47 protein-coding genes and 2 tRNA genes (1 of these 49 running past the window's edge) are annotated in these 57,671 nt (G+C 41.9%); 25 read left to right on the top strand and 24 right to left on the bottom strand.

The window, feature by feature from the left end:
• The 3 genes from rpe to GQF63_RS16950 all read left to right on the top strand — a co-directional run.
• On the top strand, positions 1–228 hold the 3' end of the coding sequence (gene rpe / locus GQF63_RS16960; protein ID WP_160370437.1) for a ribulose-phosphate 3-epimerase. Its footprint begins 453 nt before the window's first position; the window shows 228 of its 681 coding nt (coding positions 454–681); the start codon falls outside the window, past its left edge; the stop codon is at positions 226–228.
• 155 nt (positions 229–383) lie between these two features.
• A complete protein-coding gene (locus GQF63_RS16955; protein WP_160370436.1) occupies positions 384–2,648 on the top strand; it encodes an aconitate hydratase in 2,265 nt (754 codons plus the stop codon).
• A gap of 156 nt (positions 2,649–2,804) precedes the next feature.
• Positions 2,805–3,275, top strand: coding sequence for a DinB family protein (locus GQF63_RS16950; protein WP_160370435.1), 471 nt, complete (start codon positions 2,805–2,807; stop codon positions 3,273–3,275).
• Positions 3,276–3,338: 63 nt separating this feature from the next.
• Here GQF63_RS16950 and GQF63_RS16945 read toward each other — a convergent pair whose 3' ends face one another.
• Together GQF63_RS16945 and GQF63_RS16940 are read right to left on the bottom strand one after the other, a co-directional pair.
• Positions 3,339–3,773: a nuclear transport factor 2 family protein gene (locus GQF63_RS16945; RefSeq protein ID WP_160370434.1), complete on the bottom strand. Its 435-nt coding sequence runs from the start codon at positions 3,771–3,773 to the stop codon at positions 3,339–3,341.
• A gap of 254 nt (positions 3,774–4,027) precedes the next feature.
• Positions 4,028–4,396, bottom strand: coding sequence for a winged helix-turn-helix transcriptional regulator (locus GQF63_RS16940; protein WP_160370433.1), 369 nt, complete (start codon positions 4,394–4,396; stop codon positions 4,028–4,030).
• 448 nt (positions 4,397–4,844) lie between these two features.
• Between GQF63_RS16940 and GQF63_RS16935 the strand changes: the two genes are divergently transcribed.
• The 6 genes from GQF63_RS16935 to GQF63_RS16910 all read left to right on the top strand — a co-directional run bounded on the left by GQF63_RS16935 (position 4,845) and on the right by GQF63_RS16910 (position 13,172).
• The gene (locus GQF63_RS16935; protein WP_160370432.1) at positions 4,845–5,240 is read left to right on the top strand and encodes a hypothetical protein; all 396 of its coding nucleotides are present in this window, start codon (positions 4,845–4,847) and stop codon (positions 5,238–5,240) included.
• 211 nt (positions 5,241–5,451) lie between these two features.
• The gene (locus GQF63_RS16930) at positions 5,452–5,697 is read left to right on the top strand and encodes a hypothetical protein (RefSeq protein WP_160370431.1); all 246 of its coding nucleotides are present in this window, start codon (positions 5,452–5,454) and stop codon (positions 5,695–5,697) included.
• Between the two features lie 413 nt (positions 5,698–6,110).
• Positions 6,111–6,701, top strand: a complete 591-nt coding sequence (locus tag GQF63_RS16925) for an RNA polymerase sigma factor (protein WP_160370430.1) — start codon at positions 6,111–6,113, stop codon at positions 6,699–6,701.
• A 65-nt stretch (positions 6,702–6,766) separates the two neighbouring features.
• Positions 6,767–7,906 carry a FecR family protein gene (locus GQF63_RS16920; RefSeq protein WP_160370429.1) on the top strand — a complete coding sequence of 380 codons (1,140 nt, stop codon included), beginning with the start codon at positions 6,767–6,769 and terminating at the stop codon, positions 7,904–7,906.
• A gap of 247 nt (positions 7,907–8,153) precedes the next feature.
• A complete protein-coding gene (locus GQF63_RS16915; RefSeq protein ID WP_160370428.1) occupies positions 8,154–11,627 on the top strand; it encodes a SusC/RagA family TonB-linked outer membrane protein in 3,474 nt (1,157 codons plus the stop codon).
• Positions 11,628–11,639: 12 nt separating this feature from the next.
• The gene (locus GQF63_RS16910; RefSeq protein ID WP_212592628.1) at positions 11,640–13,172 is read left to right on the top strand and encodes a RagB/SusD family nutrient uptake outer membrane protein; all 1,533 of its coding nucleotides are present in this window, start codon (positions 11,640–11,642) and stop codon (positions 13,170–13,172) included.
• Between the two features lie 237 nt (positions 13,173–13,409).
• Here the strand turns inward: GQF63_RS16910 and GQF63_RS16905 are convergent, their stop codons facing one another.
• Positions 13,410–13,970 (bottom strand): hypothetical protein, encoded by a 561-nt coding sequence (locus GQF63_RS16905; protein ID WP_160370427.1) that lies wholly within the window; start codon positions 13,968–13,970, stop codon positions 13,410–13,412.
• A 176-nt stretch (positions 13,971–14,146) separates the two neighbouring features.
• On the opposite strand from GQF63_RS16905, the gene GQF63_RS16900 reads away from it, so the two are divergent.
• Positions 14,147–16,657 (top strand): cation-translocating P-type ATPase, encoded by a 2,511-nt coding sequence (locus GQF63_RS16900; RefSeq protein WP_160370426.1) that lies wholly within the window; start codon positions 14,147–14,149, stop codon positions 16,655–16,657.
• 87 nt (positions 16,658–16,744) lie between these two features.
• Here GQF63_RS16900 and GQF63_RS16895 read toward each other — a convergent pair whose 3' ends face one another.
• The gene (locus GQF63_RS16895; RefSeq protein WP_343031049.1) at positions 16,745–16,957 is read right to left on the bottom strand and encodes a type II toxin-antitoxin system RelE/ParE family toxin; all 213 of its coding nucleotides are present in this window, start codon (positions 16,955–16,957) and stop codon (positions 16,745–16,747) included.
• A 164-nt stretch (positions 16,958–17,121) separates the two neighbouring features.
• Positions 17,122–17,206, bottom strand: a tRNA-Ser gene (locus GQF63_RS16890).
• 348 nt (positions 17,207–17,554) lie between these two features.
• Here GQF63_RS16890 and GQF63_RS16885 point away from each other — a divergent pair.
• A tRNA-Arg gene (locus tag GQF63_RS16885) sits at positions 17,555–17,628 on the top strand.
• Between the two features lie 196 nt (positions 17,629–17,824).
• A complete protein-coding gene (locus tag GQF63_RS16880; protein ID WP_160370425.1) occupies positions 17,825–18,406 on the top strand; it encodes an outer membrane beta-barrel protein in 582 nt (193 codons plus the stop codon).
• A 62-nt stretch (positions 18,407–18,468) separates the two neighbouring features.
• Here the strand turns inward: GQF63_RS16880 and GQF63_RS16875 are convergent, their stop codons facing one another.
• The gene (locus GQF63_RS16875) at positions 18,469–18,840 is read right to left on the bottom strand and encodes an SPFH domain-containing protein (protein WP_160370424.1); all 372 of its coding nucleotides are present in this window, start codon (positions 18,838–18,840) and stop codon (positions 18,469–18,471) included.
• A 664-nt stretch (positions 18,841–19,504) separates the two neighbouring features.
• Here GQF63_RS16875 and GQF63_RS16870 point away from each other — a divergent pair.
• The 6 genes from GQF63_RS16870 (at position 19,505) to GQF63_RS16845 (ending at position 25,020) form a co-directional block, all read left to right on the top strand.
• Positions 19,505–19,885, top strand: a complete 381-nt coding sequence (locus GQF63_RS16870) for a hypothetical protein (protein ID WP_212592627.1) — start codon at positions 19,505–19,507, stop codon at positions 19,883–19,885.
• A gap of 9 nt (positions 19,886–19,894) precedes the next feature.
• Positions 19,895–20,428, top strand: a complete 534-nt coding sequence (locus GQF63_RS16865) for a YfiT family bacillithiol transferase (RefSeq protein WP_160370422.1) — start codon at positions 19,895–19,897, stop codon at positions 20,426–20,428.
• A gap of 145 nt (positions 20,429–20,573) precedes the next feature.
• Positions 20,574–21,581 (top strand): NAD(P)H-dependent glycerol-3-phosphate dehydrogenase, encoded by a 1,008-nt coding sequence (locus tag GQF63_RS16860; RefSeq protein ID WP_160370421.1) that lies wholly within the window; start codon positions 20,574–20,576, stop codon positions 21,579–21,581.
• Positions 21,581–22,483: an oxygen-dependent coproporphyrinogen oxidase gene (gene hemF / locus GQF63_RS16855; protein WP_160370420.1), complete on the top strand. Its 903-nt coding sequence runs from the start codon at positions 21,581–21,583 to the stop codon at positions 22,481–22,483. Before GQF63_RS16860 ends, hemF begins: the two co-directional genes overlap by 1 nt.
• A gap of 10 nt (positions 22,484–22,493) precedes the next feature.
• Positions 22,494–23,747 (top strand): M16 family metallopeptidase, encoded by a 1,254-nt coding sequence (locus GQF63_RS16850; protein WP_160370419.1) that lies wholly within the window; start codon positions 22,494–22,496, stop codon positions 23,745–23,747.
• Entirely contained in the window at positions 23,740–25,020 is a 1,281-nt protein-coding gene (locus GQF63_RS16845) for a M16 family metallopeptidase (RefSeq protein WP_160370418.1), read from the top strand. Before GQF63_RS16850 ends, GQF63_RS16845 begins: the two co-directional genes overlap by 8 nt.
• A 40-nt stretch (positions 25,021–25,060) precedes the next feature.
• Here GQF63_RS16845 and GQF63_RS16840 read toward each other — a convergent pair whose 3' ends face one another.
• The 4 genes from GQF63_RS16840 to GQF63_RS16825 all read right to left on the bottom strand — a co-directional run bounded on the left by GQF63_RS16840 (position 25,061) and on the right by GQF63_RS16825 (position 27,019).
• Complete coding sequence (locus tag GQF63_RS16840) at positions 25,061–25,783, bottom strand: tRNA threonylcarbamoyladenosine dehydratase (protein WP_160370417.1); 723 nt, start codon at positions 25,781–25,783, stop codon at positions 25,061–25,063.
• Positions 25,784–26,434 carry a TatD family hydrolase gene (locus GQF63_RS16835; protein WP_160370416.1) on the bottom strand — a complete coding sequence of 217 codons (651 nt, stop codon included), beginning with the start codon at positions 26,432–26,434 and terminating at the stop codon, positions 25,784–25,786.
• A gap of 35 nt (positions 26,435–26,469) precedes the next feature.
• Positions 26,470–26,796 carry a hypothetical protein gene (locus tag GQF63_RS16830; protein ID WP_160370415.1) on the bottom strand — a complete coding sequence of 109 codons (327 nt, stop codon included), beginning with the start codon at positions 26,794–26,796 and terminating at the stop codon, positions 26,470–26,472.
• A 61-nt stretch (positions 26,797–26,857) separates the two neighbouring features.
• A complete protein-coding gene (locus GQF63_RS16825; RefSeq protein WP_160370414.1) occupies positions 26,858–27,019 on the bottom strand; it encodes a hypothetical protein in 162 nt (53 codons plus the stop codon).
• A gap of 231 nt (positions 27,020–27,250) precedes the next feature.
• On the opposite strand from GQF63_RS16825, the gene GQF63_RS16820 reads away from it, so the two are divergent.
• The 3 genes from GQF63_RS16820 to GQF63_RS16810 are packed head-to-tail and all read left to right on the top strand — an operon-like array spanning position 27,251 to position 30,233.
• A complete protein-coding gene (locus GQF63_RS16820) occupies positions 27,251–28,093 on the top strand; it encodes a histone deacetylase family protein (protein WP_160370413.1) in 843 nt (280 codons plus the stop codon).
• Positions 28,094–28,101: 8 nt separating this feature from the next.
• Positions 28,102–29,160 (top strand): nucleoid-associated protein, encoded by a 1,059-nt coding sequence (locus tag GQF63_RS16815; protein WP_160370412.1) that lies wholly within the window; start codon positions 28,102–28,104, stop codon positions 29,158–29,160.
• A gap of 5 nt (positions 29,161–29,165) precedes the next feature.
• Entirely contained in the window at positions 29,166–30,233 is a 1,068-nt protein-coding gene (locus GQF63_RS16810; protein WP_160370411.1) for a DUF3810 domain-containing protein, read from the top strand.
• Positions 30,234–30,247: 14 nt separating this feature from the next.
• Here the strand turns inward: GQF63_RS16810 and GQF63_RS16805 are convergent, their stop codons facing one another.
• Positions 30,248–30,574 carry a HesB/IscA family protein gene (locus GQF63_RS16805; RefSeq protein WP_160370410.1) on the bottom strand — a complete coding sequence of 109 codons (327 nt, stop codon included), beginning with the start codon at positions 30,572–30,574 and terminating at the stop codon, positions 30,248–30,250.
• 74 nt (positions 30,575–30,648) lie between these two features.
• Positions 30,649–31,818, bottom strand: a complete 1,170-nt coding sequence (locus GQF63_RS16800; RefSeq protein ID WP_160370409.1) for a cysteine desulfurase family protein — start codon at positions 31,816–31,818, stop codon at positions 30,649–30,651.
• An 84-nt stretch (positions 31,819–31,902) separates the two neighbouring features.
• Between GQF63_RS16800 and GQF63_RS16795 the strand changes: the two genes are divergently transcribed.
• The gene (locus GQF63_RS16795) at positions 31,903–32,748 is read left to right on the top strand and encodes a mechanosensitive ion channel family protein (protein WP_246163598.1); all 846 of its coding nucleotides are present in this window, start codon (positions 31,903–31,905) and stop codon (positions 32,746–32,748) included.
• Between the two features lie 145 nt (positions 32,749–32,893).
• Here GQF63_RS16795 and GQF63_RS16790 read toward each other — a convergent pair whose 3' ends face one another.
• Genes GQF63_RS16790 through GQF63_RS16780 form a run of 3 tightly spaced genes read right to left on the bottom strand, consistent with a single transcriptional unit; the run spans position 32,894 to position 36,740 of the window.
• Positions 32,894–33,619, bottom strand: coding sequence for an MIP/aquaporin family protein (locus GQF63_RS16790; protein ID WP_160370407.1), 726 nt, complete (start codon positions 33,617–33,619; stop codon positions 32,894–32,896).
• Between the two features lie 27 nt (positions 33,620–33,646).
• Complete coding sequence (gene glpK, locus GQF63_RS16785) at positions 33,647–35,143, bottom strand: glycerol kinase GlpK (RefSeq protein WP_160370406.1); 1,497 nt, start codon at positions 35,141–35,143, stop codon at positions 33,647–33,649.
• A 25-nt stretch (positions 35,144–35,168) separates the two neighbouring features.
• A complete protein-coding gene (locus GQF63_RS16780; RefSeq protein WP_160370405.1) occupies positions 35,169–36,740 on the bottom strand; it encodes a glycerol-3-phosphate dehydrogenase/oxidase in 1,572 nt (523 codons plus the stop codon).
• A 454-nt stretch (positions 36,741–37,194) separates the two neighbouring features.
• On the opposite strand from GQF63_RS16780, the gene GQF63_RS16775 reads away from it, so the two are divergent.
• Positions 37,195–38,463 (top strand): Gfo/Idh/MocA family oxidoreductase, encoded by a 1,269-nt coding sequence (locus tag GQF63_RS16775; protein ID WP_160370404.1) that lies wholly within the window; start codon positions 37,195–37,197, stop codon positions 38,461–38,463.
• 15 nt (positions 38,464–38,478) lie between these two features.
• Complete coding sequence (locus tag GQF63_RS16770) at positions 38,479–41,874, top strand: DUF1080 domain-containing protein (protein WP_160370403.1); 3,396 nt, start codon at positions 38,479–38,481, stop codon at positions 41,872–41,874.
• A 70-nt stretch (positions 41,875–41,944) separates the two neighbouring features.
• Here the strand turns inward: GQF63_RS16770 and GQF63_RS16765 are convergent, their stop codons facing one another.
• The 5 genes from GQF63_RS16765 to GQF63_RS16745 all read right to left on the bottom strand — a co-directional run bounded on the left by GQF63_RS16765 (position 41,945) and on the right by GQF63_RS16745 (position 47,804).
• Positions 41,945–42,130: a hypothetical protein gene (locus GQF63_RS16765; RefSeq protein WP_160370402.1), complete on the bottom strand. Its 186-nt coding sequence runs from the start codon at positions 42,128–42,130 to the stop codon at positions 41,945–41,947.
• Positions 42,131–42,265: 135 nt separating this feature from the next.
• The gene (smc, locus tag GQF63_RS16760; protein ID WP_160370401.1) at positions 42,266–45,811 is read right to left on the bottom strand and encodes a chromosome segregation protein SMC; all 3,546 of its coding nucleotides are present in this window, start codon (positions 45,809–45,811) and stop codon (positions 42,266–42,268) included.
• Between the two features lie 84 nt (positions 45,812–45,895).
• On the bottom strand, positions 45,896–46,372 hold the full coding sequence (locus tag GQF63_RS16755; protein WP_160370400.1) for a DUF6882 domain-containing protein: 477 nt from the start codon (positions 46,370–46,372) through the stop codon (positions 45,896–45,898).
• A gap of 92 nt (positions 46,373–46,464) precedes the next feature.
• A complete protein-coding gene (locus GQF63_RS16750) occupies positions 46,465–47,142 on the bottom strand; it encodes a DUF4397 domain-containing protein (RefSeq protein ID WP_160370399.1) in 678 nt (225 codons plus the stop codon).
• A 95-nt stretch (positions 47,143–47,237) separates the two neighbouring features.
• Entirely contained in the window at positions 47,238–47,804 is a 567-nt protein-coding gene (locus GQF63_RS16745; RefSeq protein WP_160370398.1) for a suppressor of fused domain protein, read from the bottom strand.
• 142 nt (positions 47,805–47,946) lie between these two features.
• Here GQF63_RS16745 and htpG point away from each other — a divergent pair, with 142 nt between their 5' ends.
• On the top strand, positions 47,947–49,836 hold the full coding sequence (gene htpG / locus GQF63_RS16740) for a molecular chaperone HtpG (RefSeq protein WP_160370397.1): 1,890 nt from the start codon (positions 47,947–47,949) through the stop codon (positions 49,834–49,836).
• Between the two features lie 667 nt (positions 49,837–50,503).
• Here htpG and GQF63_RS16735 read toward each other — a convergent pair.
• The 4 genes from GQF63_RS16735 to GQF63_RS16720 are packed head-to-tail and all read right to left on the bottom strand — an operon-like array spanning position 50,504 to position 57,303.
• Complete coding sequence (locus GQF63_RS16735) at positions 50,504–51,628, bottom strand: cytochrome-c peroxidase (RefSeq protein ID WP_160370396.1); 1,125 nt, start codon at positions 51,626–51,628, stop codon at positions 50,504–50,506.
• Between the two features lie 2 nt (positions 51,629–51,630).
• Positions 51,631–53,157 carry a DUF6850 family outer membrane beta-barrel protein gene (locus GQF63_RS16730; RefSeq protein WP_160370395.1) on the bottom strand — a complete coding sequence of 509 codons (1,527 nt, stop codon included), beginning with the start codon at positions 53,155–53,157 and terminating at the stop codon, positions 51,631–51,633.
• 8 nt (positions 53,158–53,165) lie between these two features.
• A complete protein-coding gene (locus GQF63_RS16725; protein WP_160370394.1) occupies positions 53,166–54,530 on the bottom strand; it encodes a DUF4876 domain-containing protein in 1,365 nt (454 codons plus the stop codon).
• Between the two features lie 4 nt (positions 54,531–54,534).
• Positions 54,535–57,303: a TonB-dependent receptor gene (locus tag GQF63_RS16720; RefSeq protein ID WP_246163597.1), complete on the bottom strand. Its 2,769-nt coding sequence runs from the start codon at positions 57,301–57,303 to the stop codon at positions 54,535–54,537.
• Positions 57,304–57,671 lie beyond the last annotated feature (368 nt).

The following is a 57,671-nucleotide window of genomic DNA, read 5'->3' as shown; positions in this document are numbered from 1 at the left end:
ATTGAAAGAACCTACGCCAAGATCAAAGAGCTTCGTGCTTTAGCCTATCAAGAGAATACCGATTTAATTATCGAGATTGATGGGGGAGTAGGACTTGGCAATGCGGGTAAATTACTTGCTGCTGGAGCCGATGTATTGGTTGCGGGCAGTTTTGTATTTAGTTCAGACAATCCGACCCAGACGGTGAAGGAATTAAAAGAGGTAGACCCTACTGTACAGTTGGTTTAAGGGTTGTTTAGAATATTTCCAAATTAGCCTCAGGTGGCATAAATGCAACTTAAACTTGGTTTTTTTTGTATTTTTGTGCTTGTTGACGTAAATACAAGTTTATGCTCAACAAAAAATAGTTAGAAATAAAAAAATCATATTTAAACTAAAAATACATGGCTTTTGATATAGACATGATCAAGAAAATTTATTCGCAATATGACGAGCGTATTAATGCTGCCCGTCAGATCGTGAATAAACCATTGACATTAGCAGAGAAAATTTTGTATGCACACCTTTGGGATGGTAATGCTACGGAAGCTTACGAAAGAGGTAAGTCTTATGTTGATTTCGCTCCAGATCGCGTAGCGATGCAGGATGCGACGGCGCAGATGGCTTTATTGCAATTTATGCAAGCTGGTCGTCCGAAAGTAGCTGTTCCTTCCACGGTACACTGTGATCACTTGATCCAGGCTCGTGATGGTGCTGATCAAGATTTAACGCGCGCAAAGCAGGAGAGCTCTGAAGTATTTAACTTCTTAAGTTCTGTATCTAATAAATATGGTATTGGCTTCTGGAAACCAGGTGCAGGTATTATTCACCAAGTGGTATTGGAAAACTATGCCTTCCCAGGTGGTATGATGATCGGTACGGATTCACACACCGTAAATGCAGGTGGATTAGGTATGGTGGCTATCGGTGTTGGTGGTGCTGATGCTTGTGATGTAATGGCTGGATTACCATGGGAGCTTAAATTCCCGAAATTAATCGGTGTAAAATTAACAGGTAAATTGTCTGGATGGGCAGCTCCTAAAGATGTGATCTTGAAAGTTGCGGGAATCCTTACAGTAAAAGGTGGTACTGGTGCTATCGTTGAATACTTCGGCGAAGGTGCTGAGTCTTTATCTTGTACGGGTAAAGGAACCATCTGTAACATGGGTGCTGAAATCGGTGCGACGACATCTACCTTCGGATACGACGAGTCTATGGAGCGTTATTTACGTGCTACAGACCGTGCTGAAGTTGCTGATGCAGCAAACGCGATTAAACAACACTTGGTTGCTGATGCGGAAGTATATGCAAACCCAGAGCAATATTTCGATCAATTAATTGAAATCAACTTATCGGAGTTAGAGCCATCTTTAAATGGTCCTTTCACACCAGATTTATACACACCAATCTCTCGCATGCGTGAGGAAGCTGGTAAAAACGGATGGCCTACCAAGGTAGAGTGGGGCTTAATCGGTTCTTGTACCAACTCATCTTACGAAGATCTTTCTCGTGCGGCATCTATCGCTAGACAAGCTGTAGAAAAAGGATTGGTAACCAAAGCTGAATTTGGTATTAACCCAGGTTCAGAGCAAGTACGTTTCACTGCAGATCGCGATGGTTTATTGAAAACTTTCGAAGATTTGAATGCAACGATCTTCACGAATGCATGTGGTCCATGTATCGGTATGTGGGATCGTGCAGGCGCAGATAAGCAAGAGAAAAACACGATTGTACACTCGTTCAACCGTAACTTCGCGAAACGTGCCGATGGAAACCCGAATACCTTTGCTTTCGTAACTTCTCCTGAAATGGTAGCTGCGATTGCCATCTCTGGTGATTTAGGTTTCAACCCACTAACAGATACTTTAACCAACAAAAATGGCGAGCAGGTAAAATTAGATCCTCCTACTGGTGATGAATTACCAGAAAAAGGCTTCGCTGTAGACGATCCAGGATATCAAGCACCTGCTGAAGACGGTTCTTCCGTTCAGGTAGATGTTTCTCCAACTTCAGATCGCTTACAATTGTTAGAGCCATTTGCAGCATGGGAAGGTACAGACCTTAAAGGCTTGAAATTATTAATCAAAGCGAAGGGTAAATGTACAACTGACCACATTTCTATGGCCGGTCCATGGTTGAAATACCGTGGTCACTTAGACAATATCTCCAACAACATGCTTATCGGTGCAGTAAACTTCTTCAACGATAAAACAGATAACGTGAAAAACCAATTGACTGGTGAATACGGACCTGTTCCTGCAACGCAACGTGCTTATAAAGCGGCTAACGTAGGGTCTATTGTTGTAGGTGATGAAAACTATGGCGAGGGTTCTTCTCGTGAGCACGCTGCCATGGAGCCACGTCACTTAGGTGTTCGTGCGGTATTGGTAAAATCATTCGCACGTATCCACGAAACAAACTTGAAAAAACAAGGTATGTTAGGATTAACCTTTGCAAACAAAGATGATTACGATAAGATCAAAGAAGACGATACTATCGATATCATTGGCTTAACAGAATTTGCTCCAAACAAACCATTGACCTTGGTGCTTCACCATGCCGATGGTTCGTCTGAGGAAATCTTAGCTAACCATACGTACAACGAGCAACAAATCGGTTGGTTTAAAGCGGGTGGTGCCTTAAATATCATTCGTTCAAATCAAGCTTAAGACAATCTAAACTAGATTGTTTTACATAACTTTTTATGATTACGGAAAAGCTGTCCTTCGGGGCAGCTTTTTTTATTGCTCTATTTTAATCGATGTTGACATAGGGTTGTCATTCCTGCCGCTAACTTTGAGGTATCATCTAAAAGAAAAGACACTATGAACACAACACTTTTAATTAGCAGAGACGAATTTTTAGCCCATTGGCAAGGTCATCGTACCTTAACCCGCCATACCTTGGAACGTTTTCCCGAGCAAGACTTATTCACCTACAGTATAGGTGGCATGCGGCCATTTGCCGATTTAATTAAGGAAATACTTTCCATCGCTGTTCCCGGATTGGAAGGAATAGTGCATCATAAAACAGAGGGCTATTCGCATGATTTGAATTTAAATAGCAAAGCTGAGCTCTTAGCGGAATGGGATAAGCAAACCGAGCAAGTGAACGAGCTGTTTAAGCAAATTCCGGATGAACGGTTTCATGAGGACTTTAACTTGTTTGGCGAGTATAACTTCCCGATCTATCAGAATCTCCTTTATTTCGTTGACAATGAAATTCACCATAGAGCCCAGGGTTATGTATACCTGCGGTCTTTAGGTATCGAACCGCCCTTCTTTTGGGACAGATAGCCCTAAAACAAAAGGCCAGGTGCGAACCTGGCCTCTTTGTTATTAGGGATTTGTTAGGGTTATTTATTTGTTATATACGGAGTTCACTTCATCAATTTTCCAGCCATCTTGTTGCATGGATACGGATACGTAGTCGATGCGTTTGAAGGCGCCAAAGTCTAGGGTTACTTTAGCAAGGCTGTAGTCTTTTCCTTTTTCTACCCACTCGAAGGAGGTTTCGCAATTGTATTTCACGCCTTTGTTTTGTTTCAAAAACTGAATGTATGCGTTTTTTTGAATGGCTTTCTGTTTGCTAACGCCATTAAACTTTTGATTGAAGTTGTTGCTGAACAGTTCGTTTACATAAGCTGTTTCGCCATATACGGTGCTGTTGATGTAGGCATCTACTACATTGTCTACAATGGCGTTGTTTAATCCTTTGTCGGTGCTTGCAAATACGTTTACAGATGATACGAATAATACACAAGCTAGCGCGATGGTTTTAGTTAAGTTTTTCATGTCTTTATTTTTTATGGTTAAATGTTTAATGTTTATGTTATTTCTTATTTGATACTTCAAAGGTAGGGGCATAGCCTATGCAGACCGAGGGAGAATAGGTCGGTTCATGAGAATTTTCGGTGAAAACAGGGGATAAATCGGTGAAAAAGGTTGGGATTTTTTACCGAATGCCAATAAATCGGTAAAAAAAGAACCGTTTAATAGAATAAACGGTTACTGTTAGCTTGTTATGTAAGGCGTTAGCATTGCATCGCCTATAACACGACCTTTCCGGTAAGCTGTGCCCGATGGTTTTTGCCCCAGGTCACTAATTGCTGAATCAGGATTTCGGCATTCTTGCCATAAGGGGTAATGCTATAACGTACGGTAATTGGACGCGTGTCTTGCTGGGCTCGATGTACTAATTTGTTGGTTTCTAAATCGCGTAATTCTTTGGTGAGCATTTTCGCAGAGATTCCGGTAATTTCTCGTTCCATTTTTTTGAAAGTATTGATTTCATGTTCGCGGGTAATTAAATAATGCAAAATCAATAGCTTCCATTTTCCCCCTAATACATCTAATGTATCACGCATGGCCAATAAGTTAATACCGCAGTCTGTCGAATAATTTTCTAGGGTCTTCATGTAAGTGTGCTTGTGTTCTTTATGATTAATAATATTTATTAATTTCAAATCTAACATTTTCACGCAGACCGCCATTTTTAGGTTAATATTTTTTTAATATTGTCGCTTAATATTAAATTGTAGTTACAGAAATGCTTATTAGGATAATCATTAGCTAAAAAATTTTCCATTACTAGGAGATTTCAGCGCTTTTTCTTCATTTAAAAAATTATATTTTGAAATAATGGTTAATATGATGTGAATATTGATATTATTAGGGAAAAAACTTAAAAAATAGTTCTTAGATAGTTGTTTAAACATTTCTTTTGCCTATTTATTAATTGGAAAAGGGATTTTATAGTTGAAATTCGAAAAACAGCTTCGTTTGTCGTATATAATTTACAAATATAGAGGTTGATTTTATCTGCATTGTAATAAAGAGTATTTTTATTTCAATAAAATTTACTCTATGAAAAAGTTTGGAATATTCATGCTGATCAGCATGCTGTTTATCGCGTGTAGTGATGACAAAGAACTTAGTCCGCCAGCCATCAAAGATTCTGTAGCCAAAGATTTGAATAACACCGTATGGACACCTACTCAGGGAAGTAATTTCTTTAAAAGCTTGAAATTCATTGATGGCGTAATCGAAGGCGAGTTTGAAAATGGTGGCACGATGCGCTATGGCTACCACATTAGTAATGTGAATGCAGTGACCGAATTGCCAGAAGTATTGGAAATCAATGTGAAGTCTTCTTACAAGTATTTTTATATCCTGATGAAGAAGGATTACAGCAGTTTTGAATTGACGATGCAACCCGGCGATAATGTCGAGGAAAAAGTAGATGCAAACTTTAAAAAATAAGCTTTAGCATATATTTTACACCGTTCCTTAAATTTTAAAGCAGGCGATTATCGTCTGCTTTTTCTTTTCTTGGTGTTCTGTATACACTATCTGTTATATCGTCAACACGCTGAAAATCAATAATATATTTTTATTTTTAAAATCTTTGCTTACATTTATATATCAGTTCGTTAAAAAATTACGTTAATAATTATTGAAAAGAATAATAACTATGTTAAATAATCAACTGCTAGATAATGAACGTGTATTAGCGGGTTTAAGGAGCCTAAACCAACGCTATAGCTACTACCTTGAAGACGAAGGGAAATGGCTGGATGGAGGATTTGAAATCCTAGTAGCGCCAGATAATCAGGCGGAAGATCCGCAATTTGCACCGCTGCATGTAAAGAAGGAAATCTTTATGATGCTACCTGTAGAAATCAGAGAAGAAATCCAAAAACTTATTGAAGTTGAATAATATCTTGTATTAACGCACATATATCGATTCAATAGCGAAAGATATCCCAAGCTATCGCTTAATAAATTGTTTAATTTTCAGATTGGCACCCCGCAATAGCGGGGTGCTTTGTTTTTAAGCTAAACCTAATTTCACTCTTCCCTTTTTCAATTGCTATGCTATCCCTATTCAATGCCTTTCCAAATCCTATTTCAAAGGGGTTTAAAAGGGGAGTGAAAGGGGAGAGAAAGGGAGGTGAAAAGGGATTAAAAAGAAATTGATCCTTACTTGGTCAGCAACTCTCCTAATGTTTTTATGGAATATGCTAAGCTTGGAAATGAAGTAATAGTGTAAAAAGTATAGCGATGGTTATGTTTGTTTTCGTTTTACGTTTTATTATTATTGCGTAAAGGTTTCTTTATAAACTTAGGCTCATGGTACAGCATTTAACAACAGAAGAAGTAAGAATTCTCCAATTGCTTCGCCATGGCGATCATCATGCCTTTGCACAAATTTATAACCAGTATTGGAAAACGCTGCTCCAGATGGCCTGGAATCACACGAAAGATCAAAGCCTTGCTGAAGACATCCTTCATGAAGTATTTTTAAAACTTTGGGATAATCGGCGCAATTATGAAATAACCCATATCGCTTCTTTTTTGGCCACCGCAGTCAAATTTGCGGTATTCAACCATTACCGCAAAGAGAAAAACAGGACGGAGCTGCTTCATTCGAGCTATCGTATCGATAAGTTTCTGGACGGCGATGCGGAGATAAATCGTGTTTTTCTTAGCCAGTACATTGCAGGTATTGTCGAAAAAATGCCCGATAAATGTAGACTTGTATTTCAATACAGTAGACATGAAGGGTTAAAATCTGCAGAAATAGCAGCGCGAATGGGGATTTCTGTCAAAGGGGTGGAAGCCAATTTAACCCGAGCCATCAAGATCCTTAAACTAAATATGAAACAAGATGGCCTTTACATCCTTTTCGCTGTAGAGCTAGTGGATCAATTGCTAGCCTAATTTTTTTTGAAGGCCATATAGGGTTTTGCTCCACCTGCAACTTATCTATATATACACAACTCATTATGCATCTTCAACGGGTAAATTATTTAATAGAGAAATTAGTAGCGGGTTCCATCTCTTCTTCCGAGCAGGATGAACTTTTTATTTGGTATAAAGAGGTGGCTGAACAAGAAATTGTGAGTAGTGAAACGGAAGAGGAAATCCAGATTCGCATATTTTTTCGTCTAATAGAATCTACGGGGTATAACCAGCAGTTAGATTTAAAAAGTAGGAATATAAAACGTATTTGGTATGGGGTTGTTGCTGCAGTTGCCAGTATGCTGCTTATTGGCTTCGTTATGTTATACAATCTTAAAGCGCCATCCGAAGTTAATCTTCAATATGTTGAACATGATGGCAAACCAGATTATATGCCGGGAGGAAACCGAGCGTTGCTGCGTATGGAAGATGGTGAAGTAATCGCCCTAAGTACTTCGAAAACAGGTATTCAAATGGATAAGGGATTGCGGTATACAGATGGTGATGGGTTAGGAGCCAGCATTGCCCTTCAGCCCGATCAAGTGCAGCAACTCCAATTGATTATCCCTAGAGGAGGCATTTATCAAGTCATTCTTTCCGATGGCTCCAAGGTATGGTTAAATGCTAATTCCACGTTGACTTATCCAAGCCAGTTTGTTGGTGCGGAACGAACAGTTTCCTTGGAGGGGGAGGCTTATTTTGAAATCAGTAAAAATGGGAAACCTTTTATTGTAAAAACAGCGCAGCAAGATATTAATGTATTAGGCACCAAATTTAATGTTTCTAGCTATTCAAACCGGAATGAAGAGCGTATAACGCTTGTTGAGGGGAGTATACAAGTAAAATCGGCATTTGGAGCATATCTATTACATCCCAATCAAGAATTGATTACAGACGCCCATAAATCCATTCAACAGGACACGGATGCTGAAGATGCCATTGCTTGGAAAAGTGGCATCTTTTTATTCGATAACATGAAGCTAGCCGATGTACTCTTGCGACTGGCAGATTGGTATAATGTAGACTTTGAATTTAAGGAGGAGCGTTTGAAAAGCGAGTTGATTTTTGCCTTAGTGAAACGCTCGGATCAAATATCTGTAGTGCTTCAAAAAATTGCCGATACGGATGTGGCCGCTTTTGATATCCAGAAGACAAAGATTATCGTAAGAAAGAAAAGAAATTAAACCCAATAAACCCTTTAACCAATTATAAAATTATGAAAAAAGAAAAATGCCCTGATTAAGGAGGGAAAGAAAAAAGGGCTCCAATTTGCACTCGAAGCCCTATCTCTGTTCGTTAACAAAGTTTTTATTACTCAAGTTCATGACTTTCGCCGCCATGAATGAATAATTATGTAAACAAATGTACAAATTTTACTTATCCAATAGCAAGCTATGGGGAAAAGAAACCTTATTATTTAGGGTCTTACTCATGATGAAATTAATTACACTAGGATTATTACTGGGCATGATGCACTTACATGCCAATTCTTTAGGCCAGACCCTACATCTCCAGGGAAAACAAATTAAATACAGGGCCTTGTTTAAAGAAATTAGAAAGCAAACGGGCTATGATTTTCTCATGCATGCCACCCATTTCAATTTAAACAAGAAAGTTGATGTTAACTTTTCGAATGTAGCACTACACGATGTGCTTGTTTGGCTAAAAGAAAAGGAAAATATAAATGTTCAATTGAAAGGACATAGTATTATCGTTTTTCCAAAAGATAAGCTGTTGGCAACCGGTTTTTCTCAAGAATTTAAAACGATTACGGGAACCGTAATGAACAGTAAGGGACAGGCCTTGGCCGGTGTCACTATAATTCGTAAAGGAACAAGCAATAGCACCGCCACAAATGAGCAGGGGCAGTTTACCCTATCGGGAATACGGAAAGGGGATTTGATAGAACTTCGGCTATTAGGCTACGCGGGCCAGGAATTTAAAGTGAATGATCAAAACAGTTATACTATATTAATGCTGGAGCAAGATACGCATTTGGACGAAGTGGTTGTGAGTACAGGTCTTCAAACGTTGAATCCAGAACGCGTTTCGGGTTCGTTTGGTTATGTTGGCCAGGAGCAATTGAGTAAGCCCAGTACGAATATTGCACAGCGTTTAATAGGTACCACAGTAGGTATGCAGGCAACCTTGGATGAATCGGGAAACCCCATTTTTGAAATCCGCGGACAGAGCAGCTTGAATGGAATTGCAGCACCCTTAGTTGTAGTGGATGGATTTGCTATTCAAGGGGATTTTAATACGATTAATCCAAATGATGTAGAGAATATTACGATTTTGAAAGATGCAGCAGCGGCTTCTATTTGGGGTGCCCGGGCCGCGAATGGTGTGATCGTGGTCACGACGAAAAAGGGCGCTAAAGGAACGCCTATTCGCGTAGACCTACAGGTGTTTCGGAAGATCGGTTCCAAGATAGATTTGGATTACACTCGCCCTTTAGCCTCAAGCGCGATGACGATAGATTATGAAAAAATAGCGTTCAACAAGTGGGGTGCCTTGGAAAACTCGGGTGATTTTAGAAATAATTACAATAGGCAATGGTCGCCAGCTACGGTGCTGTTAAGCGAGCATTATTTAGGATATATTAACGATGCGCAATTGCAATCGGGCTTGGATGCCTTAAAAGCTCAGGAAAATAAATCGCAAATTGCTGATGAGCTATTGGCAAATCCCATCAGTGATCAAATTAATTTGAGTGTTTCTGGCTCTACAGGGAAAATAAACAACTACTTTTCCATGCTTGCCGAGCGAAATCAGACTGATTTTAAAGAATCTAAAAGTGATAAATACCTTATGAATTACCGGGCAACAGCCGGCGTATTCAACTGGTTAGATCTGCATCTTTCCTCCACCTTACATCTTAATAATTCGCAATTTAATGGAGTAACCTTAGATCAAATCCAGTCTTGGGCGCCCTATGAAATGCTGCGAAATCCTGACGGCTCCCTTAGCAATTTATCACAATATTATTGGCCCATTATGGAACGTTTTGTGCCCATGGATAAATTTCCCTATGCAGATTGGACTTTTAACCCTATCCAAGAAATTAATAGCCGGGATTTATCGACTAAGGATGTTAACCTTCGGGTTATTGGTGGCATAACCTTAAAACCGATAAAGGGCTTAACCTATGACGCTAAAATTCAATATGAATTGTTTAATTCCGAAAGGCGGAATTGGTATGGCGAGCAGTCGCATTTTGTTCGGGATATGATTAATAGGGCGGCTAGTTGGGATAGAACGAGCAATGTCATCCGATTAAACCTTCCTAAGGGGGATGTATTAGATCAAAACCGCAGTAAGGATCATACCTGGAATTTTAGAAACCAATTATCATTTAATCGAGATCTTACCCCTGATCATAGCGTTAATGCCATCGTAGGCTCGGAAGTGCAAAGTTATGTTTCTGAATATTTTGGAAACCCTAGGACGTATGGTTATAACGATGAAACGTTGCGGGTTGGAACTTTTCCTAACGGACCGGGAGGCACATTCTTTACTATTCGGGATTGGATTGGGCAGAGTCAAAACTTCCCTTATACGAATGCTTTTGGCTATACCAGTCGTCGTTATTTTTCATTGTATGCAAATGCTGCTTATACGTTTAAAAATAAATATACCCTAACAGGTAGTATTCGGACGGATGCTTCTAACTTAATTACAGATGATCCTTCTTACCGCTATTCGCCATTTTGGTCTGTCGGCGGGGCCTGGCAACTGGGGAGGGAGCAATTTATGCAACCTTATGTGTGGGTGAATAAACTGAATCTTCGGCTTACCTACGGTTATAATGGGAATGTGGACTTGAGCACAGGCTTTCGACCGTTAATTGCCATGAGTGCCAGCCCGAATATTTATACCAACGATTACATCGCCAATATATCTAGTTTTGGAAACCCTAACCTACGATGGGAGAAAACAGGTAGTTGGAACCTCGGAATAGATTACGCGCTATTTAACCATAAACTTTATGGAAAAATTGATTTATACCATAAATATGGCAGTGATTTATTGGCGGATATTTCTATCCCATCCAGCAATGGGACAACCAGGCAAAAGCTGAACAGTGCCGAAATGTTGAACAAAGGTATCGAGCTAGAAATAGGAACAGATCTGCCTATTCACGGTGAGCATATCCGCTGGCGGGGTGCCCTGAATTTTTCCTACAATCATAACCGTATCGAAAAATTATTTGTTGCCAATTTTGATGCTGGAAGTTTGAGTTATGGAGGATCGGAGGCCTATGTTGAAGGACATAATGCGAATAGTTTGTGGATGTTTGAATATGCGGGTATGCAAGATGGGCAACCGATGATTTATGGTCAAAATGGTACTAAGTTAGATTTCACCAATTTTCCAATGGGCGATGCACGTGAATTTATGTCGAACAAAGGAACGCTCATTGCGCCCTATACCTTAGGCTTTAACAGTTCCTTTAAAATATACGATTTCGACCTTTCTTTTATTTTGACAGGGAAATTAGGACATGTTTTCAAAAAGTATAGTTTTAATTATCCGCCACTCTGGACCGGACGATTATTACCAAACAATAAACTGGGTGAAGTTATGAATGCTGATCCGAGTTTAATGGTGCCCCTGCCACAAAACGACGATGAATTTATGTACTTCTTCTGGGAGCAATTCTTTCCTTATATGTCCTATTTATCGACCAATGCAAGTCATATCCGCTTGCAAGAGCTGAGCTTAGCGTATAGATTACCTACAGATAAATGGAAATCCTTACGTAATACACGTGCCTCGGTGTTTTTGCAAGGGAATGATTTATTTACCAAGGTATTTAATAATATCGGTGAGGATCCGGAATATCAAATGGGTACTGTTAACCCTAGACCAAAGTTTACCATCGGTTTTAACATGTCTTTTTAATCTTAAAACAATATGAAAACAATATATAATGCATTAATAAGCTGTAAATGGATGTTGTTAATGACAGGCATGTTTACAGTATGCTTGACTTCTTGTAATGACTTTCTCGATGAAAAACCATCGAAAACCGCTTCATTGGTGGTGACTACTACCGATCAATTGCAAGCTTTGTTGAATAACTATACTAATTTTTTCCGGGAAAGCAACGGTACGTATATCAGTAGTACGGATGATTATGGATTGCTGCATCCAATATATGATGCGCGCCCCATGGCCTATGCGATGTATGCCGTTCAATTAGCGACTTGGGATACGCAATATCTGCCCAATAATGTCTTGGCAAACCCATGGCCTGAAGAGTATAAAAAGATTTTTACAGCCAATATGGTCCTTGGTAATATAGATCGGGTGACCGGGTCGGAGCAGGATAAAAAACAATTGATTGCGGATGCACATTTTATTCGCGCCTACAGTTATTTTCAATTAGTGAATACGTATTGCTTGCCTTATACCGAGCAGAATAAACAGGAATTAGGCTTACCCATTAAGAAATCGGTATCTTTTGAGGAGCCGGCTCAACGGCAAACCGTGGCCGACGTGTATGCGTTGATTGAAAGTGATTTGGCCGAAGCCTTAAAGATTGAAATCCCTTTACAGCAATCCGGCCGATTACGTCATTGGCGAGCCAATACTGCCGGTGTTCATGGGTTCGCAGCGCGTTATTATTTGAGTAGAAATGACTATAATCAAGCCTTATCTTATGCTGACAAAGCCTTAGCCGAACATAGCAGCCTCGTAGATTATAACACCGAAATGCGTTATGGTCGAACAGGAAATGTTCCTGTAAATGGGGTGCCAGTTACGATTAATTATCCTTATACACACGATAATCAATCGGATATGACCGATATGTTAAATTGGAAGGAGTTCCTGTATTTTCGATCCTTGAGCCATTCGAGTTGGTGGTATGTGCCAAGTCCGGAGCTGCTGGATTTATATGATAAAGAAAATGATCTGCGCTATGAATATCATATCGTTGAGAATTATTCCTATGATCGGGGTGCCATAAATCCGGCATATAGTTATCCGGGCTATATCTTTTTCTTTAAAGATCGCTTGCCTTCTGGTCCAACTGTTGCCGAGATGCTGTTAATTAAGGCTGAGTGCCATGCGCGCTTGGATCAAGTTGGCACGGCTATGAATGCTGTTAATCAGTTACGCGCTAAACGGTTGAAGCCTGGAGCTGCCGTCAATTTATTGGCCAGCACGAAAGATGAAGCTATTCGAAAAATCCTGGAAGAACGTCGCAGGGAGATGCCGTTTACCCACCGCTGGCAAGATATTCGTCGGTTAAATAACAACGATTACGCGTTGGATGATGTTGAATTGACTCGTCAGTTTTATTCTTACTCTTCCTCTAGCGTGGAAAGGGATGGGGGCCTCAAGACCTATACGCTACCCAAAAATTCGAGACGTTATGCGGCTCCGATTCCTCAAACTGAAATCATTTCGAGTCAAGGAGTTATTGTTCAAAATACGTATTAAGAAGATTCGTATGCTATTAGGGTAGTCCTAATTTACTCTTTAGGTTATTATGTATAAAAAGATATACCCCAATTGTGGATTGGGGTATATTTTTTCCTGCTATCAATTAATTCAGGTAGATGTATATTTTAATTTTCTAGCAGTTTTTTATGGTTGTAAGTACTGTGTTCAAACTTTGTTTTAATGCTAACAAGCCGTATTGATTTTTGTTTTAAAGGTTTAGTGAAAAAATGCTTGTTAGCCCTGCCGCAACAGGATTTCCTTTTTAGGGATTTTGAACAGTAAAATAGCGGCCCAAACCTGCAAAGCAGATTGAACCAGATTACTGATGAAGAAGTAAGGCGACTCAACAATCATGCTCAAGAAGTTAAGATAGGGGATGATGCCCAAGATCAATAATACGAGCAATACATATTTCACATTGGAGGAGCCTTTGCTCGCGAATACCGCAATCGCAAAGAGGATCAGTAAACTGATGATGGCTGATGCCCATTCGGTTTCCGTAGTAAAGCTAGATTGTAGTATGAACAGGTTTATTAGGCCAATTCCACCGGATGTGTATAATAAATTTGCGGCCTTCCTATGGTATGGATGGACGACAATTTTTTCCTTTTCTTCCTTTGCAGCAATCATGCCCTCAATAGTTTTTCTTTCTTCAGCGGAGAACTGCCTCCCTCGGGCTTGTAAAATCTCATAGGCATAGCGATTCGCATCAGGCTCATAACGATTGTCTGGAACCAGGTATTTCTCCAAATCCTGATCAGACTTTTGTGCTAAAATCTTTCGGTTGGTATTCATGGTTAGGAAATTTTTGGTCAATGGATAAATTACACTACAATTTAATCAATATTTTTCCATTTTGAAATAGCTAAGCGACTCCTAAGTAGTTACTTTAAAAGCTTTATAAATTACTTTTTTATAGTTGGGGCATGTAAAAGAATATGTAATTTCAAGTTTACCTTTGAACGCCTATTATGCCTATAAATATACCATCCCATCTTGTTGGGTTGTCGGAAACGGAAGTGTTAAGTGCTCGGGAAAAGTTTGGTGCTAATCAGCTGGAGGCTGGAAAGAAAAGCACTTGGCTATCCCTTCTCCTTGATATCCTCAAAGAGCCGATGTTGATTTTGCTATTTGCTATTTCCATTATTTACGTCATAATTGGCGATTATGGCGAAGCGCTCTTTATGTTCCTGGCTATTGTGGCAGTGTCGGCTATTTCATTCTATCAGGATAACCGCAGTAAAAAGGCTTTGGAAGCGTTGGAAAAGTTGAATGAACCCCTGAGTAAGGTTATCCGTTCTGGGAAATTAATGGAAATTCCTACGCATGAAATCGTTGTAGGTGATCTGCTGATTACCGAGGAAGGAAAGATGATCAATGCGGATGGCCGAATCGTACATAGTAACGACTTCTCTGTCAATGAGTCTGCTTTAACGGGGGAAAGCCTGTCGGTGTTTAAAAGTAGCGATGCCGATCATAACGAGGTGTATAGTGGCACCTTGGCCGTATCAGGCTTGGCGGTTATTGCCGTAGATCATGTTGGCAAGGATACCAGACTAGGTAAGATTGGAACTTCCATTGCTGGTATTAAGGAGGAAGCTTCACCCTTGCAGCTGCAAATCCGCAAGTTCGTTAGAACCATGGCGATCATCGGAATCGTGATTTTCCTGCTAGTCTGTGCTGTCAATTATTATCATACCGTCGATTTATTGCAGAGTCTGTTAAATGGGCTTACTCTGGCCATGTCTGTATTGCCGGAGGAGATTCCTGTTGCTTTTACAACGTTTATGGCCTTGGGGGCCTGGAAACTGATGCGGGAAGGCGTAATTATCAAACGCAGTAGCATTGTTGAAACCTTAGGGAGCACCACTGTTATTTGCACAGATAAGACCGGTACCATTACTGAGAATACCATGCAGCTGAAATACTTATATGATTATCAGCTCGATAAAACCTATGAGGAGCCAGACTTTGGTCATCCCGACCTTGCGCAGCTTATCGATTATGCCATGTGGAGTTCGGAACCCGTTCCTTTTGATCCGATGGAAAAAACCTTGCATCGCATTTATCAGGAAACCCAACAGCAAGATCAGCGAAAAGCCTTTCAACTGTTTCATGAGTACCCTTTGGAAGGGAAACCTCCTATGATGACGCATTTGTTCCAAAACGAAAACCAGAAACGCATTATTGCTAGTAAGGGAGCACCGGAAGTTATTCTGCAAGTTGCCGACCTTCCTGAAGAAGAGAAAGATAGGATGCGACAATTAATTAAAGATTTTGGAGGTCAAGGATATCGGGTATTGGGTGTTGCGAAATCTAACTTTGCTGGCGATGATTTTCCGGAGAAGCAGCAAGATCTGCCCTTTGAATTCCTGGGCTTTGTGGTCTTTTATGATCCGCCGAAACAAGGCATACAACAGGTTTTCGAGCAAATATATGCTGCTGGCATTAAAGTTAAAGTGATTACCGGCGATAATACAGATACCACCCGAAGTATCGCCACGCAGGCGGGCATTCAACATGCCGCCGATGCCATCGAAGGGAAAGAGGTGATGGGGCTGTCAGCTAATCAATTGCAAGCGGTAGTGGAGGAGAAGGTGCTGTTTACCCGTATGTTTCCAGATGCTAAGCTAACGGTGGTGAATGCCTTAAAACAGCAAGGCGAGGTGGTTGCGATGTTGGGCGATGGTGTAAACGACGGGCCAGCCTTGAAAGCAGCGCACATAGGCGTTGCCATGGGTTCTAAGGGGACGGAAATTGCTAAAGTCGCCGCCTCTCTGGTAATTACTAACGACGATTTGGAAAAACTGATCATTGGTATTGCTGCAGGAAGAAGGATTTATACCAATATTAAAAAAGCCATACAGTATATTATTTCCATCCATATCCCCATTATCCTCACGGTTTCTTTGCCGCTGTTCTTAGGTTGGGTCTATCCGCAGATTTTTACCCCAGTGCATGTCATCTTTTTAGAGTTGATTATGGGGCCTACCTGTTCTATCGTGTATGAGAATGAACCCATGGAAAAGAATACCATGCTGCAAAAGCCTCGGAGAATGACTGATACCTTTTTAAATTGGAAAGAACTTAGCATTAGTATTGTCCAGGGGCTAATCATTACTCTGGGCGTATTGTTTATCTATCAATGGAATGTGCAGCAGGGCGGCTCCGAGGAACACACCCGAGCAATGGTGTTTACTACCCTTATTTTTGCCAATATCCTGTTAAGTCTTACCAACCGCTCTTTTTATTATAGCCTATTCGAAAGTTTTAAAAATAAAAACTGGCTATTGGTTGGGGTGACGATTGCGACATTGCTTTTGTTAGCGGGTATTTTATATATCCCGGCGATGGCCAGTTTCTTTAACGTGACAGGCCTCAAGATATCCGAGCTGGCTATGGCGGGTTTAATAGCAGCAGTTTCCGTGCTGTGGTTTGAGGGGTATAAGTTTTGGAGGAGAAGAAGAGGGGTAAGACAATAGGAAGGATAGCTATTGTTTTTCAATAGAAACACCAACAATCAATGAAATATTGTTTACTGACCAACATGAATACTTAAGTTAGGTAACTCAATTTGAAGTCTTACTTGCGCTTTCAATGCGGTAAAAACTCTCAACAAAGTGTCTATCATACGGAACTTTGCTCCTTTTCTTGATAAAGCCGTGTGTCGAAATAACTAAGGTTTTAGATGAGGAAGTTTTGTCCCAAAACGCCAGAAGTCTATAATGAACACCCTGGTATAAAGTTCTAAACTCAAGTAAAGATAGTGTAAGTTTCGCTATAATGAAACTTTTGCAGCTCGTTTTTATACAGCGTAAGGGATTAGTTCAGCCGCTCGCAGACCCGCAAACAGCCAGAGCCCCCTACGGGTCGAGCCCCGGCTCAGGCTAGTTCCGAACCCTCAGAATGCAAAAAAGCCTCCATCTTGCGATGAAGGCTTTTTCAGCGGAGAGTGAGGGATTCGAACCCCCGAACCTGTGACAGTTAACGGTTTTCAAGACCGCCGCATTCGACCACTCTGCCAACTCTCCGCGACAAAAGTACAAATTCTGATCTGATCTCCAAATAAAAAGTTAAAATAAAACAGCCTTAAATCATCTTTAAAGGCCAATTGTCTTGATATTGAACCGATTAATAGGGTAAATAAAGACGCGATTTTTTTGCTGCACAGCATTTCAAAACGGAATTAGGCGGGCTAGGGGATAGGCCAGGCTAAAAACAGGGGCAGAAACAGCTGTATCCATCTAAATAACCTAAAAGAAGGAAGTATTTAAAAATATATGATTGTAAGGCAACCACTTAATGCCTTTCCAACAAAATTTAGCTAAAATATTTTGCTATTTACCCTCAAATAGCTACTTTTGCTACACAAAATCCAAGCGCCAATAGCTCAGCTGGATAGAGCAACGGTTTTCTAAACCGTCGGTCACAGGTTCGAATCCTGTTTGGCGTACAGATTATAAAGCTGTTAATCCTTGATTAGCAGCTTTTTTTATGGCTGGAAATTCCAATATTTTACAAAATTCCCTTCCATATCCTGTAATAAAAAAAATACAGGTTTAAACAGCGATTCTCTCTTTCATGTTCTTTAATAATTAAAATACTAGTTACATTTGCTATACCAAAATTTAACCCAGTATTTATAATTTATGAAAAGAACGACATTCAACCTGATCGCAATCTTAGTATTATCCTGTGTTGCCTTGCAATCTCATGCCCAAGAAGCAAAACGAAAAGGCTTTATCGGTATCAGTTTAGGACCATCCATTCCGTTTGGCGAATTTAAAAAGGACGGCCTCGCAAAAACTGGTGCCAATATATCGCTTATCAACTTTGGATACCTGTTTAATGGCAAAGTAGGGGTAGCTGCCAATTGGTTTGGTGCCGCCCACAACATCGATTCAAACAATAGTGAGCTATCTGATGTCATGTGGTCATACGGTGGCATTATGGCCGGCCCTTTGGTAAGTGGACAAATCAGTGAAGATGTAGACCTTGACGGTCGAGTACAAATCGGTTATTCGTATGCAAGCATGGATGTTAATGGCGTTAAGCTCGATGGTACAGGCTTTGCGTATGGGGCAGGGGCAGGCTTACGCTTCCATGTTAGCCGTTTATTCTCCTTGTCTTTTATGGTCGATGCCTTTTTCTCGAACAACAAAGGCGATTACATGGATCGAAAAATTCAAGCCATCAATCCGACGGTAGGATTTAGTTACCGTCTAAAATAGGCAAGCATAAAAGAAGGCATCTTATTTAGGATGCCTTCTTTTATGTTCTGGAACATGCTACGCTAATTTACGGGCGTTGTCCGTCCGGCCTCCAAAATCGGAATATTCGCTTCCGTTGGCACATAAATAATCTGGCTGATGGTACCCGCTTTTAAGGCCTCCCCAAAAGCACCGATAAACTCCTGCTTACGATATTCCGGATATTTTTGAGCAGCTTCCCCCATAATTTTTATCGCTTCTGCTTGCAACACGGCAGCTTCTTTCTCTGCACGCGCTTGTTCAATTAAAATCTGTCGAGATTGGGTTGCTTCCGCGAGTCTCGCTTTTCCCGCCATCTCCTGTTGCCATACCGAATAGGTTGGTAATCCAAACATTAAGCCGACAACAATAAGGAAGGCAATTGCTACTAAAATTAATACGGACTGAACTTTCATTGTGGTTTGTGTTTTCTTGGTTGCCATAATTTTTAAAACTTAAATATAAAGGATTGGTTGGATTTAGGCGATTAATATTTTGTTTTTTGTGTATTGTCATCGTGCTGGCAAGTGCTGTCATCGTGTTGGCAAGTGCTGTCATCGTGAGCGGAGTCGAACGACTGGTACGTCAGTGCAATCAACAACACTTAAAACACTTAATATCAACAGATAATGCTATCAAGAAATTAATAATCAGTAGATTACATTTTTACACCTGTATTGACGTACCAGTCGTTCGACTCCGCTACCAATGACATGTTTGCGCAAAACACTGTAAGCAAGATGGTTATGTATTGCTGATTGCACTGACGTACCAGTCGTTCGACTCCGCTCACGATGACAAAGCGATGACAAATCGATGACAGCACTTGCCAGCACGATGACAAAGCGAATTAAACATTAGCAACTGCCATCCATCTTCTGTTTACTTCCCTTTCTCACCCCTTTCACTCCCTTTTCAAACCCCTTTCACGCCCAATGCCAAAGGGCTCAACTACGGCGAAGAAAAAGCCCTAAATAAAGCCAGCTAATAGCCTATTCCAAACCAGGTACTTGTGGATACTCATCGAATTCCCTACTTTTAATAAAAAATCAATTTATGAATCCTGTTTTGCGTAATATTTTGGCTGTGTTTGTTGGGCTTATTGTAGGTTCTGCCGTTAATGGCGCATTAATTCACATGAGTCCGATGCTTATTGCGCCGCCGGCCGGTGTGGATGTAACAAGCGCGGAGGGTCTGCAAGCAGGTATGCATCTCTTTCAGCCTAAGCATTTTCTGATGCCCTTTTTGGCGCATGCTTTAGGCACCTTTGCAGGGGCGTTTGTGGCGGCGAAAATGGCAGCCACGCGTAAACTAACCTTTGCAATGGTTATTGCTTTTTTCTTTTTGTTTGGTGGTATGGCTTCGGTTTTTATGCTGCCATCTCCATTATGGTACACGCTGGTCGATTTGTTGTTCGCTTATATCCCGATGGGCTATCTGGCGGCACGATTGGCGAAATAAATCCTTGTTATGCCTTTAGAAATTGATAAACTCCGCTATCCCATAGGGAAATTTATAAAGCCTACACATATTGATGCAGATACTTTGGCGGTATGGATCGATAGCATTAAGAAGTTTCCCGAGCGCTTAAAGAATGAAATCTCCCGATTGACACCTGCGGAATTTCAAAAGAGCTATAGACCGGATGGCTGGACCATTACCCAATTGGTAAACCATTGTGCCGATAGTCATATCAACAGTTTTGTACGGTTTAAACTCGCCCTAACGGAGGATAATCCGACGATAAAGCCCTATATGGAAGATCGTTGGGCGGCCTTAGCCGATAGCAAAGCCTTCCCGGTAGCGAGTGCGCTGAAAATTATCGAAGGCATTCATGAACGCTGGGGCCATTTATTGGAAAGTTTAAGCGATGCTGATTTGGAACGCACCTATATTCATCCCGAATCCGGCGATCAATTGGAATTAAAAACAACCATCGGTATTTACGCCTGGCATTGCAATCATCATTTGGCGCATATCATCAATGCCAAAACAAGTAAATAACTGGAAGGCAGCTGCTTGGAGGTTTCCTGTGGAACTTAGCGCATTTTTGCTAAAAGGCCTTAGGGGCTAGGCTAGGGGGCTATGTTTTCGCTTTTGATTATCGCTATCGCTAGATATTGCCTATCTTTGTAGCTCATCTAGAGATATGAGTGAAGAAATAACGAAAATTGGCGTCATTGGAAGTGGGAGTTGGGCTACCGCCATGATTAAGATGTTAACCGATAACCATCAGGAGAAGCAAATCAACTGGTGGGTAAGAAAACAAGAAGATATCGATTACATTCAGGCTTATCACCATAATCCTTCCTATTTAAGTGCCGTTGAAATCAAATTAGCCAATAACAGGTTGTTCAACGACGCCAAAGAGGTTATCCAACAATCGGATATTATTATATTAAATACGCCTGCTGCTTACCTGGAGGATGCTTTGGCCGAGGTTACGGCAGCGGATATGCAGGGTAAGATTATCGTATCGGCCATAAAAGGAATTATTCCATCCATTAAGAAAATCGTCGGTGAGTTTTTAATCGATGATTATGGCGTAGCGGTTGAAGATGTGGTGGTGATTGGTGGACCTTGCCATGCCGAGGAAGTTTCCTTAGAGAAACTCTCGTATTTAACCTTTGCCGCTAAGAATACGGCAAACGCTGCCATTGTAGCGCAGTATTTTCAGTCGCACTACATCAAAACAGTTATTTCAAGCGATGCTGTAGGCGTAGAGTATGGTGCTGTCTTAAAAAATATCTATGCCTTGGCCTGTGGCATTTGTCATGGCTTAGGCTACGGCGATAATTTTCAAGCGGTATTAATCTCCAATGCCATTCGTGAAATGGAATATTTCGTCGATGCCATCGATTATCAAGATCGGGAAATCAATAACTCGGGCTATTTAGGCGATTTGCTGGTGACGGCCTATTCGCAGTTTAGTCGCAACCGTACCTTTGGTACCATGATCGGGAAGGGCTATTCCGTTAAATCGGCCCAATTGGAAATGAATATGGTGGCTGAGGGATACTTCGCCTCCGATTGTATTCAGGATATTATCAATAGACATCAGTTAAAGATGCCGATCTGTAATACAGTTTACGATATTCTCTATAAAAATAAATCCGCTGTACTTGCGGTAAAAGAACTCGCAGATAACTTATCATAATGATCACAAAAGAAGAGATTGCGGAAAAATATAAAATCATTCAGGACGAGATTTGTCAAGCCCTGGAAAAACTAGACGGCGTATCAGTGTTTGTTGAAGAAAACTGGCAACGTGAAGGGGGCGGCGGTGGCCGTACGCGTGTTATACAACATGGCGACATCCTGGAAAAAGGTGGGGTCAACTTCTCCGCGGTGCATGGACAATTGCCGGCGCCTATTAAAAAGGCCTTCGGTGTAGATGAAGAGCAGTTCTTCGCTACCGGTGTTTCCATCGTTATCCATCCGAATAATCCATGGGTGCCAATTATCCACATGAACATCCGATATTTTGAGCTGAATGATGAAATCCGCTGGTTTGGCGGAGGGATAGATTTAACACCGCATTACGTCATTGATGAGGATGCACGTTATTTCCATTCGGAATTAAAACGCGTTTGTGATCAATACAGCCCGAATTTCTATACGGAATTCAAAACCTGGGCCGACAATTATTTCTACATTAAGCATCGGGAAGAGACCCGCGGCATTGGCGGTATCTTTTACGATAAGCTAAATGCGCAGAAAGCTGGTATTTCCATGGAAGAGATTTTCAATTTCTCTTGCGACCTGGGTCGTCTGTTTCCAAAGGTTTATACGGAACTGGTGAATCGCAATCGCGGTAAATCCTATACCGAAGCCGAGAAGAACTGGCAATTGCTGCGTCGAGGACGTTATGTGGAATTCAACTTAGTATACGATGCAGGTACAAAATTTGGTTTGGAAACCAATGGACGTATCGAGTCTATTCTGATGAGCTTACCCGAGCAGGCAAACTGGTTCTATAATTTCCAAACTGCCGCAGGCTCGAAGGAAGAACAAACCCTTTCGCTATTGAAAAAGGGTGTAAATTGGGCACAACAATAAACATACGAAGATGATTTCTTTTGAAAAATTCGTGCTGGATAACGGCTTGAAAGTCCTTGTTCATGAAGATCCGCTTAGCCCGATGGCCTGCGTGAACATCTTGTATGATGTAGGTGCCAGGGATGAGCAGGAAGATAAAACGGGTTTTGCCCATTTATTCGAGCATTTAATGTTCAGCGGCTCCCTACACATTCCAAGTTACGACCAAGCATTACAACGGGTAGGAGGCGAAAACAACGCCTTTACCTCCAACGATATTACCAACTATTACATCACCCTGCCGGCCAATAATCTGGAAACCGCCTTTTGGTTGGAAAGCGACCGCATGTTAAGCCTTGCTTTTCATGAACAGGGCTTGGAAGTACAGCGCTCGGTAGTGATCGAGGAGTTTAAGCAGCGCTATTTAAACCAGCCCTATGGCGATGTTTGGTTGAAGCTAAGGCCGATGGCCTATAAGGTGCATCCCTACCGTTGGGCTACCATCGGTAAGGAAATCAGGCATATTGAAGAGGCTACATTAGCCGATGTAAAAGCCTTCTTTGCTAAATATTACGTACCGAGCAATGCCATTATGGTTGTTGCAGGAAATGTAGAGCTGGAACAGGTTAAGGCCTTGGCAAATAAATGGTTTGGAGATATTCCAAGTGGTGAAAAGCCCCTGCGTGCCTTGCCTGCAGAGCCGCAACAGCAAGAAGAACGTCGCGAATCGTGCTATGCCAATGTACCGGTAGATAGTCTTTATATGGCTTTCCATACGGTAGATCGCCTGCACCCGGATTACCAAGTGGCCGATTTAATTACCGATGTTTTATCTCGAGGGAGTTCCTCCCGTCTTTACCGCAGTTTGGTGAAGGAACAGCACTTGTTTTCGGAAGTAAATGCCTACATGATGGGCAGTATAGATTCCAACCTCTTAATTGTTGAAGGAAAACCTTCAGAGGGGGTAAGCCTTGCCGAAGGGGAACAGGCCATCTGGAAGGAATTGGAGCGCATGAAAAACGAATTGTTGAGCGATTATGAGCTGAACAAAGTGAAGAACAAAATTGAATCGACCATGGTTTTTGCCGAGCTGTCGATATTAGATAAAGCGATGAATTTGGCTTATTATGAGTTGCTGGGCGATGCTCATTCCTATAATCAGGAGGTGAACCGCTATCAGCAGGTGCAAACGGCCGATATTCAGCGCGTTGCGCAGGATATCTTTAGAAAGGAAAATTCATCCAGTTTATTTTATCATAAACAAGAAACGCTAAGCCATGATTAACCGCGCATTAGCCCCCGACTTGCAGGCTATCGACGAGATAACGCTGCAACATCCGGAACAACTGACCTTTGCCAATGGCTTAAAGGTGTTTATCTTTCCTGCGGAAGAACAGGAATTAATCAAAGCCGAGTTTGTTTTTCGGAATGTGTTTGAAGGATCGGAAAACCCGGTGGCCAATGTGGCGCTAGGGAACCTACTTAAAGAAGGAACCAGCAAGCATTCCTCTGCGAAGATTGCCGAAGAGATTGATTACTACGGAGCCTATTTGGTTCCGGAGTATAGCTTCGACCACAATGCCTTAACCCTATATACCTTAGGTAAACATTTACCTTCGGTATTGCCCATGATGCATGAAGTTTTAACTGATGCCATATTTCCGGAGCGTGAGCTAAATACTTATGTGCGAAATAATAAACAGAGCCTGCAGATTTCTATGGAGAAGTCTGATTTTCTGGCGCGTCGTAAGTTCTATCATGAATTGTTTCCGGAAACACGCTATGGCATTTCCTTAACGCAGCAATCTTTAGATAGTTTGGATCGCGATCGCGTGATGGCACTATATCAGAAACAGATTCAACCCAGCAATGCCTACCTCTTCCTATCTGGCAAGGTAACAGCCGCTGATTTAGCCTTATTCCGACAGTATTTTGAAGCGCAATGGTTGAATCAAATAGCAATTGATGGGGCCTCCTTCCCGATATTACCTTCTTTTGAACCGGGACTAAGCCTTATTAATAAAACAGAGGCCTTGCAATCGGCCATTCGAATCGGTAAGCGCAGCATACAACGTGCTCATCCTGATTATCCGGCTTTGCAATTTGTGAATACCATTTTAGGAGGATATTTCGGGTCGCGCTTAATGAGCAACATCCGGGAAGAGAAAGGATATACCTACAGCATTGGCTCGGCCATTGCCAATTTAAACCATGCCGGGTTCTTTACCATCGCCACAGAGGTGGGGGTAGAGTATACCGAAAATACCTTAACGGAGATAAAGAAAGAAATGGATACCCTGCAACAGGAGCTGGTTAGCGAGCAGGAATTGGAACTGGTGCGGAATTATATGTTAGGCAGCATGCTGGGAAGCCTGGAATCGGTATTCTCGCATGTGGATAAGTTTAAGTCGGTTTATTTTTCAGGCTTAACTTTGGATTATTACGCCTATTATACGGATGTGATCAAAACAATAGATGCAGAGCAGGTGCGAAACATCGCCCAGCAATATTTAGGCTATGAAGAGATGGCCAAGATTATTGTAGGGAAACAAGGATAAATAAAAAGAGCGGCAAAGTAATCATTGCCGCTCTTTTTATTTAAGCGTTCATTAAATCTTGAATAGCGACAGCGGCCAAGGTACCTCCAAAGGCGGCCGGTAGGTAGGACATAGTACCGTAGGCCGATTTTTTATAATTGCTACCATCGGTATAGAGCAGAGATTCCTTATCGGGCAGTTCGGTCGAGAACACAACCTTTACACCTTTTTTAATACCATGCTTCTTTAATTTTTTACGAATATGTTGGGCCAGCTTGCAATTGTAGGTGGCACCAATGTCAGAGATTCTGATTTTTGTAGGGTCAAGCTTGCCACCGGCTCCCATGGAGCTTACAAACGGAACCTGTGCTTCTAAGGCGCGGCGAATAAAGAATAGCTTCGGCGTAATGCTGTCGATGGCTTCCACGCAGTAGTCGGGCTCCAAGGCCAATAAATCAGGGATGCTTTGCGGTAAGATGAAATCTTGGATCACGTTAAGCTCCAACTCCGGGTTGATGGCCAACAGGCGCTCGCGCATGATTTCTGCTTTGGCCTGGCCATGGTTGGTTGCCAAGGCGGGCAATTGGCGGTTTCTATTGCTGGGGTCAACGGTGTCGCCGTCGATAATGGTCATCTTACCCACGCCTGATCGGCAGATAAATTCGGCGGCAAAAGAGCCCACGCCCCCTAAGCCCAAAACCATAACATGTGAATTAGCTAATTTTTCCAGGGATTCCCGACCGATTAAAGCCTCCGTGCGGGATAGCCACGATAAATCCTTCATTTATGCAATGCTGTAATTAAAAATGCGATTAAAGTTGGCCAGCAATTGATCTTCTACCTGTTGGGTAGGCAATTTTTTGGCTCGGCAAAAATAAGCATAAATATCGGAGATTTGTGTGGACTTATCGTCAGTTTCTAAGAAGAGCCGATCGAGGGGAAGCTGTTGAATCAGCTCGTCCATTTTACCCTTGCCAATGGCTGCACCCAAGGATATATAGTAGTTTTTGTTTTTCAACAGCTGCTCGGCTAAAGGCCAATTGCGCTCGTAGCCATGAAAAATAACAGGCACCTGCACTTCTTTTCGCAGTAAGGAAACAAACACTTCGTGGTAGGCGCGTACGCAATGTATGATTAAGGGTTTGTTAAGCTGATTGGCGATTTCTAGTTGTTTTTCAAAAGTTTCCGCCTGAATCGCCCATGTTGTACTCGTTAGTTTATCGAGTCCACATTCCCCAATAGCCAATACCTGGGGTTTCTTCGCATATTGCATAAAGGCCTCCCATTGGGCATCGCGGTTTTGGTCGATGTACCAGGGGTGAATGCCTGCGCTGCATGGCTGCTCGAACAAATAGTCTTTGGAAACAATGCAATTGGGCAAGACAAAATCGCCGGCTTTACTGGCGATGCTGTGTGCATGAATGTTGATATACACCGATACGTTTAGTTTTAGGTAGGAAAGGTAAGGAATTAATCAATTAATTCGCAAGACTCAAACTCCAAGATGACAATGCCGGAAGTGGTGTCAATCTTAAACCGTCTTCTGGATTGATCGTTATCGAAGGATTTCTCAATCTCAGGGACGACCTCTGAAACTTCAAGAATAACCGGATAGCCCTCTTTGGGGATTTCAGAGCGCGAATAAAACGTGACATGCTCAAACTTCAACTTCTTTTGCTGGGCTTTGCTAGGTTCAACGGCATCTAGCAAAAGAGTAACCAGCAAGGTTTGCGTTCTTGCATCTTCTTCAGTTTTTACAATCTCTGCATCTAGTAAGGATTCAATATCTATAGCCATATCCGCTTTGTATTAGTCTGATATAGGTATAACAGCAGAAAACCTTTTTCGTTTTGAATTTCTAATTATTGCTGAATTCGAACTGATGTTGCTTCAGATGATCCCGTAAACCTTCCAGCAGGATACGTGGCTTGGCCATAATCCCTGCCATTTTTGGTCCCTTAATAAAAGGATGAGTCTGTTTTGCGGAAGAGTTTGCATTCATGTTCTTTTTATTTAACATCGTGCCTCCTTGTTTATTGTCGTTTACAAATGGTTGAAAGTTCTTGAGTTGAACTTTATATTCATATTAAATTTAATTAAAAAAAATATAGCATGCAAGCCTCTTCCTTTTTCCACAAGGGTTTTTTATTGTTTTCTGATTGGTTATATTCGTGACAAATTTTATCATTTGCTACGAATCGCGCATCATAAGGCTTATATCCACCCCTTACCCGAGGGTCATCGGTTTCCCATGATGAAGTATGAGCTGATTCCCGCACAGCTGCTTTACGAGGGGCTGGTCAATCTTTCTAATTTTATGGAGCCTACGCTTGTCGATCGCGAGATCGTCTATCTGGCGCACGATAAAGCCTATGTAGATGCGTTGTTAGACCTGCGCTTGGATCCGAAGATGCAAAGACGTATTGGTTTTCCGATGTCTAAGGATTTGGTGGAGCGGGAACTCTATCTCATTGATGGAACGATTCAAGCCTGTGCGGCGGCTCGAGAATATGGCGTAGCCTTTAATACGGCAGGAGGGACGCACCATGCCGGTCGTGATTTTGGCGAAGGCTTCTGCCTGCTAAACGATCAGGCCGTTGCAGCAGCTTACCTCTATGCGCAGGGATGGGCCAAAAAGATCCTCATGATTGATTTGGATGTGCATCAGGGGAATGGTACGGCGCATATTTTTGAAGACCATCCGGATATCATCACCCTGTCGATTCATGGCGAGAAGAATTTTCCGTTCAAGAAGGAACGCTCGCATGTGGATCTTGGCCTGCCAGAAGGTATGGGCGATGAGGATTACCTCGCGGTAGTGCAAGAACAATTGGAAACCTTATTACCGGCCATTAACCCTGATTTTGTTTTTTATCAAGCCGGGGTGGATGTGTTGGCAACTGATAAATTAGGGAAATTTAAATTAACCATCGATGGATGTAAGCGGCGTGATGAGCTTGTTTTTGAGGCTTGTAAGCGTCGTGCTATTCCGGTTGAGGTCAGCATGGGCGGTGGCTATTCCGCACAGATCAAGGATATAGTAAATGCCCATGTAAACACCTACCGCGCAGCCATCGCTATTTACGATTTTTAAAAAATACTATGTTATTTCACCAAGACGCTACTTTTGAGAACCTGATTATTCACCATGTCGGCAATAAAAGCCAGGATGAATACTTTACCTTATCGGATAAGGAAGTCGATGTGCAAGCCGATGAAGTATTGACTTCCTTGCTGATGCAATATTTTATGAAGCCTTTCGCCAAGCAGGCGGAAGTCTATCGCTTCTACCATCCGAACGACGACCTGGAGTTTAATGAGGTTTACAGCTATTCCAAACGCTTTTTTGAAGGAACGCTAAACTTTCAGGATTACTCCAAATCCATTACCAAATACTTGTTTGAGGTTTCCGAGCATCCTAAGATTAAATCGGGAGAAGTGTATGTAGTTGCTTTGGATAATGTGCAGTTGGAAGGTGAGGAGCATAAGGCGATCGGGATTTTTAAATCCGAGAATAAGGAGCCCTACCTGAAGGTGTTTTTGGAAGCAGATGGTTTAGGCGTGAACTACGAAGAGCAGGCCATTAATATTAATAAATTGGATAAGGGTGTTGTGATTGTAAATACCGAAGCTGAAGAAGGATTTAAGGTGCTGTGCTTAGACCAAACCAATGGCACGGAAGCGGTGTATTGGAAAGATGATTTCCTGAAATTGCGCGTTAGAAACGATAATTTCCAACAAACGGGTAACCTGATGAAGGTGTATAAAAACTTCGTGAACGAGAAGTTGGAAGATGTGTTTGAAATGGATAAAGCCGATAAGATCGATTTATTGAACCGCTCGATGAACTACTTTAAAACCAAAGAGGAGTTTGATGAAGAAGAGTTCAATACGGAGGTGATTGCGAATCCAGACGCCATATCGCTGTTTAAAGACTATAAAAACTCCTTTGAAGAGGAATTTGATACTTCCTTTCAATCGAACTTTGATATTGCCAGCAATGCCGTAAAGAAGATGGCTACCAGCTATAAATCGGTGATAAAATTGGATAAGAACTTCCATATCTACGTACATGGCAAACGGGAATACCTGGAGAAAGGCTATGACGAGGATAAGGGCATGAATTACTATAAACTTTATTTCGAAAACGAAACAGATTAAGCAGCATGATGCAGAAGGCTTGGAAATCGATTGGGATTTGGTTAGGGCTAAACATCGCCCTGATCTTGCTGATCAATTGGTTTGTGCTGGATATGGATCGGGTGGAGCAGGCCTACAGCCGGGGCTTTTATCCGCTTTATCAATACCTGCCTAAGTTCTTGTTCGGTTTGGTTCCCTTCAACCTGGGGGACCTGTTATATGCGGCCTTCATAGGCTATATGCTTTTCCTCCTTTTCAGGATAATAAAGCTGTTGTTTCAAAGGTTTTATAAGAAGAGTTTATTTACCTTAGCTATTCTTGTTGGCTTTATATTAAGTCTTTATGTGTTTTTTCATGTGGCCTGGGGAATAAACTATTACCGGGTTCCGGTGAGCAAGCAGATGGAGCTGAACTTGGATACCATCTTGCAGGAAGATCACCTTCGGATATTGGATCAGCATATACTGGTCGCAAACGAATTGCGCGAAAGGCTTGACCTTTCACGTATAGATCAAGCTGCTGTCGATAGGGAGATTGAAACCTTGATGCGTGCGGATACAACTTTTCCTATGCTTAGTAAAACGCAGGTGAAGATAAAGTATCCCTTATCATCCACCTTAATCGCCTACTTTGGCACCTCCGGTTATTTAAACCCTTTTTCCAATGAGAGCCAGGTAAACGCGTTAATCCCAAGAAGTTCCTATCCTTTTACGGCAACCCATGAATTGGCCCATCAAATGGGGATAGGCTTCGAAGATGAGTGTAATTTTATCGCTTATGTGAAGCTGAAAGAACACCCGAAGGCCTGGTATAGCTATGCCGCTTATTATGAAAGCCTGCAATACCTCTTGCGGTCTTTATATTGGGTAGATCAGGGTTTGTTTGAGGCGTATAAGAAGAAGTTGTCGGTAAAGGTTCGGCAAGATCTGGAAGCAGATCGTCGGTTTTGGGAAAGTTATACGGGTTGGCTGACGGATCTATCGGGTTTGTTTTACGATCAATACCTAAAACATAATAATCAGAAAGAGGGGATGGCCCGCTATGGGATGGTGAGTAGGTTGATTATTGCATATGAAAAAAAAGCGGGCCATTGACCCGCTGAAGCTGTTTATACCGAGAAGCTTTCGCCGCATGCACAGGTGCGGGAGGCATTCGGGTTGTGAAATTCAAAGCCTTTGCCATTCAATCCATCCGAATAATCAAGCTCTGTACCTGCTAAATAGAGGTACGACTTAATATCCAGGCAGATTTTAACGTCATTGTCTTCAAAAAACTGATCGCCTTTTTTCTCTTCGTTGTCGAAGTGTAGTTTATAGGATAAGCCGGAGCAACCTCCACTTTCCACGGCAACACGCACGAAATAAGTGCCGTCGTATTGCTCATCCTGCATTATCGTCTGGATTCTTTCCTTTGCTTTATCTGTAACAGTTACCATGTGATTTCCTTCCTTTTAAACCACAAAGATAGGGAAAAGCAAACGCAAAATATTCATCATTCTTCGGAGTTCTGTCAAATTAAGCCCTCTTGGTAAAGCTGCCAGATGGGCGATTGCTTGCGAATGGTCTCCACAGCGGCTTTTATCTGCTGTACGGCTTGGTCAATTTCCTCCCGTGTATTGTACTTGCTGAAGCTAAATCGACTGCTGCAATAGGCATCCTCATCGGATAAGCCCATCGCTTTCAGCACGTGGGATGGATCTCTGGAGCCCGATACGCAGGCTGAGCCGGAGGAGAAGGCCATATCGGGTAATTTGGTCATCAGCTCGGTCGAGCGTACGTGTTTTATCAAGACATTGCTGGTATTAGGCGTACGTGGGCATTGCTGCGCATGCACGCTGACTTCCGGGACTTCCGCAATTAAGCGGCTTTCAAAGTAATCGCGCAGCTCAGATAGGTTGCTGTTAAACTGGAAATGCCGGCTCGCTTCGCCCATGCCTACCAGCTGCGGAACGGCATAGGTGCCCCCGCGAAAGCCATGTTCTTGGTTGCCGCCTAAGATCATCGCCGGTATTTGGATAGGCTTCGATTTGCGCCGGATATACAACGCACCTATCCCTTTAGGGCCATGGAATTTATGTGCACTAAAGCATAAGATGTCGATAGGAATGGCTTGAAGGTTAAGGGGTAGTTTTCCGATATGCTGGGTGGCATCGCAAAAGAATAAGACATCCTTGCGTTGACAGATGTCGGCTATTTCGGCTATCGGGTGCAGCAGTCCAGTTTCATTATTGGCGGCCATCAGGGAGACCAGAATGGTATCCGGTTGGATGGCAGCTTCCAGCTCTTGCAGGTCGATTTGCCCATGGTTATTGCAGGACAGCATCGTTTGTTTTGCGCCCTGCTTGGCTAAAGCCTGACAGCTGCTGACCACTGCCTTATGTTCGCTAGCACAGGATATGATATGATTCCCGATGGATTGGTAAGCCTTAAAGATCCCTTGGAATACGGTACTGATGCTTTCGGTAGCTCCTGATGTAAAGAAAATCTCTTTGGGTTGGGCATTAAGGGCGCTGGCAAGCTGTATGCGGGCTTGTTCTATGGCCCCATTGGCCTGTCGCCCTAACTTATGCTGCACTGCCGAAGCATTGCCATACGACTCTTGCAAAAAGGGGAGCATCGCTTTTAGCACCTCCTCATCCATTTTTGTGGTCGCGTTATTGTCGAAATAACTAAATCCCATATGTTAAAGATATTTAAAATATGCCATTTGGGCTGCAGAAATAGGCTATTTTATTATTTTTGCATCATAAAAATCACATACACTATGAATTGGGAACAATTGGAAAGAAGTTTAGAGAAGCTTATTGACGCTGTTGTATTGACGATTCCGAAGGTTGCAGTCGGTATATTTATCCTTATTATCGGACGATATGCCATTCGTTTTGCCTTGAAATTCGTCGATAAACGCTTTGAGAAAAGAAATGTTGATCTTTCGATCCGCTCTTTTATCAAGAGTATTGTTAAATTGACTTTATATGCACTCTTGCTGCTTACCGTAGCGAATACCATGGGCATCCAGACCACCTCCTTCATCGCGGCCTTATCGGCCTTCGGTTTAGCTGTGGGTATGGCCCTGCAAGGTAGTTTATCCAACTTTGCGGGTGGCGTTTTGATCCTGATGTTCCGTCCATTCGATGTAAAAGATTATATCTCCAGTGCTGCAGGAGCCAGCGGTACCGTAGAACGCATTGACTTATTATACACTACGCTTATCGATGATGATGGCATCCGGGTGTTTAGTCCGAACGGACCCTTGGCCAACTCGGTGATTAAAAACTATACCAAAATTAGCGCGAGAAGAATGCAGTTTACCTTGATGGTTTCTTATGAAACGAATATTAAGGATGCGCGAGGAGCGGTGTTGAATGTGTTAAAAGCCGATAAAAGAATCTTGGATAAACCTCAACCGGAAGTTGTCGTAGGGGATCTTAAGGAGACTGGTATTCAGCTTCATATTCGTGCTTGGGCAAATCGAGAAGTGTATTGGGCTACCAAGAATGATATCGGAGAAACTGTGAAAAGGACGCTAGAAGGCAAAGATGTCGTCTTCCCGGCAAATATCGTGAAAGTGCTAGGAGATACCGATCAAAAAGAAGATCCTACGGCTTAATCCAACGAATTGATCAAGACAAAATACCTGTAAGCTACAACGGCCTGTTGTAGCTTACTTAGTTTAGTAGGATCTTGGTCGCTGTACTTTGGTAGTACGGCTTTGTTGATCTTGTTTAGTATTTTAAATAATCCTTTTTTCATAGTTAATTGATGCAAATAAAGAGTGCCACAGCTAGTAAGGCGCCAATAATCGGGCCTAAAACTGGTACCCAAGCATAGGAAGCGTCGAAGCCAGCCTTGTTTTTGATCGGTAATATCGCGTGCATAATGCGAGGGCCTAAATCTCTGGCCGGATTGATCGCATAGCCCGTGGTACCCCCTAGAGATAAGCCGATAACCCATACAAGAAAGGCCACAGGAATGGCTCCTATGGAGCCCAAGCCAATAACAGAATCGTCAGACATCTTCGCATCGGTGAAATGCAGGATGGTAAAGATCAATACGAAAGTACCCACGGTCTCCGAGATCAGATTGATGGGTAAATTGCGTAGGGCAGGAGCCGTGCAGAATACGGCTTGTTTCGCGCCGGCATCATCGGTTTGATCGAAATGGTCTTTATACATCAGCCATACGATCGTAGCCCCTGTCATGGCACCTAAAAACTGCGCTGCCATATAGGATAGGGAGGTTGCCAGATCAAGTTTTCCCAAGGCCAGGTTCGCAATGGTGACCGCGCAATTCAGATGCGCCCCACTGTAAGGCCCGGCAATGGTTACTCCCACAAATACGGCGAGTGCCCATGCTGTTGTAATTACAATCCAACCTGAGTTATGTCCTTTGGTGTCTTTTAGTACCACATTGGCAACAACGCCGCCCCCCAACAGGATCATGACAGCGGTGCCTAGGTATTCAGCTAAAAATGGAGTCATTTGTTTTGGTAGATTTAAGTTTAAGGTTTATTCAGCGTTTGCAGACCAGTATTTCACGGCATTAACAGCACGGTTCCATTCCTTGAGGTTCTGGTTTAACTTCGCGGTTTTTTGAGGTTCAATAAGTTTATCTTCTTGCCACAGGGCTTCGATCTCGGCAACATTCTCCCAGAATCCAACGGCTAATCCCGCAAGGAAAGCGGCCCCCATAGCGGTTGTTTCTGTAATTTTAGGACGCACTACCGTTGTTTTCAGGATATCCGCTTGGAATTGCATCAGGAAGTTGTTCTGCGTTGCTCCGCCGTCTACTCGCAATTCCTTGATCTTGGTCTTGGAATCTGACTCCATGGCTTTCAAAATATCGTAGGTCTGGTAAGCGATGCTTTCCAAAGCTGCCCTTGCAATATGGGCATCGGAAGTACCACGGGAGATCCCGAAAAGGGTGCCACGTGCGTTAGCATCCCAATGAGGTGCCCCAAGACCTGCAAATGCTGGCACTAAATACACGCCATCGGTAGAGTCTACCGAACTTGCTAAAGCCTCTACGTCGGAAGATTGCTTAATAATCTTTAACTCATCACGAAGCCATTGTACCACGGCACCACCAATAAAGATGGAACCTTCCAAGGCATAGTTAACCTCCTTGCCAATCTTCCAGGCAATGGTGGTAACAAGCTTGTTTTGCGATTTCACGGGTTTATTCCCGACATTCATTAGTAAGAAACAGCCCGTGCCATAGGTGTTTTTAGCCATGCCCTTTTTGAGGCACATCTGCCCGAATAGCGCCGCTTGCTGATCGCCTGCAATGCCTGCAATCGGAATCTGCCGACTGCCAAGCTCGCCGGAGGTCTCGCCATAAATCTCGGAGGAGCTTTTCACCTCAGGAAGCATAGATTTTGGAATATCAAATAATTCCAAAAGCTCTTCATCCCATTTGAGGTCTTTGATATTGTATAACATGGTTCTGGAGGCATTGGTCACATCGGTGACATGGGTTTTCCCATCTGTTAAGTTCCAGATTAACCAGCTGTCGATAGTTCCGAAGGCTAATTCACCGCGTTCGGCTAACTTCCGCGCTCCTTTAACATGATCTAAGATCCATTTAATCTTTGTCGCGGAAAAGTAGGAGTCGATGAGTAATCCGGTTTTATCCTGTACTTTTTCCAGGTATCCGGATTGGATTAGCTGGGCGCAGTAATCGGCGGTACGGCGATCTTGCCAAACGATGGCATTGTAGATCGGAGTGCCAGTCCGGCGGTTCCAAACTACGGTAGTTTCCCGCTGGTTGGTAATCCCGATGCCCTTGATGGCTTCCAATTTGGTTTTCGACTTGGCCAGGACTTCCGTAAGCACAGCCAATTGGCTAGACCATATCTCCTGTGGATCATGCTCTACCCAGCCTGACTTCGGGTAAATTTGTTGAAATTCTTTCTGTGATATATTAACGATTTCCCCCTTTTTATTAAAAAGGATGGCACGAGAGCTGGTCGTACCTTGGTCTAAAGCAATAATATATTCTTTCATGCGATGTGGGTTTATGTTGGTCGTTTTATAATTGATAGTTTTTTGCTAGATCTTGGAAAGCCTGGATTTCCGATTGGATCCAGGTTTCGGATTTGCCGAGTTCTTTGGCCATGAGTTCCGCTACGAGAGGTGCGGCAGCCACAGCAGCCTTTGCATCCAATAGGAGTAAACGGCATCGACGTGCCAGGAAGTCTTCTACTTTTTGGATAAGCTCATTACGGCAGGCCCATACCACTTCCGCTGCTGTAAACTCATATCCTTCCGCTAAAGGCTGGCGCAAGGACTCATCTTCCTGCATCAGGTTCTGGATATGCGCATAGTCAATACCATAATAGGTCCAATGCCCTGGGTATACTTGCCCTGTGGCACCATGAATAGGCAGATCCTTCGTTTTACAGGCTACCTCAGGAAGTCCTGCGGCCTGAATGGCAGCATTTACGGTATCTTCGGCCATCTTGCGGTAGGTTGTCCATTTTCCGCCCGTGATGGTAATCAATTTAGACTCATTGACTATCAGTTTATGATCTCTGGAAATCTCCTTGGTACTTCCCGAATCATTGTCTTTGGGAGCCGCCAGCGGACGTAATCCGGCGTAGATACTAAGGATGTCCTGACGAGATGGGGCAGGGTTGAGGTAGTTATTGGCGGTTTGCAATATAAACTCAATTTCCTCCTCCATGGGGCGCGGCTCTATTAAATGCTCATTGATCGGGATATCGGTGGTTCCTAATAACACTTTGTCGTGCCAAGGCACACCAAAGAGTACCCGGCCATCGCTGGTTTCCGGAATCATAAGGGCATCATGGCCATCCAGGAACTTCTTATCGATGACGATATGAGAACCCTGGCTAGGACGCACTAGGTTTTTATGTGTTGCGGTATCAAGTTTTAAGATGTCATCTACGAAAATGCCTGTTGCATTCACCACTACCTTTGCTTTCACGTTATAGTTGCTGCCATCTAGGCTATCCCGAAAACTTAATCCATTGATCTTTCCATGTTCATCTTTATGAAGGCCGGTGGCCTCCATATAATTTAATACTGTAGCACCGTGCTGAATAGCAGTTTGCGCTAAGTTTACAGCCAGGCGGGCATCGTCAAATTGGCCATCGTAATATAAAATACCACCTGTGAGGCCTTGCTGTTTAATGTGCGGTAATTTCTCGACCACTTCCTTTTTTGAAAGTAGCACCGACTTCCCGATGCGCAGGCTGCCTGCCAGCCAATCATACAACTTCAGCCCGATGAGGTACTTTAGTTTATCGAAGCTGGAATATAGTGGAATTACAAAAGATTGAGCTGAAGACACATGCGGTGCATTCTTAAAGAGGAGGCCTCTTTCTTTTAAAGCGCCAATGACCAGTTTTACATCTCCATTTGCCAGGTACCTTACGCCTCCATGGACGAGCTTGGTACTTTTACTAGAGGTGCCTTTGGCGAAGTCATATTTTTCAATTAACAATACCTTAAAGCCCCGGCTTGCCGCATCTACGGCTGTTCCCAATCCAGTTGCACCGCCACCAATAATGGCGATATCCCATAAAGTACTTGTATTGATTTTGTTTACTTGGTTGATTCTTGCAGTTTCGGCTTGCATGCGTCAGATTTTTATCTAAATGTAAGCATTTTCATTTGGAAAATATTCCTTTTCTTACTAATCAAAGTGGATAAAGCAAAAAATAGGAGTTTGCACATATGGCCTTTAAATAGCCCTAAGCGTTACTCGGTTTATCCTAATTTCCTTACAGGAAGTTGCTAAACCCTTAAATATCAATAATTCAACAAAAAGCCCGATATATTCGTAATATTTTATTTACGCAATCGATTGCTTAAAGTATTTTATTATTTATTTGGGTTCGTTGGCAAAAAATAATATTGTTTTGACTTAAATAGATAAGTCTATCCCCAAAACTTTTTTTATTCTTGTAGCTTAAATCTATTTTATAAAGTTTTAATGATTAAATAACCTACTACCTACGTATGATATTCCACCATTTTTTGGGGTTCTGTATGGGCTGCGGGTTCATTTATGATATGGAACCATAAACATTATGAAAGAAACAAATAATTCTTCTAGACGCGATTTCATCAAGAAATCGTTGATCGGGGCTGCAGCCTTTACGATAGTTCCTAGGTTTGTGTTAGGAAAAGGTTATCTAGCGCCCAGTGATCATTTAACTAAAGGAGTAATTGGGGTAGGCTCTATGGGCCGCGGGCACTTTAATTACGCAGGTACAAAAACCGTTGCGATCTGTGATGTGGATACCAGACACCTGGCATTGGCTCAAAAGGCTTTAGGTGGCGGCGTAAAAGAGCATCATGATTTTAGAGACTTGATCAACAATTCGGAGGTCGATATCGTGCATATCGCAACGCCTCCGCACTGGCACGGATTGATGGCTGTTGAAGCTGCGCGCTCAGGGAAGGATATTTGGTGTGAGAAACCAATGACAAGAACCATTGGTGAAGGTAAAAAAGTAAAAGAAGCTGTTGCACAGCATGGTAATATTTTCCGTTTAAATACTTGGTTCCGTTTTGATGCCAACTTCTATGGCATGAACGTACCGGTTAAAAAAATCAAGAAATTAGTCGATACGGGTATGTTAGGCTGGCCGTTAAAAGTTACGATCAGTAAGCATACCGGATTTGATTGGAAATTCTATTGGGTAGGTAAAGAGAACCTACCGGTACAACAGGTTCCGAAAGAATTCGACTATGAAATGTGGTTGGGTCCGGCTCCTTACAAACCGTATAGCGAGCACCGTACGCACCTTACCTTTAGAGGATACTGGGATTATGATGGTGGTGGATTAGGCGATATGGGCCAACACTACTTAGATCCAGTACAGTATTTCTTAGGTAAAGACCATGAAAGCCCGGTTAGCATTGAAGTAGATGCCCCACAGCAACATTCCGATGCGGTAGGAACTTGGCGTAAAATCACCTATACCTATGCTGATGGCTGTCAGATTATATTAGATGGCGAAGGTACGGAAGTAGGCAAAGCATATATTGAAGGACCAAACGGTAAATTATTCCGTGGCTTTGTTTCCGATATTCCAGATTTAGAGCGTAAGCTAGCGCAATTCCCTGAACCGGCACCGCAGGTGACCGATTTCGTGGAAGCTTGTCGTACGCGTCAGAAGTTCGCTTTAAATGAGCAGAACGGTTATTATTCATGTACTTTGGTGAACTTAGGGCTTGCTGCATTACGTTTGAACAGAAACTTGAAGTTCGACTCCGACAAACAAGAGTTTGTTAATGATGATGCTGCAAACCGTTTAATCAACCAACCAATGAGAGGTCCTTGGTCATTTTAATTCCCTAGAAAAATCATGAAAAAAGTATTTAATACGATAACCGCCTTATTATTTATCCAAGTTGCTGCCTATGCTCAGCAACCGGCGAATAGAACGACTGCCACCAAGATTGCTGACGTATTGGCCCAACAGCCAGCGGCAGAGCAAGGTAAGTTCCTTTCGGCCATGAAAGAATTGGAAGGTTTCACTTCAGAAGATGTATCCGCCTTGTTGTTGGGATTAAAACCACAAGGAGGCCCGAATGCAAATATTGAGTATGCCACGAATTCCTATGCATTTTATGTGATGCAACCTGGCTTTGAAAGCCAACGTGCTACTTATGTTCAAGGTTTATTAAATGCCTTAAACAACCTTAAAGATGCCAACAACAAAGGCTATGTATTGGAATTATTGAAATTCTGTGCAAAGAATGATGCTGTTGCGCAGGTCGCACCTTATTTGGCAGATGAATACTTAGCCGAAAAAGCAGCGCGCGTATTGAATGCTATCCGTACGCCGGAAGCTGCGGCAGCTTTGAACAGCGCTTTAAGCTCTTCAGCAACCGAGAAAACAGCAACCGCTATCGTTACTGCCTTAGGCGATCTAGAGTCGAAGGATGCCGAAGCGAAAATTATTGAACTTATCGGTACTTACCCTGCTGAGAACTTCCAATTGGCCAGCTTAACGGCTTTAAGTAAAATTGGCGGTGAGAAAAGTGCCAAGGTATTCTTAGATAAAGCACAAGCGGTAAACTACCAATACGATAAAACCAATGCTTCCAGCTTAGCTGTAGATTATGCACAGCAATTAGCGAAAAGCAACGAGTCTGCAGCCAGCAAATTCGCAACAACCTTGTTTAAAAACGCAGGAAAAGCCGAAGCGAGTGGTATTCAGGTAGGCGCATTAAGCGTTTTGACCGATATCAATCCAGCGAAACAAAAGAAGCAGCTGGTTAAATTAGCCGGAAGCAACGATAAAGTATTACGCAATGTTGCTTTACAGCTTTTAGCAGATGAGGCTACAGCGGGCGATTTAATCAAATTAGCAGGCAGCTTACGTAAGCTTGATGGCGATGCACAGGAATCGGTATTGAACTTCCTGGCCACCGAAGATGCGACAGGTTCTGTTCAAGCGATTGAAAAAGGATTTCCGAAGTTGAAAGACGAGGAAGCGAAAATTGCTGCTTACAATGCATTATCGGTATTATCTAAAGGAAACAATGTTGACTTCTTGATCAAACAGATTCCTTCAGCTTCCGAGAACGAATTGAAAACCATCAAAACGTTAATCTTAAGCGCAAATGATGCCGGAACGATTGATGTTGTGAATGGCGCAATGGCCAATGCCGATGCTAAAACACAATTAGCCTTATTGGAAGTTTTGGCAACCCGTATGAACCCTAGTTCAGCGGCTGCGGTATTGCCATTAACGAAGTCAGCTGATGCGGCGGTACGTTCTGCGGCGTTTAAAGCCCTTCCGAATGTGGTAAACAACAGCAACTTCGAAGAAGTAATTAACTTAGTAAATGATGCCGAAGGACAAGATTTAGCCTATGCCCAGCAGGCCGCTATCTTGGCTTTGCAAAGCAGCCCAGATAAGGAAGCTAAAATCCAACGTCTTGCCGCTAATATTTCACGTTCAGCAGCGCCCTCAGCGGCCAAGTACTTCCCGATTTTTGCGGGTGTAGGTGGTCCGGATGCGTTGAAAGCCGTAGAAAACTATGTAGGGGCAGCAGCACCGTTGAAAACCGCTGCGGTGAATGCCTTGGCACAGTGGAACAATACAGAAGCCTTGAACAGCTTAATTAAATTGACCAGAACGGAAAACGATCCGGCAATTTTCAATACGGCTTTCAATGGTTTAATCAGACAATTAAATGCAAGCAACTATAAGCCCGAGCAAAAAACCTTGATTCTGCGCGATGCTTTTGCCCTAGCAAAAGATAACAAACAGAAACAAGCCGCTTTGAGCAGCATGCAGGCAACAAATACTTACCAGGCCATGATGTTTGCCAGCAAGTATATGAATGATCCTGCCTTGAAAGGAACAGCGCAAAACGTAGCGATGAACATCGCGATGGACAATAAAGCCTATGTAGGGCCGGAAGTTCGCGCCATCTTGAACCAAGCCGCTGAAAACTTAGCCGGAAGCGAAAGCTCTTACGTACGTGAGGCCATCGTTCGCCACCTGGCCGAGATGCCGGCAGAGCAAGGTTTCGTATCTATTTTCAATGGTAAAGACCTGAGTGGATGGAAAGGCTTAGTGGAGAACCCAATTAAACGTGCTGCCATGTCGGCCGCAGAATTGGCGAAGAAACAAGCTGTTGCCGATCAGAAAATGCGCGATAGCTGGCAAGCTATCGATGGCGACTTAGTATTCAGTGGCCATGGCGATAATATTGCTACCGTAAAACAATACGGTGATTTTGAAATGTTGGTAGACTGGAAATTAGACCCGAAAGGAAAAGAACCAGATGCCGGCGTTTACTTAAGAGGTACGCCGCAGGTACAGATTTGGGATATCTCCAGAACCAATGTAGGTGCTCAAGTGGGATCCGGTGGTTTGTATAACAATACAACCAACGTGAAAAACCCTTCGAAGGTGGCCGACAATGCCTTAGGCGAATGGAATACCTTTAAAATTAAAATGGTTGGCGAGAAGGTATGGGTTTGGTTAAACGGCGAATTAGTAGTCGATAATGTAACCTTAGAAAACTACTGGGATCGCAATCAGTCTATCTTCCCTACGGAACAATTGGAATTGCAAGCGCATGGTTCCCGCGTATGGTATCGTGATATCTTCGTGAAGGAAATCCCTCGTTTGGAAGTATACAAACTTTCCGATCAAGAGAAAAAAGAAGGATTTAACATGTTGTTCGATGGTACCAACCTCGATCAATGGACCAGCACTTCAGCGTACGAAATTACCAAAGAAGGATATATCCGTTCCAATCCGGATGCTAAATACGGTAAAAACCTATACACCAAAAAGGAATATGCCGATTTCGTATACCGCTTTGAGTTCAAATTGACACCGGGTGCAAACAATGGTGTGGGTATTCGCACGCCTTTAGATGGTGATGCTGCCTATAACGGGATGGAAATCCAAGTATTGGACGATGGTGCTGATGTTTACAAAAACTTACAGGTTTACCAATACCACGGTTCAGTATACGGTATTATTCCAGCCAAGCGTGGTGCGTTAAAACCAGTAGGCGAGTGGAATACCGAAGAAATCCGTATCCAAGGTAACAAGATTAAGGTGACGGTAAATGGTATTGTTACGGTAGATGGCGACCTTAAAGAGGCAACCAAAAACGGACCAGCAGACCATAAAAATCACCCAGGATTATTCAATAAATCAGGACATATTGGCTTCTTAGGCCATGGTACGGAGGTATTCTTCAGAAATATCCGCGTAAAAGAGTTATAATCGATTTTTTAAAATAGGGAGAAGGTCATCGATACAAATCGGTGGCCTTCTTTTTTTCAGGCCCTGCTGTTTATTTTCTGCGTTTATGCAGCCAGGAGGTAGAATTGAGGTAGTAATAGCCGTTCAAGCCAATTAAAATAGCCAAAGCCAACAACCCTATCACTTTATGGATAATTTCATTCCCCAGTAAAAAATAAATGGCAGTCAACAAACAGAATAAGGATATCAGGAGGAGCTGTATTCTTTGGTAACTCATGGCAATTGCTTAATAATGGTTTGCCTAAATGTACTGAAACTTTTCCAATTGGCAGAACCAAAAAACAAATGCCATGCTCCAAAAAGGCATGGCATTTGTTTTTTAGGCTATTCCTGAAATGGAATAGGGAAGGATTTAGGCTACATCGCGTAAATCAACGGCTACCACACGGGAAACGCCTTGTTCCACCATGGTTACCCCATAAATAATATCGGTGCTGGCAATCGTACGCTTATTGTGTGATACGACAATAAACTGCGACTGATTCGAGAATTCCCGAATAATGTTATTGAACTTATCGATATTGGTATCATCTAATGGGGCATCCACCTCATCGAAGATACAGAATGGTGCCGGTTTCAATAAGTATAGCGAGAATAGCAAGGCCGTGGAAGTTAATGTTTTCTCACCGCCGGATAGCTGATTGATCGATAACGGACGCTTTCCTTTCGGGCGGGCAATAATATCGATATCAGATTCCAATGGATTGCTCGGATCGCTTAATACCAAATCACATGAGTCTTCTTCATTAAATAAAGAACGGAACACCTTCACGAAGTTTTCACGCACTGTGGTAAAGGCATACATAAATTTATCATTGGCCGATTGGTCAATCTCTTGAATGGTACTCAATAGGGAAGCCTTGGCATCCAATAAATCTGTTTTTTCCTTATCAATAAAGCCTTGGCGTTCGTTCATCTCATCGTAAGCCTCCTTGGCCATCGGGTTGATGCTGCCGTAATCATCCAGTTGTTTTTTCAATTTATTACAACGGGTATGTAGTTCCTCAAACGGCATCCGGTCTTCCGGTACTTCCTGCTCCAATAAATCTTGTAATTCGATGTTAAATTCAACCGATAAACGTTCTTTCAAGGCATTAAGCTCAATTTGTAAGGCCGTTTTCTTGTCTTTCAGGTCAGCAATTAAAGTATCGGCAATATCCTTTCCACGACGGAGTTGGCTGATGGCATCTTCCAGATCGTTTACCTGCTTACGTGCCCCATAAAATTCCTCCTCCAATTCAGCCAGGCCTTTCTCCAAAGCGTCCTTCTGCGCATACATGTCCGAAAGGTCCATTTCCTCTTTGTTTTCAGGTTTAATGGCCTCTTTTATTTCCTGTTTTACCTGTTCCTGTTCTTCGGTATTTTTATCGATACGCTCTTGTAGGGTGTCTTTTTGATGTTCACGATATTCCAAATCCTTCAATAAGGTCGAAACCTTACTTTGCTGTTGGTGGAATTTGATGTTCGCATTATTATAGATGGCAGAACGCTCGGTCAATATCTCCGAAATATCCTGGTATTGCTGTTGCAAGAGCAATAGCTCATCCTGATTGCTGTTGGCTTTGGCTTTTAATTCCTGCAATTCAGGCTCTGCTTTTTCCAACTCGGCCAATATGCTGGTAATCTTCAGCTCAATATCCTGTTTGCGGTTTTGGCTGTTGTTAATGAAGGTTTGGTATTGTTCCTGTTTGGTTTTAACCGATACCAATTCATTCACCAAGCGGTTCAGTTGCACGCGTTGCTCTTCAATAAACATGCGTTGCGAACCTCCTTTTAAGCGAATCAACTTCTCATTTTCCAGCTTCAGCATATCCTGCAATTCCACGATACGCAAGTTTAGGGCTTTAATTTCCTTGGCTAGAATTTCCAGGTTCTTGGCCCGTCCAATACGCTTACCTTCGAATAAGCCCACGGATCCGCCGGATAAGCCTAGTTTATTTTTGGAGAATTTACCATCCTTATGCAAAATGGTAATCTGGTCGGTAGGCAAGTCTTCTTCCAGGCTGTTTTCTTCTTCAGCTTTCAATAAGTAAACCCCATCGAGCAAAATTGCACATAAGGTTTTAAACTTCGCATCGACCGAAATAACATCCATAGCCGGAATTAAACGGCTATCGTCGCTGCTGTTTGCTGTGCCCGCAGGCAATTGCTGCACCGCCTCCAGAATAAAGAAATTCGCACGCCCACGTGAGGCATCGCTCAATAGTTTAATCGCTTTTACCGCGTCTTCCTTCAAGTCTACCACATAATGGTTCATAATAGGCTCTAGGAAGTTCTCAATAGCCACCCGATAATCTTCCTTACAGAACAAGATGTCAGAAAATAGGGGATACTGTTTTTTCCAGCCGGCATTCTTCCGTAAAAAACGGATAGATTCCGGAAAGCCCTCCAGGTTGTCCACCAAAGATTTCGTGAGGTTATATTCGTTCTGCTTGGCATCCACCACCCGCGATTCGCGGTTTAATTCATGCGTATGCTGTTTTATTTGCTCTTCCGTTTCTTCAATCTGCTGTTGCAATTGTTCTTCGGTATTCAAAGCCGCGTCAAACTGTTCTTGCTGAATATTCACACGTTCTTCCAATTCCGTAACTACCGCGCTAAATTGGTTCAATTCTACCTCTTTGGCTTGGGCATCGTTGGATGTCCGTAAAGATTCCTGTTCCAGGGCATCCTTTTGAATGCCTAATACCGCAATATCTTTTTCTAAGCGGTAAATCTGATTTTGCAGGTCTGCATTTTCCTTGCTGAAATTATCCAGCTTTCCTTTTGCCGACTGCTGCTGTCCGCGCAATTCCTCCACTTCCTGTTTGTTGTTCTCCAGGTCTTGTTGAATGTCGGTTAATTTATTTTGTTCTTCATAAAGCTCCTCGTTTAGTCGCTTTACGCTATATTCCACTTGGGTCACCTGCAAACGATCGGTCGAAAGGTCGTTATTTAACCGCGTTTCTTTTTCCTGCAGGTGCAGTAGTTTGGCACTTTTTAATTTCTCCTCCGACTCCAGGCTTCTAATTTTATTCACATATTCATTGGTTGCCTTTTGTTGGGCCAAGAGGTTCTTTTCTTTCGCCAAAATGTCGTTGCGAAGTTGCTGATGCTCGGTTTCCTTTTGAGCGATCTGCCCGGTGGTGCCTTGCAATTGCTCTTGCTGCTGTTGTTCCTGTTCTTGGATGCGTTCTAAATCCTGATGAAAATTCTCCAATCGGTAGTAGGCTAAGCCAATGCTGGCCTCGCGATATTCTTCCTTCAGGCTAAAATACTTATCGGCTTTCTTCGCTTGGTTTTCTAAAGATTTTAAGTTCTTATTAATCTCGAACATCAAATCATCCACACGGGAAAGATCCGCTTCGGTATCTCTTAACTTCGCCAGGGTCTGCTTTTTACGGACTTTATATTTCGAAATACCTGAGGCTTCTTCAAACAGGTTGCGACGCGAGTTATCCTTGTTGGCAATAATCTCATCGATCATCTTCAACTCAATAATGGAATAGGTATCTGCGCCAACGCCCGTATCTAAAAAGAGATCGGTAATATCTTTCAGTCTACATTTAACATCGTTCAAGCGGTATTCACTTTCCCCGGTACGAAACAGCTTCCGCGTAATCGTAACGGTGGTAAATTCCGTGGGTAATATGTTCTTGGTATTATCGAAAGTCAACGACACTTCCGCAAGGTTGGCGGGTTTTCTGTTTTTAGCGCCGTTGAAAATAATGTTCTCCATTTTTTCCGAACGCAGGGTACGGGTACTCTGTTCCCCCAATACCCATCGAATGGCATCCACCACATTCGATTTTCCACAGCCATTAGGACCAACAATTGCGGTTACCCCTTCGTTGAAATTAATCGTTACTTTATCTCCGAAACTCTTAAAACCTTTGATTTCTAACTTCGTTAACTGCATTTAACTGTTTTCCTTGTTTAAAAATATGACAGCGAAAATAGCGATTTTCGCGCAGGATTGAAATAATATAAATTGGGCTTGGGATTATTCTTGGGGAATCATTTCCTTGAAATAGATAAATGTAGGCCTATCGTTAATACGGGCCTTAAAAATGCCCTTGGCAGCCCGTAAATACCCGCTTACCGCTGTAACGGCCCAGGCATCGGCATCCGTAGCCGGCCATTCCGGTTCGGTGAGTAGGGCAAAGTTGAACATATCGCCGTAGTTCTTAACCACTTCCAACTGCTCGCGCTCTGCTTGGGGCAGGTTTTCCGCTTGCCAATGCCAGTGCCAATGGCCTGCATCATCCAGGTATCCGACAGGCTGATAAGATAAGGCCAGTACTTCTTGCTGGTTTTTCAAGAAATGAATGCTGGAGGTCGCTTCTTCGATTTGGTACTGATCGAAATCAGCAAATCCGAAATGATCGGTCAGTAACTCATGTTGATCGCTGATAAATTCATGTGCTTTTTTATGCAGCACGCGAAAGGATTCATCAACAATAGGTTTTTCTAGGCTCATGCTTTTTTATCTTAAACCCTGTAAAAATAAGAAAAGCCCATAAGAATATGGGCTTTCCAAATTATGGATGTATTGTAAAGCTGCCTAACTATTTAGAAATAACCAACTTCCAGTGGTTTTCCTGTGTCACCTTTCGTTCCCATTAGGGCGAAAGTGTAATAATAACCGTTCTTTAACACAATATTATCGCGGGTTACCAATACGTTTCCTTGCTCATCCTTCACCGTCAAGGTTAAAGTACCTGCCGTTGCCGGATGGAAGATTTGACTTTGCGCGATGGTTGAAGCCGATTCTTGTGCGCGGTTTTGGAAGGCCGGTATGCTTTGTTCTCCCAATTGGAAGGATACCTTGCCGACGCCATTGCCCACATGAATAAAGCGGATACCTGCTTTATCGCCTAGGTTTTCTACTGCTAAATCTGTTGTTCTGATGAATTTCGGATGTCCAGCTGTTCCGTACACGAAACCGGTGTACATCGTAGAATCCGCGTAATTCATCGTCGTATCCAATATAGCTTGTTGCGACATTTTGTCGTAGATGTCTAATTTTTTATTTCCCGGATAAGCCCGAAAATAAGTAAGTCCTTTCCATGACCCATTAGAGCTGGTTACTTGTCTGCCGTCAACAATATAAGCAACACCTGCATCATTCGGGTATGCATTTAATAGGGTAACGAGTGCTTGTGGGGTAGGTTGGGCATCATCCTTCAAACAGCTACTTAAACTGAAAATAGCAAGGACGATAACGAATAAAAAATGGTTCTTTTTCATGTTTTTCATATAATTCTCCTGTCAATCATTTTTTTGAACGTTCAACAGGAAAACGCAAGCATTTTTAAATTCGCTACAGGCGCTGTGAAAAAAAATTAAAGAGGTTTTCTGTTAACCTGCTTTTTATGCGCACTTAACTGACTTAGAAAGGCTTCCAAGCCTATTTTGTTGATTTTTAGAATTTCTTCCTGATAGATGGGAATTAATTGAACCAAGTGTATGCCTTTGGATTTTTTATGGTCTTTGATAGGGGTATTTTCTGAAAAGATGGTCGGTTCGGCGACAACAAAGGCATCCATGCTAGAGTCGCTTGCAATGGCTTGACCGATCTTGATGATTTCGCCCTTCCGGAACGGGCAGTCGCCCCGCAATTGATTCGCCAGGTAGCCCACAATATGTGCCCAAGCCATGTCTGTCGATTGCACTTGCAAACAGAGTTCAACCTGATGAAGTTGCTCGGGATGGCTGGCATGCGAAACCCCGTAAGAAAAGGCGCTGAGCTCCTGTGTTTGTGCATCAGGAAAAGCCAAAGTGTACACAAAAGGCATTTTCTTGAGGGCACTCTTTTCACGGAAAACCTGGGCCTTGCTGCCCATCTGGTTTTCAATCTGCTCTCTGAATCGTTCTAAAGGTGCTTTTAAAAAGTCGGGTTTCTTAAACATGAATCAGCCTATTTTTCGCACAAAGGTAGCTATTTATGTAATAATTGCAGTTTCAGCTGTCAAAATGACCTAAAACCAACAATGGAATGCAGATTGTTACCTTACCCGTAGTAATAAATTCGAAAAAAAAATACAAGTACATATGCAAGAAGAAAAAGGAACGATTTCCATTCATACTGAAAATATTTTCCCGGTTATTAAGAAATTTCTTTACTCGGATAATGAGATCTTTTTACGGGAGTTGGTATCCAACGCCGTTGATGCCTCGCAAAAAATTAAACGCCTAAGTTCTTTAGGCCAATTCTCCGGCGATTTAGGCGATTTGACAGTCGATGTAAAACTCGATGAGCAAGCCAAAACCATTACGATATCCGATCGTGGTATCGGGATGACCGCCGATGAAATCAAAAAATACATCAACCAGATTGCCTTCTCAGGCGCAACGGAGTTTATGGAGAAATTCAAAGAAGCAAATGATGCCAATGAAATTATTGGTCGCTTCGGTTTGGGTTTCTATTCTGCCTTTATGGTGGCCGATCGGGTGGAGATCCAATCTTTATCCTACCAAGAAGGGGCAGAGCCCGCACATTGGACCTGTGATGGTAGCACCAGCTATGAAATTAGCACGGGCGACAGAACAAGCCGTGGAACGGATGTTATTTTACATATTAACGAGGAGTCCGCAGAATTCTTAAGTAAAAACAGAATTCAGGAAATCCTTGATAAATACGCGAAATTCTTACCGGTGCCGATTCGCTTTGGCACAAAGAGCACTTCAGAACCTGATGGGGAAGATGAAGAAGGTAAGCCGAAATATAAAACCGTAGAGGTTGATAATATCATTAACAATACCAATCCGGCCTGGACTAAATCCCCATCGGAATTAACCGATCAGGATTATTTGGACTTCTATAAAGAGCTGTACCCGTATTCCATGGACGAGCCTTTATTCTGGATCCACCTGAATGTAGATTATCCGTTTAACTTAACCGGTATTCTTTACTTCCCGAAAATTAAAAACGACCTGGAAATCCAGCGTAATAAAATCAAATTATACTCGCGCCAGGTATTTATTACCGATGAGGTGAAAGATATTGTGCCGGAATTCTTGATGTTATTGCATGGGGTTATCGATTCCCCAGATATTCCATTGAACGTATCGCGTTCCTTCTTACAGGCCGACGGTAATGTGAAGAAGATTAATAACTACATCACCAAGAAGGTGGCCGATAAGCTGCAGGAGATCTTTAAATCGGATCGTAAAGGATTTGAAGAAAAATGGAACGATATCGGTTTGTTTATTAAGTATGGTATGCTTAGCGATGAGAAATTCGCCGAGAAAGCGATTGATTTCTGCTTGGTAACCGATACTACCGATGCATCGTACACCATTAAGGAGTACTATGAGAAGGTAAAAGATATTCAAGTAGATAAAAATGGAAATATTATTTACCTGTATACCAACGATAAGGCGCAACAAGATGGTTTTATCGCCCCAGCCTTGGCAAAAGGTTACGATGTATTAAACCTCGATGGTCCGTTGGATACGCACTTTGCAGGCTTCCTAGAGCAAAAAGGCGGCGAGAAGGTACAGTTGAAGCGTGTGGATGCCGATGTGGTCGATAAACTGATCGAAAAGGATGAAAAGCTAACCCTGAACCTGTCGGAAGAAGAAAGCAAGACCGTTAGCGAGCGTTTTGAAAAAGCTATTGCTAGAGCCGATATGAAAGTGGAAGTGGATGCCTTACAAGAAACGGATCTTCCGGTTTCCGTAACGCTCGATGAGTTTATGCGCCGCATGAAAGATATGGCCAAAACGGGTGGCGGCATGGGCTTCTATGGCAACCTGCCTGACAACTATAAAGTAACCGTAAATGGAAACCACCCCTTGGTGAAACGTATTGCCGATGCAGCCGATGAAGAAGGTGCTAAACTGGCAAAACAAGCCTTTGATTTGGCTTTATTGTCCCGAGGCTTACTTACAGGCGCTGAACTGACAGCCTTCGTTAAACGTAGCGTAGAAATGATTTAACAGCATAGCTGTTTAGGATATGGAAATCCCTGCCAAGCCGGCAGGGATTTTTTTGTGGGTTTTGATTGGCGTAGGGATAAAAATTGGTATATCACCTTTTGTCATCCTAATATCATCATGAGCTGTTATCGTGAGCTGTCATCATTTTGCCTTCGCTTTGTCATCGTATTGTCATCGTGAGCGGAGTCGAACGACTGGTACGTCATTCCAATCAGCAATACATAACAATCTTACTTACAGTGTTTTACATGAACATGTCATTGGTAGCGAAGTCGAAGGACGAACGACTGGTACGTCAATACAGTCAATCATACAAAGAGCACTAATAAACAATAGTTTATATAAACATGCCATCATGTGCCGCCTTCCAAAGCGTCATCCAAGGACAAGCATCTGCCACCTCAATGCAATCAGTATGGAATAATCAACCAAATAACATCAACCTACCTAAACATATCATCGGGAAAGAACAAGTTTTGAAACCACACTTTTCCACGCTTTTTATGAAGCATTTCAAACCCCTTTCACCCCCCTTTCCAAAGGGGCAACAAAGGGGAGAGAAAGGGGTGTGAAAAGGGAGAGAAAGGTAAGTATCCCCTAAGAAGTATTAAGGCTTTAGAAGCTAGTTAAGAATGAAGTTGAATATTAACTGACCCTAATGAGGTATTTATCTTGGTAAGCTTTCCGGGCGGCTCATTTTGTATTTGCTAGCTGTTGCAGCCTCTAAGAAGGAAGCAATCGCCTGAATTTCTTCTTTAGTGAGGTACAGCTGCTTTAATAGCGGATCAGTCCGAGGAAACATAGGGTCAGCATGTTGTTCTGGCGTTTTTGGGTTATTCATCAGCATTCCGCTATTGTAGATGTTTAATATGCCAATCATATTGTCGAAAAGGCCATTATGCATCCATGGGCTGGTATTCATGACATCTCGTAAAGAGGGAGTGCGAAACTTGCCGACATCAGCAGGATTTTTAGTTACCGTATACCGTCCTAAGTCTTCATATTTTCTTTTATAATAAGTAAGACCGATATTATGAAACTCTTCGTCTGTTAAAAACTCGCCGTAATGGCAATTCATGCATCTTGCTTTGGTTCGAAAAAGATGCATTCCTTGAATTTCGAGATCTGTCATGGCGTTGTGTTTTCCGTCGATAAATTCATCGAATCGACTTCTACGGCTAGTGAGTGTCCGTTGGAATGCCGCTAAGGCTTGGAGTAATTCTGGCATAGAAAAGTCCTCATCACCATAGGCCTCTTTGAACAGCTTCCGATATCCGGCGATGGCTTTTAGTTTCGGAATGAGTTTCGTTAAATCCATGGCCATCTCATGATGGGCTTCAATAGGTGATAAGGCTTGTTCTTCGAGCGTTTTTACACGGCCATCCCAAAACATTGATTTACGAGCATGCACATTCAATAAGGATATCGTATTTCTGTCGCCTTCTTGATGGTCATGGCCAATGGAAACCGTTAAATGATCGGCCCATGAGGTTTGGGGATTATGACATGAACTACAAGATATTTGATTAGAGCCCGATAAATAGGGGTCAAAAAATAAGATTTTGCCTAACTTAATGTCTGGTCTTTCCATTAAGCTGAAATAACTTGTGTCAAGTTTCGCTAATGATTTAAACTCTTGCCAATTTACACCCTCATCGATTGTAGGCTTGGGCCATTCGATAATAGGACGACTATATAGCTGACGCAACGATTCTTGTTGCTCTTGCAAAAAAGCACTGCAAATAATGAAAAAAACAATAAATAATATGGATATTACCTTATTCGTCATCATGGCTACAAACTAAAGCTTGTTCCTATTTTCGTCTGCCACAAGCTGTACTTATCTTTTTTTAGGGATAGGTTGGTTTTATTTGGACTTCCTAATACGGTAAGAAATTGGTTGTAGAGGTATATTTTTACGGCACGAGTTTTTAATACTTTTGGTAAAACATAACTTAGGTTAAATTCTATACCAATAGGTTCCAAATTGATATAATCATAATTCGGGAAAACAATGCTTTTTGTAAAAACATTGATTTGTGTTTGCGGAACATTTAATTTATTGCTTAGCTTCCAAGTGTAATTCGGAATAAGCTCGGTCTCTATTATGTTTTTACCGCTGCTGAAAATATGCCGAATAGGGAGTAGAACTTTTAATTGTTGGTAGGCATGTTGGTGTGCTGCGGCTGCATCCTTCTTATCCATTAAGCTCCAAAAACCGCTCAAGCCCCATACCCAGTTTTTCTGCTGGTAATAATAGGCAAGATCGATGTGACTGTGTGTTACTAAATAATTTGTTGCCCGTAAATTATAATTCAGATCTTGTCCTTCTTGTTGTCGTATATCTAACTGCAGTAAGTGCTGTTTCTTCGCTTCTTGCTTCCAATGGATTTGCGTTGTACTATGGAATGAGTTCAACGTAAATTCGTTACGTTTATAATAATTCTTACGGAGTTTCAGGTCGTAAGTACTCATTGTTGTTTTGCGCTCAAAATTAAAGCTTGTATATAGTTCAAATCCTTCATCTTGAAAACTATATGCTAGATTTGCGCCTAAAAATTGGTCGTATTTTCGCATCTCACTGGAGTCCATTTGCGAAATATAGCCGAAACCTTGGTTCGAATAATGCAGGCGCTCTGGGTAAAGCATACTTAAAGCATACATTTTATTTTTATACATCATCGCGCTTTCTTCATCTCCGTAGCCAAACAGCGCAGAAGCTGATAGCATATTTTTGCCAATCTCGGCACTTAGGAAAGGGCTGAATTTAAGGGCAAAAGAGCCAACATTTGGACGAGGGTCTACAGATCTTGTTGTCCAATGCAAATCGTAATCTAACTTTAATCCGGTTTGAATATAGCGGCTTATTCCAGCATAACGAATTTGAACATTTCCTTTAAAGTTTTGCCGTTCATATTTTCCTGACTTTTCTACAAAGTAGTAAAATGGCGATAAATTATCATCTATGCCTTGTAAGGTATTGGCTAAACTATCCTCCCAAATTCTGTTGAATTTAAATTCACCTGATATAATAAACTGGTCAATTTGTGAAATACCATGGGCATTAAAGTCAATGGATTGTTGTAAATATGCTTCTTTTGCATGTCTGAAATCTCCTTTTTTATAACGAAAAGTAACATCAGCTTCTCCAATATTATAGTCCTTTAGCTGTGTTTTTATGAGTTGAGGATTTGTATAATGAAACCCTAGTTTTTGTTGTGCAGGTAAATCCCATATGATGGAATCATTGGGGAATAATTGTTGACCAAAACTGCTTATATAAATACAAACAAAAAGAATGGAGAAGCTGAATTTAAGCATGATAGGAGTTAATCAATAAAAGAACTCGCTGATTTGGATACATCGGCTTTTTGTAAATGGCCGAAATCAGCTTCTGAATTATTTGTGTCCTTCAATATACGTCGGCCATTTACGGTTTTTAATGTTTTGCGAACTAAGGATTGACTGGAGTATTGGCCTCCTGGTACAAATGTTCGACCTGCATCCAAATTATTTGGTAGGCGTTTAGGAACTCTGTTTGAAGCAACTGGATGCTGTAGTTCTACGGCATCAACAATAACCGAGGTAGGCAATTGTTTGTAAAAGTCTGTACTGGCAATAACCTGTCTGATTTGAGGCGAAGGATAGTTTTTAAGATCTTCTAATTTAATATTTGTGCCTCTGGTATCTGCAATAAAATAAGCGTCGCGCCCTAAGGCATTTAAAATGAGGTCTTTTCCTCTTGAGTTGTGCAACACATCAACATTTGGAACATTAATATTATCTACATCAAAGCGATAGGGCGTATATGCACTGTTGTCGGTTGGTCTAAAGAATTCTATTAAATTCACTTCGAAATCTGCACGACTTAAATTTACGGTCAATTCAGGATTGGTGATAGTAACTGGGTCTGTGGAGTTTGATTCATAAGAATTCGTATGATCTACCGCATTTGCGGCAATAATGATACTTTGACCAGGCTGAATAGGATGTTGTTTTCCGCTTCCGTCACTCGGAATGCGAAAAAGGGTATGCGCATAGATATAATCCAAGTTTGCATCCTTGCCAGCCTCCACAGTCATACCAATTGACTTTGACCAATCGAATTGACCATTCTCCAAATTGTATTCATTTGGTTTGGTATTATTATTACCTATAACTTGTCCGAAATACAAGCTGTCGGCGTAAATGACCTGATTTGAGTTATTATAAATTTCTAAAAAGACATCCCGAAATACGGCTCCTGTACTCACATTAGAGCCGGCATAATAAATTTGCTTAAAAACTAGGTTTCCTGTTTTTCCTGCGACGAGGTCAATTGCTACGGTTTTGTCTTCGAATACCTCTACTTTATCAGCGCTTCCGGAGAAATTAACAGCATCTTCAACGTAATATCCGGCAAGTTCCGTGTATTTTTCTGCACTAATGCTGTGGCTGGCAGTAATGGTGTAAGATCCGGGCGTAATGCTTTCAAAAACGGCCTTACCATCGGCTTGCACAACGGCTTGATAGGATGATCCATTGGTTTTATTAGTTATTTTAAAGATTGTTCCTTCTGAGGAAATCTTCAAATTTTCTTCACTTTTAATCGTTGCTGCTACAGTGAGTTTTAAGGCTTTGGTGAGTTCGGTGTCCTTCCGACAGGATGAAATGACAACCAATAAGATGGCGATGAGTAAGATAGAATATTTCATATAGTTAAAATTTAATATTTGTGCCAAAGGTGAAACTTGGTCTTCTGTTATATTTATATGTTCTTTCTAATCCTGAATCTGTTTGGTAATAATGTTCAGGACGGATGTTAAACAGATTGTAAGCATTCAAATTAATCCTAAACTTCTTGTTGATTTCTTTGATTAAGGACATGTTGACAATGCAGTAGACAAAGGGTAAGTTTTCAGTAATCATATCGCTGGCTATTCGGTTCAAATTCTTCATGATAGCATCGGGCAGTGGATTATCTTCAATACGCTGATAAAGGCCTAAAGAATTGAAATAGGCTATTGGGGAGGTGGCCTTGCTGCTAACAGCGCGATCCTTCCAAAATATATCAGCACTAAAATTTACGATGAATCCTATTTTAGGAATATGGGTTGAACTATTCAATTTGGACATGATTTGGAGCTGATTTCCTTTTTCTGATTCGTAAACTGCATAGGAAATACTTGATTTATCTGGAAGGATATACTTGTTGTTTTCTAATTCTTCTCTACTGGGCTGAGAACGTTTGAAATTGAAATAGCTCACATTGCTGAGTAGAGAAAAATTAGTTTTAATAGCTCTTATTTGATTAAAATTTAGCATCCAATCGATACCCATTGTATTCGATTTGGCACCATTTCGAATCTCATATCCATAGAAATTGAAGTATTTACTCGTTGTTCCAGCTTTGGAATAGCTTATTTCTCTAGTTACTGGATGAACAGCATAATTATAGTTTGGTAAGGTAAATAGGTTTGCCTCATCGACCGTTTCAAAGCCATTCCAATTTCTTTTCAAATAGGTGTAAATACTGGAAGTTAACATCGAACCCTTATAGTGTATACCAAGTTCTAATTGCGAAGACATGGATGGCTTCAGATGATCGTTATTGAGTGTCTTTTTATCGGTATAAACTAAGTAGAGAGCCTTTTTCAGATCCCCGGTATATATTTTCAAAAGGTCGATGTCTATATACCTTGGTGCTGGATACAAATGGGCGAGGGTTGGTGCTTTAGAAGAGATGCCGAAGGATGCCGTAGTAGACCATTGGTGAGACCAATTAAGGCTAGTATTTATTCTAGGTTGTAGAGTTAGAAAACCATTTTGAATATCGGCTCTTACACCTACGTTTGCCTGATATTCACGCTGGGCAACAAGCCCATTGATGCTATTTTCTATAAACATGCCCCAATTTTGTGCACTTGGAAGTAGTTGGTAATCGTATGCCCGTTGATTTCCTCCTCCAGTTAATAGCCATCTGGGGCGTTGGGGGTCGTTTAGAATACCTTTACCATTGTTATTTGAAAGATTATAATTTAGTCCAATGCTTAATTGATGTTTGCTTAATCCCCATTTAAACAGATTGCTTGCTTCTATTTTTGCGCCAAAATAAATAGGTAATCCAATGATTTCCTCTTCGGCACGATAACTTCCATTAGAGAAGAAACCCTCGTAAATACCTGTTGTATCCTTAAACGTAATGGCTGTTATGCCTTTATTTAAAATGTATTGCCTGTAAGACCTTTGTTTGGAGCGGGAATAATTTATATTAAAGGTTAGGCTGTTTAGAAATTTCTTTTTTGTAGATATGGCGAATCGATTGGCTACTGAAAACCCCTTGTTGTAGAACTCTGAGAGTTCTTGATGATCATCATCAGGATCGATACGTCGTTGGTCATTCCTGTAATGATAATCGAAGGTTAGGGTATTCTTAATAGCACTTGAGAAGTGCTTCGTCCACATTAGGGATTGATTAATTCGATTAAAAGATTTGATTTTATCCCTAGGGTCTGCATTAGAATTTACATAATTTGTCGAAGAATTTAGCGCTCCTAAATCGTTTAGTGAAAACCCCTTGCTTAAGGTAGTTGACATAGAGCCTCCGTTTAGTTGTAGGTTTGCCGCCCAAGGGGTGAGGCCCGCTTGCCTATTAATCAGGATTGCTCCATCAGTAATCTCAGCATATTTAGCAGATGCAATTCCTTGAATCACCTCAATACTTTCGATATTGTTGGTCGGTATCTCCCTTAAATCTATTCCTTGGAAGGTTGCATCGTACTTTTGGGCAGCTTGGGTACCTAAATAAGAATCGCTATAGTTAACACCTGGAAGCATCGATGCTGTAATACCCCAACGACTTGCAGATCGACTTTGCATATTGGCGTCATTGTTTAAATAGACATCATCCATAATGATGGCAATACCTAATGAATTATTTAGATTGAAGATATGATTGACCCCAGATTTTGAATTATTTCCACCCCTTAATGTCAATGTTTCCATTTGGTTTATGCTAGGTGCTTGGTTGGCTTTCCCAGGAAGTTGTTTCAATACGTCGACTAAACTAAAAGCTTGCGTTGCTTCAATGGTTTCCTTGTCAAAAAATATGGAAGAATTACTATTCTTAGTTTTTTGATAGGTGGGGATGATGGTTATTCCTTGGAGTGTTAAACTTAATTCTTGGAGTTGATATATATGAAAATTTGAAAAATGAGCAGGCTCAATAACAGTGTCTACGGTTTTCATGCCAACATAATGAACCGATAACATTATAGCTTGTTGATTGGTTAAAACTGTAACCTCAAATTCACCATGTTCATTGGAAGTGGTTATTTGCTGACCATTATTTATTCGAATGGTAGCAAATGCTAATGCATTATTCTGCTTATTCACAATCTTTCCCTTAATAACGGAGGATTGACCATATGAAAGTTGAATGGTACTTAGGAAGAAATAAGAGAATAGTAAGAAAATCTTTAGGGTCAATTTTTATTAAGATTAATTATAAATAACAAAGGAAAGTAAAATAACCTTTTGTTGCAAATTTTAAATTCTAAGTAAAAAATGCGAGTTTAATTAATCGAATGTTTATGAAGAATGGTAGATTTTCCTTTAAATGTTAAAACAGGGTTTCTTCTGCGTTATCATCATATTGTTTTTTATTCGCTTTAATAATGGAAGCTTTTTCGATGTAGAGTTACTAGGAGGGAAGTTGATAGTGATCCTCGGATCATGTACAAAAGTTGTGGAGAGGACAAAAAATAATCGGATATTCGTGTTTGAAATTTTACCAGATGCACGATTCCTTTAAAGCCCTCATGCCCCTTATTATTCCACAGGGAGTTTCTGATTAT

The organism is Sphingobacterium humi, assembly GCF_009768885.1.
In the GTDB taxonomy this organism is placed as follows: domain Bacteria; phylum Bacteroidota; class Bacteroidia; order Sphingobacteriales; family Sphingobacteriaceae; genus Sphingobacterium; species Sphingobacterium humi.
The sequence above is the reverse complement of the archived record's forward strand: the minus strand, read 5'-3'. Positions and strand labels throughout refer to the sequence as shown.

Excerpts from the sequence above, each read along its gene's own strand:
- GQF63_RS16725 (WP_160370394.1), bottom strand. The coding sequence starts at position 54,530 with ATGAAATATTCTATCTTACTCATCGCCATCTTATTGGTTGTCATTTCA.
- GQF63_RS16745 (WP_160370398.1), bottom strand. The coding sequence starts at position 47,804 with ATGTTTAAGAAACCCGACTTTTTAAAAGCACCTTTAGAACGATTCAGA.
- htpG (WP_160370397.1), top strand. The coding sequence starts at position 47,947 with ATGCAAGAAGAAAAAGGAACGATTTCCATTCATACTGAAAATATTTTC.
- GQF63_RS16730 (WP_160370395.1), bottom strand. The coding sequence starts at position 53,157 with ATGCTTAAATTCAGCTTCTCCATTCTTTTTGTTTGTATTTATATAAGC.
- GQF63_RS16910 (WP_212592628.1), top strand. The coding sequence starts at position 11,640 with ATGAAAACAATATATAATGCATTAATAAGCTGTAAATGGATGTTGTTA.
- GQF63_RS16765 (WP_160370402.1), bottom strand. The coding sequence starts at position 42,130 with ATGAGTTACCAAAGAATACAGCTCCTCCTGATATCCTTATTCTGTTTG.
- GQF63_RS16815 (WP_160370412.1), top strand. The coding sequence starts at position 28,102 with ATGTTATTTCACCAAGACGCTACTTTTGAGAACCTGATTATTCACCAT.
- GQF63_RS16865 (WP_160370422.1), top strand. The coding sequence starts at position 19,895 with ATGCCTTTAGAAATTGATAAACTCCGCTATCCCATAGGGAAATTTATA.
- GQF63_RS16840 (WP_160370417.1), bottom strand. The coding sequence starts at position 25,783 with ATGAAGGATTTATCGTGGCTATCCCGCACGGAGGCTTTAATCGGTCGG.
- GQF63_RS16750 (WP_160370399.1), bottom strand. The coding sequence starts at position 47,142 with ATGAAAAAGAACCATTTTTTATTCGTTATCGTCCTTGCTATTTTCAGT.
- GQF63_RS16925 (WP_160370430.1), top strand. The coding sequence starts at position 6,111 with ATGGTACAGCATTTAACAACAGAAGAAGTAAGAATTCTCCAATTGCTT.
- GQF63_RS16795 (WP_246163598.1), top strand. The coding sequence starts at position 31,903 with ATGAATTGGGAACAATTGGAAAGAAGTTTAGAGAAGCTTATTGACGCT.
- GQF63_RS16930 (WP_160370431.1), top strand. The coding sequence starts at position 5,452 with ATGTTAAATAATCAACTGCTAGATAATGAACGTGTATTAGCGGGTTTA.
- GQF63_RS16940 (WP_160370433.1), bottom strand. The coding sequence starts at position 4,396 with ATGAAGACCCTAGAAAATTATTCGACAGACTGCGGTATTAACTTATTG.
- GQF63_RS16780 (WP_160370405.1), bottom strand. The coding sequence starts at position 36,740 with ATGCAAGCCGAAACTGCAAGAATCAACCAAGTAAACAAAATCAATACA.
- smc (WP_160370401.1), bottom strand. The coding sequence starts at position 45,811 with ATGCAGTTAACGAAGTTAGAAATCAAAGGTTTTAAGAGTTTCGGAGAT.
- GQF63_RS16845 (WP_160370418.1), top strand. The coding sequence starts at position 23,740 with ATGATTAACCGCGCATTAGCCCCCGACTTGCAGGCTATCGACGAGATA.
- GQF63_RS16800 (WP_160370409.1), bottom strand. The coding sequence starts at position 31,818 with ATGGGATTTAGTTATTTCGACAATAACGCGACCACAAAAATGGATGAG.
- GQF63_RS16770 (WP_160370403.1), top strand. The coding sequence starts at position 38,479 with ATGAAAAAAGTATTTAATACGATAACCGCCTTATTATTTATCCAAGTT.
- GQF63_RS16860 (WP_160370421.1), top strand. The coding sequence starts at position 20,574 with ATGAGTGAAGAAATAACGAAAATTGGCGTCATTGGAAGTGGGAGTTGG.
- hemF (WP_160370420.1), top strand. The coding sequence starts at position 21,581 with ATGATCACAAAAGAAGAGATTGCGGAAAAATATAAAATCATTCAGGAC.
- GQF63_RS16810 (WP_160370411.1), top strand. The coding sequence starts at position 29,166 with ATGATGCAGAAGGCTTGGAAATCGATTGGGATTTGGTTAGGGCTAAAC.
- GQF63_RS16945 (WP_160370434.1), bottom strand. The coding sequence starts at position 3,773 with ATGAAAAACTTAACTAAAACCATCGCGCTAGCTTGTGTATTATTCGTA.
- GQF63_RS16880 (WP_160370425.1), top strand. The coding sequence starts at position 17,825 with ATGAAAAGAACGACATTCAACCTGATCGCAATCTTAGTATTATCCTGT.
- GQF63_RS16805 (WP_160370410.1), bottom strand. The coding sequence starts at position 30,574 with ATGGTAACTGTTACAGATAAAGCAAAGGAAAGAATCCAGACGATAATG.
- GQF63_RS16820 (WP_160370413.1), top strand. The coding sequence starts at position 27,251 with ATGATGAAGTATGAGCTGATTCCCGCACAGCTGCTTTACGAGGGGCTG.
- GQF63_RS16935 (WP_160370432.1), top strand. The coding sequence starts at position 4,845 with ATGAAAAAGTTTGGAATATTCATGCTGATCAGCATGCTGTTTATCGCG.
- GQF63_RS16755 (WP_160370400.1), bottom strand. The coding sequence starts at position 46,372 with ATGAGCCTAGAAAAACCTATTGTTGATGAATCCTTTCGCGTGCTGCAT.
- GQF63_RS16915 (WP_160370428.1), top strand. The coding sequence starts at position 8,154 with ATGATGAAATTAATTACACTAGGATTATTACTGGGCATGATGCACTTA.
- GQF63_RS16950 (WP_160370435.1), top strand. The coding sequence starts at position 2,805 with ATGAACACAACACTTTTAATTAGCAGAGACGAATTTTTAGCCCATTGG.
- GQF63_RS16830 (WP_160370415.1), bottom strand. The coding sequence starts at position 26,796 with ATGGCTATAGATATTGAATCCTTACTAGATGCAGAGATTGTAAAAACT.
- GQF63_RS16790 (WP_160370407.1), bottom strand. The coding sequence starts at position 33,619 with ATGACTCCATTTTTAGCTGAATACCTAGGCACCGCTGTCATGATCCTG.
- glpK (WP_160370406.1), bottom strand. The coding sequence starts at position 35,143 with ATGAAAGAATATATTATTGCTTTAGACCAAGGTACGACCAGCTCTCGT.
- GQF63_RS16825 (WP_160370414.1), bottom strand. The coding sequence starts at position 27,019 with ATGTTAAATAAAAAGAACATGAATGCAAACTCTTCCGCAAAACAGACT.
- GQF63_RS16775 (WP_160370404.1), top strand. The coding sequence starts at position 37,195 with ATGAAAGAAACAAATAATTCTTCTAGACGCGATTTCATCAAGAAATCG.
- GQF63_RS16905 (WP_160370427.1), bottom strand. The coding sequence starts at position 13,970 with ATGAATACCAACCGAAAGATTTTAGCACAAAAGTCTGATCAGGATTTG.
- GQF63_RS16735 (WP_160370396.1), bottom strand. The coding sequence starts at position 51,628 with ATGATGACGAATAAGGTAATATCCATATTATTTATTGTTTTTTTCATT.
- GQF63_RS16920 (WP_160370429.1), top strand. The coding sequence starts at position 6,767 with ATGCATCTTCAACGGGTAAATTATTTAATAGAGAAATTAGTAGCGGGT.
- GQF63_RS16850 (WP_160370419.1), top strand. The coding sequence starts at position 22,494 with ATGATTTCTTTTGAAAAATTCGTGCTGGATAACGGCTTGAAAGTCCTT.
- GQF63_RS16955 (WP_160370436.1), top strand. The coding sequence starts at position 384 with ATGGCTTTTGATATAGACATGATCAAGAAAATTTATTCGCAATATGAC.
- GQF63_RS16875 (WP_160370424.1), bottom strand. The coding sequence starts at position 18,840 with ATGAAAGTTCAGTCCGTATTAATTTTAGTAGCAATTGCCTTCCTTATT.
- GQF63_RS16900 (WP_160370426.1), top strand. The coding sequence starts at position 14,147 with ATGCCTATAAATATACCATCCCATCTTGTTGGGTTGTCGGAAACGGAA.